Below are 56520 nucleotides of genomic sequence, written 5' to 3'. Positions count from 1 at the left end.
CAGCGAACGGCTGGGGCTGACCGCCCATGCCAGCTTCTCCGGTGCGTTGGCTTGGCCGTATTTCTACGCCTGGCCGCAGCGCCCGGCCGGGCTGGTGGAGGAAGCCTTTGCCGAATTGGCGCGTCGCTGGCAGCCGATCCTCGACCAGTTCGACGCCTGCGGCGTCGACGTCGGCTTCGAACTGCACCCCGGCGAAGACCTGCACGACGGCGTCACCTTCGAGCGCTTCCTGGAAGCGACCGGCAACCACCCGCGCGCCAATATCCTCTATGATCCCAGCCATTTCGTGCTGCAGCAGCTCGATTACCTCGGCTTCCTCGACATCTACCACGAACGCGTGAAGTGCTTCCACGTCAAGGACGCTGAGTTCCGCATGTCCCCGAAGTCGGGCGTCTACGGTGGCTACCAGGGCTGGGTCGACCGGCCGGGCCGCTTCCGCTCGCTGGGCGACGGGCAGGTGGACTTCAAGGCGATCTTCTCGAAGATGGCGCAGTACGATTTCGACGGCTGGGCCGTGCTCGAGTGGGAATGTGCGCTCAAGCATCCGCAAGTCGGAGCGGCCGAAGGCGCGCCTTTCATCGACCAGCACATCATCCGCGTGACCGAACATGCCTTCGACGACTTCGCCGGTGGTGGGGACAATGCCCTCCCCGATTTCCGCCGCATGGGTCTGGCCTGACGCAGGAAAGGCCAACGCTGCAAATATCGAAACCCCGGGAGCACGCGGTCCCGGGGTTTCGTTTGTCCATCTGCGGTGCGACCCGAGAAGGCTCGACGTCGTGGCGACTGCGGGCAGAGGGAGGAGAATGCCCGCATCGCCATCGACGCGTTAGACGAGGCTATAGATGTAAACGATACCACAGGCAAGCTATGCAAAATGCCGGGGCGTCCCGGAACGAGTCTCAACAGCAAAGCGCTTATCGCCCGGGCTATTTGCCGCCCGGTCATTGAACTGCAGCGGGGTTGGGCCTAAACCGGGACCGGTTTTCATTCGATTTTGCAATGCACAATACATCAAGGAAGGCGAGAGCGATGGCCGGCGGCAATCAAGGGGACGAGCGCAACCTGCCGCTCCAGTCGCACCTTTCGCAGGACGAGGCCGAAGTCGAGTTCCACGAATTCGAATTCGCGCTTCATCACATTTCCGAAGCCTTCGGGCGCTGGTCCTCGGCGGTGCACGAATTCGTGAGTGGCGAGTTCCTGGCCCAGCCCGACGTTTCGGTGCTGCAGCTCATCCGCATGAACGAGGAACCCAAGAGTGCGGCCGACATCGGCCGCTACCTCAACCGGGACGACAGCTCCAACATCCTCTACGCACTGCGCAAGCTGGAGAAGGCCGGACTGATCGAGAAGGGTGACGGGCCCCTGCGCCAGACCACCTATCGGGTGACCGAGCGCGGCGTGGACCTGACCGACCGCTATGCCAAAGTGCGCAAGGAGGTGCTGCTCAGCACGCTCGGCGCGACGTTCCAGGGCGAGCAGGAACTGTCCTCCGCGATCAAGGCGATGTGGCGGATTTGCGGTCTCTACGAGCAGGGCGCGCGGTCGATCTCGGTGATGCGCGTGTTGCAGGGCGACCGCCAGGCCGAACTGCGCGAACCGACTCCGGCATCGCCCGCGCCGCGCAAGCGCGCAGCCGCAGGGGCGAAGGCGAAAGGCACCGCGCCCTCGCGCAAGGCGGGGTAAGGCCGAACACGCGACCCGCGCTGGCCGGCCGGCGTAAACTGCCCTGGGGTGCTTCCCCCTGCCTTCGCCGGGAAATGGCGATTGCATAGGGGGTAAATCGCTTCCCCAGATGTAGGCTCGCTACCTTCCCGAACGGCGCCGGACCTACCGGATGCAGAGCGAGGAGAAGATGTTCTCGCGCAGGTTCCAGACACTTCGGTCGTCCCTGTACCAACTGCGCGCGCCCTGGCCGCTCACCGAATATTGCTCGATGTCCTTGCGGCGCGCCTCACGGTCCCGGGCGAGGGGGGCGCAGGACGACAGCCGGCCTTCGCTGCCGAAGATCAGGCAGGCCCCTTGGCTCGACATGAAGCCGCTGCGATCCCGCCCTCCGAACGTGCGGCCGACGATCTCCACCACGGTTCCGAATTCGGTCAGACCGTTGGGGCCGGGCCGCGCGAAGCTGCGGATGCCCAGGATCTCGGTCGTCGTGCGGGTACCCGGCTCGCGCGGGACGAGCAGGCCGAGATGGGCTTGCCATGCCTCGGAGGCGTTGATCGCCGCGGCCACGGCGCTCGCCTGCAGCACCGCCGTCTCCAGCGGCAGCAGGTCGCCGGGATTGCCGGCGAAGACGGTCTCGGCAAAGCTCAGGGCGGGGATCGCCAGGCCTGCGTCGTCCGCGATATGCTCCCAGGCGATCTGCTCCTCGGCGTAGTAGAGGCCGTCGGTCGGGAAGATGCGGTGATAGCGGAAGGCTTCCATCCAGGCGTCCCGGATGCCGTCCTCATCCACCGGCACGAGCCGGATGTCGGCCGAGATCACCGCGCGCAGGAACGTGAAGAAGGTGATGTCGAATGGCGGGCAATAATCGAGCGCGCGGATCAGCATGGTCTGGAAGATGCGCGCGGTCTTGCTCACCCGCTGGGCGATCTCGTCGGCCAGCGCAGCGGAGAGGGCGCCGGGGGGCAGTATTCCGGTGCCGCTGGTGGCGATGTCGATGAGGCGGCCGATGCGGTGGTTGGCGACGACGCGGAAGGCCCGGTATACCGCCTGGACCAGGACGTTGCCCAACTGGTGCGGTTCCTCGCCGACCGTGTCGTACATCAGGTCGCCCGACAGCGGGCGCAGCGAGTCGCCCATGCCCGAGGTCTTGGCGAAAGTCCTCGCCAGTGAACTGAGGATGTCGAACGATTCCAGATTGCCGCGCGAACTGCGGATCTGCTCGGCGACGAGGTCGCTGTAGCGAAAGCGCTGGAAGATCGCGATGAGGTCGGCGAAGGCCTCGTGGAAGGCCAGGACGTCGCGGCTGGTGGGGGTGACGAAATGCGGCTTCACCGCGTCGAGCAGGGCATGGGTCATCTCGTGGACGATCACGTCGTGCGAAAGGGCGGTGAACACCCGGCTTCCGGGCGCATAGCCCACCGCGTCCTGCTTGGCGTTGAAGTAGCCGAAGGCGATGCGCGCCTCGTCGCGGTCGTACCAGGCCTGCGCTTCCTCCGTGGCCCAGGGATGGAGTTCGAAGCGCTCGCACAGTTGCCACTGCTCGGCACCGTCGGCGTCCGTCCCGATGGGGCGCAGGCCCAGCGCGATCTCGCGGCCGAGTCCGCGCCGGAACGTGGTGTAGAGGTCGGAAGCGACGGCATAGACCATCTGGACGATGAAGCGCGGGTCCGACAGCGAGGGGGCATAGCCGGCGTCGGCGAGGACGGAAGGGCTGTCGGGCCGCATGTCGAACTGCGCACGCTGCGGCTCCCAGGCCGGGCCATCGGGAAAGACGACCGCGAAGCGCTCGCCGCGCAGCACCGTGCGCCCCGAAAGCTTGGGCAGCGGCTCGAACGGCAGGGTGACGGTGACGATCCCGCCGCGCTGGTTGCGGATCGAGGTGTCGGCAGCATAGACCCGCAGCGATCGCATGGCCGGGTAATCGCGCAGCGACGGCGCCTTTTCCGCCGCCGCTAGTGCGTCGCCGGCCTCGCGGCCGCCAGGGCCCCCGGACGCGGCGACCGGGGGCTGGCGCACCTCGTGCAGCACTCGCGGCGAGACAGTGACGAGGGCGGCTGGGCTGCTCACGAAGGCGCGCCGAACAGGGGAGCCCCGGCGAACAGGGCGGAGCCTTCGAGCAGCGGCTTCTGAGGATCGTCGCGCATTTCCCTGGCGATCGCGGCGAAGGCGTCCTGCGCGCTGAGGGTCGCACCTTGGCCGCGCAGCACGCGCGTGGCGGCGCGGGTGAACAGGCCCGAGCCATTGTCCTCCATCGCCGATTCGTGCGGCAGGCAGGCGCAGAAGGTGAGGTACGGCAGTTCCGCGCCGAACGCTGCGGCCCGCGCCGCGGGGCCTGCACGCATGGGAGCGGCGGCATAGGCCTTGCGCGCGATCTCGTCGGGCAGGGACACGCTGCGGCGGCGCATCCGCGTCGGCTCGGCGAGGGCCATGCGACTGGAGCGGCCGGAATGGCAGAAGTCGTGGAAGCGGATCAGCTTCACGCCGGGAGGCGCGGTGAGCAGCACCGGCCATTCGTCGTCGACGATGAGGCCGCCTTCGCGCCAGTCGATTGCGACGAGGGCTTCGTCCTTGGTGTCGGCGAACTGGTTGTCGGCCATTTCGTCGCCGTCGACGTCGAGGATCTGTGACCCGTGCGAGGAGATGTGGATCACCACGCTGTCGCCGGCTCGGCTGCGCTGGAGGGTATTGCGGATGGCGTCGCGGATCTCCTGGGCGCGGGCATCGGTGACGATTTGGGGGTCGAAGCCCTGGCCGCGGAACGTCTCGGCCCAGGTCTGCGCATCGTTGATGCAGCCGTACAGTTCCATGCCGTCCGGGAAGGCATTGTTGCCGATGCACAGCGCGATCTTCTGCGCGCCGAGGCGGACGGTGCCGCCGGGAACTTGGGCTGCGGCGACCGGGACCTCGGCTGCCGGGGCAGGCGCGGGTTCGGGCTGGAAGACGGCGCCCTGCCGGAACAGGTCCTGCGGTACGCCGTAGTAGTTCGGCTCCGAGATGGCACGGGCCAGGCGTGGCTCGCCGGCAGGGAAGGCGGGGACGACGGGCAGTGCGGGGGGAAGCCGGAGCATCCGCCGCAGCACGCTTTCCATGGTCGGCGCATCGTTGTCGAACCCGCCGTGGCTGCGCGAGGTGGATGCCGCGTCGGCCGGGGCGGAAGGCTGGGTAGGCGCCAGGACGATGCGATTGCCGAAGGCCCTGCGCACTTCGGTGGTGCGCTGGAAATCCTCCATGCCCAGGATTGCGGTGCCCTTCTCGCCCTCGAACGCCCGCGAGACGAGGTAGAGCAGCGACTTGCGGTAGGCCCCGGCACAGTTGTCGGCGCGCTCCGCCTCGCGCGAGAGGGCGAAGATCGTGGCTTCGTCGATCCCCTTGCCTATCAGCGGCAGGAGCTGCGCGGCGAAGAGGGCATTGGTAACGGCGGGGGCAAGGAAGTGCATTTGTTCCACGCCGAGATTGTGGCCGCAGAGGAGCGGCAGAAGATGGGCATGGAAGATCGAGCCGGCACTGTGGCCGACGGCGAAGATCTCGGAGCGGTCGGTCCACTTCGCGGCGAGCTTGTCGGCGAACAGCCGGGCGCCGCCGCCGGGCTCGCTGGCTTGCCGGGCGCTGTCCTTCATGGCCTGCCACAGCAGGGTGCCGACCCGGCGGCCGAGGGTTTCGACGACGAGGTCGGTGGTGTGGTCCCAGATGTCGCGCGAGATCGCCCGGCCGCGCCGCTGGTCGCCGTCGAGGATCTGCCAGAAGGTTTCAAGGCCGCCGGTCTCCCACACGAAGAACACCGGATAGATGCCGTGGGCCAGCCACCAGCGGTGGTAGGCCCAGGCCATCGCCAGGCCGTACTTCTCCTCGGTCAGCCCGCCGTGGGCATAGAGCATGAGCTTGTAGCCGCCCTCCTCGCACCTGGCGGCGATGGTCTCGACGATGTCGTCGAGGTCGTCCTCGGAAGTGGTGGCGAGGCCGTCGTCCGAAAGCCGGCCCTTGCGCAAGTTGATGACGTGCGGGGCCAGCGCGCGCAGTTGCTCGGGCGAGCCGCTGAAGGCGCCGGGATCGCGGTAGGGTGGCCAGGGCGAGATCGCCGGCGTCGCTGCGCGCGGGGCGATGGGCGCAGGCCGGCTGCCCGGGGTGAAACGGTCGGGGCTGCCTTCCACCTGGGCGAGGAACGAGGGCAGCGGCGTGGCGGGGTCCTTGTTCCACGCTGTCAGGAAGGCGTCGAGTTCGTCGAGCACCTTGCGTTGGCCGGGATTTGCTTCCGTATCGCCGGTGGTCAACAGGAGCAGGTCGACGGGGGCATTGCCCGGGATCGGCCGACGGCTGGCGATCAGGGTCGCGTCGCCGGTGAGCAGGTAGTGGCTCAGGGCGTGGTCGGCCTGCCCTGCATACTGGCGGACGAACTCGGCCGCGGGAATGGTGCCCTCGACAGCCTTTGCTGCGATCCAGACGGGGCCTTCGATTGCCTTCTTGGTCATGGCATTCTCCTATGCAGGGACCGGCTGCCGCCCGCCGAAGCGCGACAGGAGCAGGGGCATGGTGGCGGCCGCGCCGGGCAGCAGGGTGAGGATCGACGCGGACGAATCGTGGTTGAGGTAGGTGATGAGCAGCGAGCCGGCGGCGACCAACAGCAGCAGCGGCAGGCGCAGCAGGCTCCAGGTCCCCCCGGCCTCGGCCTGGAGGCGGAACTGGTCGAACCATTCCGGGTGCTCCAGCGTGCGGACCCAGTGCCCGAAGCTCTCGTTCATCAGCCGGAAGTTCGGGTCGGTCCGCACCAGCCGCCGGGCCAGCAGGCCGTTGATGACCGAGAAGTTGCTGGTGTTGACGAATTTGTCGTGGGCGAGGTGGTACATGACCAAATGCTCCTCCTTGGAGCAGCGCACCCATTGGCCCTGGTAGAAGTCACCCAGGAAGTTGGCCATGTATTCGTGGACCTGCTCGACGTAGACGCAGGAGAGGTCCTCGGGCGGCTTTTCGTCGGCCGTGATGCTGAAAGACTTGATCTGTTCCTGGATGCGGTCGGAGGGGATGCGGATCATCTCGTCCGCCACCACTTTGGCGACCCCGGGATTGGCGCGCGCCCAGCGATCGACGTCGGCCGTCACTTCCGCAGAGCCGACCTGTTCGAGGAGGCGGGCGAGGTTGCCGTCGATCGGCGCCAGGGTCTCGGTCTCGGAGACCACTCCTGCCGGGGCTGCCGGGACTTGCGCCACCGTCGATCCGTCGGCCCGGGCGGGTTGCGTTTCGGCCGGGGGCGCCGTGCACCGGCCCTTGCCTTGCACTGCTGCCGCGGTCGGCTCGTTCCAGGTATACGTGATGAACTCCGAGAACAGCTCGGCCCACCGGTAGGATTCGCTCTCGTTCATGATGCCCGCGATGCCGGCCGCCTCGGCCTCGCGCTTCTCGCGCTCACGCGTCTGGCGCAGGCGGACCAGCGGCAGGGTCTGCGCGAAGAAGTAGATGTTCGCCTCGGGCCGGGCGGCGAGCTGTTCCAGCAGGCCCAGCGTCTTGAGACGCAACTCGCGGTTGGCCACGATGCTTTCGAAGCCGGTCACGATCCACGACTTGACGGTGAGCAGGGCCATCGTCTTGTCGCCCAGCCGATCGCGCTCGATGGCGAGGTCGAACATCTCGAAGCCGCGGTCCTTGGCGAGGTCGGTCTGCAGCGTCTTGAACTGCCGGTGGGGGTAGTCGATGAAGACCGCCTTGATCGGCTCCGTGGCCGATGGGCGCGTCCACATCCGGCGGATCTCGCTGGGCGAATGCGGCGGATGCAGTGCGCGGAAGGCGAAATGCTGGAGTCCGAACAGACTGTGCGCGAGCAACAGCAGCAGGCGGTAGACGGCATAGAGTGCCGCCATCGCCGCGCCGAGGACGAACAGGACGTCGCCGAGGAAGATCGGCCAGCTTCCTGGCAGCCTGGACTCAATCCGCACCCCGGTCCGCTCGCTCGCCGCGCGCACGTCCGCCATCACCGCTTCGGCCTCGGCATCGGGGTCCGCGGGAGGTCTTGCGGCCACCTGCTGGCGCGGGCTCCACAAGTATAGGATCGGGGCCGCGAGCGTGGACAGCGCCCCCCGATCGCTGCGGTAGTGCTCCAGCAGCACCCGTTCGACGAGGAGGTGCGGCGAGAAGCGCGGGGGACGGTGCGGGCACAGGTTCTCGTCCGGATTGGGCGTTACCGCCGTCGCCGTGGGCAGCCTGCCGGGGCAAGGGTAGAGGCTGCGCTGCAGTGCCTCGATGGCCTTGCCGCCCGTCTCCCGGGCGTCGAGCAGGCGCAGCATGTTCTGCGGCGCCCGGTTGGCGCGGATCACGCCCGAGCCGGCGTAGTAGGCGGCGATCGGCGGGATCACGGCCAGCAGGTAGAGCGTGATCCCCTGGAGCCGCAGCACCCGCCGCAACCTGTGTGCGACGGAAGGCTGGGCGCGCAGGGGGGCGTCGGCCGCCTCGCCCGTCGACCGCCCCAGCAGCGCGTGCAGGTAGTGCCGCTGGCGCCAGCCGTCGGTGGCCAGCGCGCCGATGGCGATGACCACCAGCACGTAGAGCGCGATCCGCCACGGCGGCTCGTGGATCGAGGCGAGGGACAGGATCGCGGCGCAGGCTACCGCAACGAAGCCGGCGAGGGCGGCGGCGGCGAGGAACCCCATGCCGGCCTGCCAGGTCCCGTCGGCGCGGGGCTTGGCGAACAGCATCGTCAGCACGAAGCTGCCGAGCAGCCCATGCAGCATCAGCCCGTCGCCCGAGGCGAGGAAGATGCCGCCCAGCATCGCTACCGCGATCAGGACATGGGGCAGCAAGGTCCGGTCCAGCCACTGCCGCCGGGCGGGATCGAGGGCCGGGTCGGGATCGGGCCAAAGCCGCCGGACCAGCGCGTCGCGGTCGATCATCGCGCCCAGCGTCATCGCGACGGCGAGAAGGATGCCGACGACGAGCATCATCGTCCCGGCAAGGTAGGCGGGCTCCAGAGCGAAGTTCTCCACCCGGGTCTGGTCGTACCAGACGGCGACCAGCCAGCGCGGCGAGCAAGAGGCGGCGAAGGTCATGCGCACCTTGCGGCCGCCGTACAGGGCGCCGAAGGCAAGGTCCGGCGCGGGTGTCTCGGCATTCGCGGAGGCCGCGTCGCAGCGCGCGGCCAGGGCCTTGGCGGAGCGCTGCAGTTCGGCCTTCGTGTCCAGTTGCTGGTCGAAGCTCTCGCTGTGCTCGCGCGCCGGGTCGGAGTGGTGCAGCACTTCCAGGCTCGAAGGGTCGAGCACCGAGAACCCGAAGTCGGCGGGCATCGGCACGTCGAGCGCCGCGGCCAGAGGCTTGCCTGCCATCAGGAAGCCGCCGCGCGAAAGCGGGTCGGCGAGCAGAGCGACCATGCGCGAATTGCCGTTGTTGGCGGCGGACACCTGGTCGATGACGTAGACCCAGCCGGGCCTGCACGTCGGCGCGCGGGGCTTCGCCTGTGTGGTGCCGGGCGCCGGCTTGGGGCTGCACGGCAAAGTGTCGCCGCTACGCAGGCGCACGAAGTAGCGGCGCTTGCTGATGTCGGCCTGCGGGGGATGGTATGTGCCGCCCACCGAATCCAGCAGTCTGCCGTCGGACAGACCGCGCAATTGCGCGACCAGCAACGGTAGCGGGCGCGGCTCGCGCAAGGCGGGCTGGAGCGCGGGGTCTACCGCAGGGCGGCCGGGCCGCAGTTCGTCGGCATGGCTCTGCAGTTCGGTCAGGCTGTCGTTCACCTCCCGGTCGAGGTCCTGCGCCATCGCGACCGCGAGCGAGCGCGCCATCAGGTCGTTCTCGCGCCGCAGGTCGGTCCACGCCAGCACGACCATGCACGCGGTCACCAGCGTCGCCACGACGAGCGGGAGGGCAGCCATGATGCCGATCACGTCGATCCAGCTCAGCGACCCGTTGGGATCGATCGAGGCCAGCTTGATGAGCGGGATGAGCAGCAGCAGCAGCACGACCGCGAAGCCGAACACCGCCTTGGTGAAAGGGCTCAGGCTGCCGAGCGCGGCATTGAGGCCGGGCGCCTCGCCCAGCGCGTCGATGCGGCACTGGCGCGGCAGGCAGACCACGTCGGGCTGGCCCTCGCGGGTGATGACGACGGGCCGGCCGAGGTCGAGCGGCCAGGTGTAGAGCAGCCGTTCGCTGCCGGCGAACAGGATCGGGATCGCCCCGTCGCGCCGCGTGGCCTCGGCCAGCTTCGATGCCGTTCCGTCCTTGCCGTCGTCCGCCCCCTGGCCGACCAGGGCGGCGGCGACCGGCTTGTCCGGCCAGTCGCCGTCGCCGCGCAGGACCATGAGCACGGTGCCGTCCGCATCCTCTATCGCCAGGTCGCGGGGGATGTCGTCGTTGGCCTTGTCGCCGAGGATCGAGCCGAAGGAGGCGCGAGCGCACAGCGGCGGCGGCCCCTGCCCCGCGGCCATCAGCCGCAGCTTGCGGTCGCGGGCCTGGGTGCCCTCGGCGACGAGGCGCAACTCGGTATCCTGCCCGGGCCGGCTTTCGCACCAGCTTCCGGCGGCGGGGGCGGGATCTGTGGCGGGGGTGGCGACTTCGATCTGGAACCGCTCGGTCGCGCTCTCGGCGATATCCTGCCGGCCTTCGGCGGAAACCCGCTCGGTGACGACGTCGCCCAGGTCGTGAAGCTGGTGCGCGATCCGCTGCACCGCGCCGAAGTCCGCCTGCTGACGCCGGACGGACAGGTCGGCGCGGGCCTGGACGAAGAGCAATCCGAACACCAGCGCGACGGCAAGGCACGTCGACAGCACGAGTGCGACGGTTCTCGTCGCCGGTGCCCGGGTGATCCCCTCCAGCATCGGTTCAGGCCCCGACCCCGAGCGGCTCGGCGGGCGATCTTGCACGGATCGAAAACGGTTGCACCGACACTTTCACTCTCCCGGAAAAGGACAGTTCATTCCGTGCGACACGAAGGCGGTGTTTCGACGCCCGGCTGCTACCGGTTCGTCACAGCTATGCGTTCATCCGCGGAACCCTGGCGATTCCGTCTGCGAATAGAGGGCGATAGTCACAAGATGCGGGAACATGGGCAAGCCCGGATTCGATTAAAAATAGTGTCACCGGAGCGTTCTCCCGTGCGTCGAGACAAGGTAAACAAGACTCCAAGTAAGTTATGTGCTTTACTTGGATCGAGAGAGGCATGACAGGTCGTGTGAAGTCAACGATTTTCGATCTTGCTTGACCTTTGTCGGGAAATTTCGTTCTATTGAACCGCCTCGACGAGAGCAGCGAATATAACCCTCGGGGTAGCGTCGCCAAAACCATAACAGCTTGTTTTCGGGAGGTTGCGGCCGGCCGTGTACCCGGCCCAGGGAGGATGTCATGACGCTTGGGAGAGGCATGGCCGCGGGGTTCGCGTTCCTCGCGGTCGCGGCGTGCGGCAGCGCGAACGGGGAGAAGGACGAGGCTGTCCAGGCCGGGCTTTCCGACGACCATTTCACCCAGGCCGGCGAAGACTATTTCAAGGACATGGACAACGGCGTGCGGCTCACCCCGGCCGAAGCGCGGGGGCGCAACATGTGGCTGGTGTGGTCCGGAGGCAACGACCGCTTCTGGGACACCATGAGTAAGCCGACCCTGGGCGGCTTCGACCTGCTCAAGATCGTCGCGCCCGATCCGCGCGGGCCCAACCGGCGCGGCAACCGCTGGTATCAGCTCGGGCTGGTCAACGAGCCGTGCTTCTCGGCGCCGCGCAAGGCAGACGGCTACGGCCTGTGGCGCGACGAGCGCGATCCCTCCTGCCCGCCCGATCCCTTCGCCGATGCCGGCAAATATCCCGGCGTGGCTATCGGCGCGCGTGGCAAGACGGTGCCGGTGGGCTCGTTCTACGGGGAGCCGAGCGGCATCCTGGGCCTGCGATTGTTCCCCAATCCCGATTTCGACGACAAGGCGAAGGCGCGCTGGAACGCCGTGCGCTATTACACCGATCCGCGCTACTACACGGACCCGAAGCTGGTCCGGCCCTATCGCGTAGGCATGAGCTGCGGCTTCTGCCATGTCGGCCCGAGCCCGGTACATCCGCCCAAGGACCCCGAGAACCCGACTTTCGCCGATCTCAATTCCACCGTCGGCGCGCAATACATGTGGGTGGATCGGCTGTTCTTCTGGAAGCCGGACGAGCGCAACTACATGTACCAGCTGGTCAAGACCTACCGACCGGGCGCGATGGACACCTCGCTGGTCTCGACCGACAACATCAACAACCCGCGCACCATGAACGCGGTCTACAGCTTGGGCGACCGGCTGGCGGCAGCCCGCCAGATCGGCCACGAGACGCTTGCGGGCGGCGAACGCGACAACATGCAGTTCAACATGTTCGCCGCCTCTGGCCCGCTGGCGCAATATTTCGAGGCCCCCGACCAGGTCTGGACGCCGCGCGTGCTCAAGGACGGGTCGGATTCGGTGGGCGCGCTGGGGGCGCTGAACCGGGTCTACCTCAACATCGGCCTCTACAGCGAGGAATGGCTCACCCACTTCAATCCGGTCGTCGGCGGCAAGCCAATCACGCCGATGCGCATCGCCGTGGCACGCAAGAACTCGGCCTACTGGCGGGCGACGGAGAAGGGCACGCTCGACACCGCGCTGTTCTTCCTCAAGGCGGCGCGGCCCGATCGGTTGGCGGATGCGCCGGGCGGCAGGGCCTTCCTCGGCACCGACGGCGAGGTCGCGAAGGGGCGCGATGTCTTCGCGGTGACTTGCGCGCGCTGCCATTCGAGCAAGCAGCCGCAGGCGCCGGCCGCCGCCAGCCTCGCGAACAGCGCCGGACCGGGCTATCTGACGCGCTTCAAGGCGTGGTGGGGCTGGACCCAGACCGACGACTTCCGCCAGAAGATGAAGGCGCTCGCCGCGCGGCCGGATTTTGCGCAGGGCAACTACTTCAGCAGCGACGCGCGTATCCCGGTCACCTTGCTGCGCACCAACCTGTGCAGTCCGCTGGCGACCAATGCGCTGGCAGGCAACATCTGGAACGACTTCTCCTCCAGCTCGTACAAGGCGCTCCCCTCGGTCGGCAGTTCGAGCTACCAGGACCCGTTCTCGGGCGTACCGCTGGCCCGTCGCATGCCGGCGGGAGGTCGCGGCTATACGCGGGTGCCTTCGCTGGTCTCGCTGTGGTCGACGGCGCCCTACCTGCTCAACAATTCGGTCGGGCCGTTCAATGGCGATCCCTCGGTCGGCGGGCGTATGGCGATGTTCGATGCCTCAATCGAGGCGATGCTCTGGCCCGAGAAGCGGCCGCGCGATGCCGGCCTGCCCAATGCCGGGGGGGTGATCGATCGCACCACCACGCGCAGCTACCTGTTCATCCCGGCCAGCTTCGTACCCAAGCTGCCGGGCAAGCTGGACGAGCGGGCGCAGAAGGCGCTGGCCCAGTTGACCAACCGCAACGGCGACATCGAGGTCGGCCCGATCCCCGCCGGAATGCCGGTCAACCTCCTCGCCTCGCTGCAGCCGCTGGCGGAGAACCGCTCCCCGGTCGAGATCGCGCGGCACTATGGCGACGTCCTGGTGCTGCTGGCGAAGCTCAAGGTCTCGCTTCTTTCGGTCCCCAAGGGAGCGGACGACGCGGCCCTGCGCGAGCATTTCGCGAACTTGCGTGGGCCGCTGATGGCGCTCAACAAGTGCCCGGACTTCGTTGTCAATCGCGGCCACTATTTCGGTAGCGCGCTGTTCAACGACCCGCGCGGCCTGACGACCGACGAAAAGGCGTTCGTCGGCCGCGAGCCGGTCCTGAGCGACGGAGAAAAGCGGGCCCTGATCGCCTACCTCAAGTCGCTTTAGGGACATGATCGAGGCCACCTACGATTACGTGGTGATAGGCTCGGGCGCGGGTGGCGGCACTGTGGCGGCGCGGCTTGCGGAAGCGGGGATGCGGGTGCTCGTGCTCGAGGCCGGTCCCGATCCGGGGGAGGAGGCGAGCTACGAGGTCCCCGCCTTCCACCCGCTCGCGACGGAGGACCCGCAGTTCTGCTGGAACCAGCCGGTGCGGCACTTCGATGCTCCGGACGAAGCGCGCGCCGACGACAAGGCCGATGCCGAAGGCAACATCCTCTACCCGCGCGCCGGGGCGCTGGGGGGCTGTACCGCGCACAACGCGATGATCTTCCTGGTGCCTCCGGACGAGGACTGGGACTGGCTGGCGCGGCACACCGGCGACGCGGGCTGGTCGGCCAAGGCGATGCGCCGGCACCGCCGCAGCGTGGAACAGTGCCGGCACCGGCCGCTTTGGCGCATCCTTGCGTTCCTCGGGATCAATCCCACGGGGCATGGCTGGCGCGGTTGGCTCCCGGTCGAGAAGTCGATGCCGCTGCAGGCACTCGCGGATGCCGGCATGATCCGGACGCTGTTCCTTTCGGCCCTCGTCGAACTGGGCCGGGGCAAGGGACTGCGGGCGCGGCTGCGCGCGTTCTTCCAGAACTGGGGCGATCCCAACGACGTGCGCCGGGGCGGCTGCGAGCAGCTTTGCTACCTGCCGCTTTCGACCGACCGCCATGCACGGTCGGGCACGCGCGAGAGGCTGCGCGCGGTCGCCGCGCGCCATCCCGGCCGCCTCGACATCCAGACCGACGCGCTGGCCACGCGCATCATCTTCGACGAGGCTGGCCGCGCCGCCGGGGTGGACTGGCTGAAGGGGCGCCACTTGCACCGCGCCTCGCCGGTGCCCTCGCTCGACGGGGGAAGGCCGATGCGGGCGCTGGCGACGTGCGAGGTCATCGTCGCTGCCGGGGCTTTCGCGACGCCGCAGATCCTGATGCTGTCAGGCATCGGCGATCCGGCGCGGATGGCTCCGCACGGCATCGCTTCGCGCGCGGTCCTGCCCGAGGTCGGGCGCAACCTGCAGGACCGCTACGAGATTTCGCTGGTCAACCGCATGGCCGGGGCCTGGTCCTCGATGCGCGGGGCGGATTTCTCCGTGGGCGACGGGCTCTACCGCCGCTGGCAGGGCCGTCGCCGGGGTATGTACGTCTCCAACGGCGCCGCGCTGACGGCGCTGCGCCGCTCGTCGCGGGCGACAGGAGACGATCCCGACCTCGTGCTGATGGGACTGATCGGTCGGTTCCGGGGGTATTATCCGGGCTATTCCCGCCAGGTCTGGCCGGGCCACGACGGATTCTCCTGGGTGGTGCTGAAAGGTCGGACGGGGAACCGCGCGGGGTCGGTGTCCCTGGCCTCCGCAGACCCGCGCGACCGGCCGGTCGTCAGCCTGCGCAACTTCGCGCAGAACGGCGATGCCGATCTCGACGCCCTGGTCGAAGGCCTTGGCATGGCGCGCGACATGACGCGGCCGCTGGTGGAATGCGGTGCCATCGCCGAGGAGGAGGTCCCCGGCCGCGATCTCCAGGGGGCGGCGCTGCGGCAATGGGTACGCTCGAACGCCTGGGGTCACCACGCCTGCGGCACTGCGGCGATCGGCCCGGTGCTCGATCCTCAGGGGCGGGTCCATGGCGTCGCCGGGCTGCGGGTGGTCGACGCCTCGATCTTCCCGCGCATCCCGGGGCTATTCCTGGTCGCCGCGATCTATCTCGCCGCGGAGAAGCTGGCTGCCGACATCCTGGCGGATGGCGCCAAGGGGAAGGATTGACCGATGCTCACGCCGCTCCACCGCCTGCTGGAATTCGGCCTCCATGCCGAGCGCCGGATCGATCCCTTCGTGCGCCCCACGCTTGATGCGGTGCTGCGCTGGCCGCTGACGCGCCTGGTCAATTGGACGATCGACCTCACCCGCAGCCGCGACGTGCCCCCGCTTGGCGAGGAGCGCTTCTGGCCCGACGAGGACCAGAGCCTGGATACCATGGTCGCGGAAATGAAGCGCCAGCTCGACATCGACTTCACGCCGGGAAACTACGAGCGTGCCGGCAATACCAAGACCCACGGCCTCGTTCGTGGCGAGTTGACCGTCCTGCCCGGCCTGCCCGAGCATCTGCGCCGCGGCATCTTCGGCGAGGAGCGCAGCTATCCCGCCTGGGTGCGCTTCTCCAATCCCGGGCCGCATGTGGAGCCGGACATCCTCGACGTCGGCTTCGGCAGCATCGGGCTCAAGGTCATGGACGTCCCCGGTCCCAAGCTGATGGATGACGAACACCATACGCAGGACTTCACCGCCGTCACCACCGTCACGTTCGTCACGCCGACGACGCGCGAGAACGCCTTTCTCCAGTACTGGAGCCGGCGGCACCTGCCGGTCTGGTATTTCCTGAACCCGAAGCGCACCCACATCCGCGATTTCCTGATGCAGGCGCTGTGGAACCGCACGCTGGCCAATCCGCTGGCGAACGAATACTTCAGCTGCGTGCCGTACCTGCTGGGGCCGGGGCAGGCGATGCAGTACAGCTTCCACCCGCTGACCGCGGTATCGACGCGTATTCCCCGCCTGCCACGGCGCCCGCCCGACAACTACATCCGCGACAACCTCGCGGAGACGCTGCGCGCCGGGGAAGCCCGCTTCGAGATGCGCGTGATCCTCCAGCGCGATCCGTTCCGGCAGCCGATCGAGCAGAACGGCGTACTTTGGGACCCGCGCCTTTCGCCGCGCATCCCTGTCGCGATCCTCACCATCCCGCAGCAGGAATTCCAGTCGCCCGAGCAGTTCGCCTTTGCCCGGCGGCTCACCATCAATCCTTGGCACTGCCTTGCCGACCACCGCCCGCTCGGCAACCAGAACCGGGCGCGGCGGCGCATGTACTACGAGATGTCGCGCTATCGCCAGGCCATGAACGGCGAAACCCACGTCGAGCCGACGGGGGACGAGCGGTTTCCTTGAGTGCGGGGCCGTGCCGGGTCGAAAATGACGAACCAGCGTCAACTCCGCTTCAACCGCGCAGAATTACCTCTAGTCCCTTCATCCCCGGGAGGAAGAAGTAGGCGCCGCCCCTGACGGTGACGAAACGGGGCACGCCGCTCAGAAGTCGCGGGCACCCTGCGGTGTCGACGTGGCTGAATGCGTCCGTTGCGATGCCGCCGCCCGCCGGCCTGCGATGGCCCAGCAGCGGGTCCGCCTCGCCGCTGAGGCCGGCGAAAGCGGGGCTGGCGATCCAGGCCCCCTGCACGAATTCGAACTGGCGGGCGAGATTCGCGTTGAGGCAGATGAAGTGCAGGCCAGCCGGTTCGACCGGGCTTGCGGAAGCGGGCGCCATCGCTTCGGCGGGCGTGACCACGGGGCCGTAGGGGCGGCCGCGCCGGACGATGCGGTGGAAGCGGGCGGCGGCGACCGCATCGTGCATCGCGGTGCCCTTGAAGCCGAGCGAGGACAACAGGTCGCGCACGAAGCCGCGTCGTCCTTGCGGATCGTCGCTGCTGCGTGGGTTCGCGCGCCGGACATGAGCACCGACCGGGCAGACCATGCCGTCGGGATCGCTGGCGAACGTGAAGGCGTTGTCCGGGGCCTGCGTCCCTTCGACTTGCAAGGCCGGCAGTCCCGCGAGCGGGGCGCCGTCGATCGTGCGCCCGACCATGCTTTCCGCCAGCGCCGTCGCACCTTGCGGCCCCGCGACTTGCGCCAGCCATTGCCAGAAGCCGCGCACGTCCTGCTCGAGCTGGCGGTAGACGAGGTAGCTGCCGTTGCGCCCGACCTCGCCGGCCACCGGATGGTCGGTGACGAAGCCGTACTCGTTGGGATAGCCCAGCAGGACTTCGCCCATCGCCAGCCGGTTGCGATAGATGCGATCGCGCGCGCCGCCCGGCCGCAGCGTCCCCTCCCAGTCGAGCGCAGGTTGCGAAACGCCGTCGACGAAGCCGAACGGTTCGTGGCCGACATGCCCATTGCTGCGATTGACGGCGAGCAGCGCGCAGCCGGAGGCGGGCAGGGCGGAAAGGAGATCGGCCTCCATGGCCTCGATCGCATCGTCCGCCGCCAGGAGGACCAGCAGGACATGCGGCTCGCGCGTCCCGGCGCCCCAGTCCCAAAGCTGCGGTGCGCTCTCGCCTTCGTCGCCCAGCCGGTGCGAGCGGCGTTCGTCCCCGGCCATGCCGTCGAGGAATTCCGGGGCGAAACCGGGGGCGGCGTCGAGGTCGAAGTCCAGTGCGCGCAGTCCCGCGGCAGTGAACGCGACCTGCTCGACGCGCGGCAGCCGTTGCGAGCGGGCGGCGCCCAGCGACGTCACGTTCCATTGCCGCAGCCACGCCCGGGCGGGCGCGGGGTCGACGATCCTCAGCAGCACGTAGCGTGCCGCTCGCAGGGACCCGAACCCGCGGTCGACGAGGGCCTGGATATCGTCGATCTCGGCAGCGGCCCCGGTCATATCTCGGCAATCCAGCGGCGCAGCGCCGCGCCCGCAGGCGGGTCGTCGAACCCGCGGCGGATGCGGGCGTTGCGGGCCATGTCGTAAGTGCTCAGGCCGGGCATGGCCTTGTACCAGACTTGCGTGGGGATCTGGTGGTGGAACAGGTAGCGTTTGAAATCCTGCTCGTGGCGCGCCCCGCCCACAATCAGCCATCGTGTGCGCGGGTAGCCCAGGCCGTTGGAGAACGAGAGGTTGAGCCCGAAGGCGACCTTGTTGATGAAGTCGTCGTTGTAGGCCTCGCGGCTGCCGTCGTAGTTGCTGGCGAAGAAGACGCGGCGCCGATCGTCGAGGAAGGTCCACGAGGCGAAGTGGATCGTGTTGACCCGAGCGAGACGGCCCTTGCGGTAGACATGCCGTCCGCCCCAGCCGATCACCCACAGGATCGCCACCGTCAACCAGCGCCGGAACAGTCCCGGCTTGAGCGATCCGATGGCGCTGTACTGGTTGGCGATGTCGTGGTCCTCGATGGCGGACAGCATGCGGTTGCGCGCGCGCGAAGGCCTTGGCGCGATGACCGGATCGCGGCGTTCGCGCCAACGCAGCAGCACGACGAGGAAGGGCAGCAGCGGCAGGAGGAGCGGCGCCAGCAGCAGCGCGAGGGCAGGCAACGACAGGAAGTGCGCGGCTTCGCGCAGGCGCCAGCCGATCGACGGCCGCGCCAGGGGGCTGAGCGGCACGGCGGCCCCCGCTGCGCGCAGGATAGGCAGCAGGTGTTCGGGCGACATCTGGGAGTGGGCGATGCGTGCGCTCCGCAGGGCGTGGTGTAGGGCGGCTTCCTCCCGCACCTGCCGAGCGCTCCGGCCGCGCCAGTTGACGTACGTGGCGGCGGAGCGGATGCGATGCGCCTGCAGCCATTGCAGCAGGTCGCCATCGCCGTCGAAATCGCAGCAATGGCCGAAGATGCGGCGCAGACCCGCCGGGGCGGTAGTGACGAGGTCGGCGAGGAGGGTGTCCGCATCGCCATCGAAGTCGGCGATGAACGCCAGCCGGGTGGGTTCGTGGACGGGCAGCGTGGGGGCGATCAGGCGGTCGGGCAGCGAGGGGTCCTCGAGCACCACGAAGCGCGCGACATGAAGTTGTGCGATCCGGCCGAACGGCACCAGATCGTTGGCGGGGTCGGCCTGGCCGGGTGCGGCGTTCATTGTCGCCAGCAGGTCCATGAGAGCGGGCATCGCATCGTGGCGCAACACCGCCGCCACGAACACTTGCCCTTGCGGTACCACCTTACGTCCTAACCGCCGAACTCCAGCGCGAAATCGATCAGCCGCTTCTTGCCCCAGTAGACTTTGCCGAGATAGATGCCCGGCTCGATCAGCCGGATCTCGTCCCGCACCCGCGACGCCAGCAGCGAGGTGTCCGAGTAGTCGAGGACGATGCATTCCTTCCCGTCGAGCCAGCTTTCGCCCTTGTAGACCTTGGCGACGATGGCCTTCAGCCCGAGGGGCAGGATATGGTTGCGCAGAAATCCATGCTCCGCATCGAAGACCTTGCCCTGCCACGCGAAGAAATTGATGATCGCCGCGATCTCGTCGGAAAAGCCGTTTCCCGGAGCTATGATCGCGGTGCCCTTGGCCTCGCCATCCGGGATGGGCCCGGCATCATGGGCCGAAAAAAGTGCGTCCAGTTCGGCTTGCGGCATCTTGAGCCACTGTGAAACGACGGTGCCCGCCATGATTTCCCTCCCGACTCCACCACCGGGACATGCTCTGCCAGAGAAGTCCCGATGTATTGTAAGAACCGCTGCCGCCATGTGCGCATGAATTGAAGGGCGATCTTCGGATCTTTAGGGCGGCAAGTGTCTCACCGTTCAGGTCGCTTTACAAGTTGATCGGCGGAGTGGGGAAATCGGTGTCCCTGCCCCGCCTTCGGGTTCAGTAATGGATCGTGCGGGGACAAGCGCGCCGCTATCGCCACGCCGGATAGAGGGCTATTGGTGCGGTTCGGCACGCGGCAACGTCATGGTGCGATATGATCGAGACCGAACTCTGTATCGTCGGCGGAGGCCCTGCGGGAATGGTGGCGGGGCTGCTGTTCGCGCGGGCGGGAGTGAAGACGCTGGTGCTTGAGAAGCATGCCGACTTCCTGCGCGATTTTCGCGGCGATACGGTGCACCCCTCGACGCTCGACCTGTTCGACGAACTCGGGATGCTCGATGCGTTGCTGGCCCGGCCGCACGACAAGGTGACCGAGATCGGGGCGGTGCTCGGCGGCAAGACCTATCGCATCGCCGATTTCACCCACCTGCCGGGGCGCGGCAAGTTCGTCGCGATGATGCCGCAATGGGAGTTCCTCGATTTCGTCGTGCAGCAGGCACGCCGATATCCCGCGTTCGCGCTGCGGATGGAATGCGAGGGGGTCGCCCTGATCGAGCAGGAGGGGCGTGTGAGCGGGGTGCAAACCGTCAATGGCGAGAAGATCGCCGCGCGGCTGGTCATCGCCGCCGACGGCCGCGCCTCGAGGCTGCGCGCGGCGGCGGGCCTGCCGCTCCACGATCTCGGCGCGCCGATCGACGTGCTTTGGTTCCGGGTGCCCAAGCCGCGCACCGGAGACAACCAGACCCAGGGCTACATAGCCGGTGGCGAAATGGTCGTGGCGATCGATCGCGGCGACTATTTCCAGTGTGCGCGCGTGATCGAGAAGGGCAGCGCCGCCGGGATACTGGCGCGCGGCATCAAGGCATTCCGCACCGAGGTCGAAGCCGTGGTGCCGCCGGTCACCGGGCTGATGCGGCAGCTTGGCGGTCTCGACGACGTCAAACTGCTCAGCGTCTCGCTCGATCGCCTGACCCGGTGGTCGCGGCCCGGCCTGCTGGCGATCGGCGACGCTGCCCACGCCATGTCCCCGGTCGGCGGGGTCGGTATCAACCTCGCGGTGCAGGATGCCGTGGCTGCCGCCAACCTGCTCGCCGCTCCGATGGCGCGGGGCGAGGACGTCGATCGCGTGCTGCCCGGGGTACAGGCCCGTCGCGAGTTCCCGGTGCGCGTGATTCAGGCGATCCAGCGCACCATACACCAGACGGTGCTGCGCGCGGCGCTGGCCGGGACGGTCACGCAGGCGCCGTGGCCGGTGCGGATGCTCGGCGCGACACCGCTGCTCCAGCGCATCCCGGCACGGGTGCTGGGGCTGGGCGTGCGGCGCGAGCATATCCGCTCGCCCGGCCCAAGTGACGACGAAGCCCGCACTGCCTTCGGCAACGCCTGAGCCTGGGCTTCGCATCATCCGCATGGTATCGGCGCCGGCACCGGTGCCACAAGCCGCAAGGTGAACTCGGATCATCTTCTCGTGGGATCAGGGCTGCTGGCAGGTGCGATGAATGCGCTGGCGGGCGGCGGGTCCTTCGACACGCTGCCGGCGCTGATCGCGGCGGGCGTCCCCCCGGTCGCGGCCAATGCATCGAGCAGTCTCGCGCTCTATCCGGGCGGAGCCGTCAGCGCGTGGGTCTACCGCAAGGACCTCGGCTCCGTGGCCGGGGTGTCGCTGGGATGGCTTTTCCTGGCCTCCCTTTCCGGCGGGTTGATCGGGGGCGTGCTGCTGCTGTCGACGCCATCGTCGCTGTTCGACCGCGTGCTGCCGTGGCTGCTGCTCGTTGCCGCGCTGGCGCTGGCTTTCGGCAAGAACATCGCACCGCGATTTCATGGCGAGGCGGGAGCCGGCAGCGTGACGATGCTGTCCGGCCAGTTCCTGCTCGGCGTCTACGGGGGCTACTTCGGGGGCGCCGTGGGGATCATGATGATGGCCTTCTGGAGCTTGACGACCCGGGTCGATTTCATGCGTCTCCAGGCCGCTCGGACCATTCTGGTGACGGCGGCGAACACCGCTGCGGTGGTCATCTTCGCGGTCATGCATGCCGTAGGCTGGCGCGAGGTGCTGCTGCTCGCGCCTTCGGCTGCCGTCGGCGGCTTCCTGGGAGCGCATCTAGGCCGGCGGCTGCCGCAGCCTTTGGTGCGGGTGGCCACGGTGTCTCTCACCATGCTGGTTACCGTAGCCTTTTTCGTGCGGGCCTATAGCTAGAGCGGTCGGGATTCAGGTCTGACGCGGTCGTCCCATCCTCCCTGCCGCGAAGCCACGGGGAGGGAGCGTCCAATCGGTGGTAGAGGGGAAAGACCCCTTCGTCAGCCGTTGCGCGACTGCCACCTCCCCATCCCTTCGGGACAGGGAGGAGTAGAGGCGATTGCTTCCCCTTTCTTCGCCTCGACATGTCCCGATGCAGCCTAGCAGGCCTCGAGTTCGAACGTGCCGATCTGGATGGTGAAGCTGCCGTCGTCGGCAATGTCGAAGGCCCGGCGAACAGCGCTGGACGCGCCCGACTGGAGCGATCGGATGGCGACGACGTGGGCCGGAGGTGTGCGCATGCGTGCGACCCAGGAGGCGAACTCCATCGGCAATGCGTGGATGGCCGTGCGCCGCATGGCGAAGCCGGCGCGCGTCAGGGCCGCGGACCATTCCTCGAATCGGTAATCGCGAACGTGGCTGGGGTCGCGCAGCAGTTCGACGGCCTGCAGGTGCGTGTCCAGCGCCGGGTCGCCATGCGAGATCACGTCGATGAAGACCGCAGGTGCTCCGCGTTTGAGCACCCGCCTCGCTTCCCGCAGGCCCGCGTCCAGGTCCTGCCAGTGATGTGCGCTCATGCGGCATGCCAGCATGTCGAACGCACCGTCCGTGAAGGGCAGGTGCTCGGCGGCCGCCTGTCGCGTGGCGATGTTGGCGATGTTCCGCCTGGCCGCTTCGGCCGCGACTGCGGCGAGCATCTCGCCCGACAGATCGCACGCGACAACTTTGGCGACGTGCGGCGCGAGTGCGTAGGAGGCGTGCCCGCCGCCGCAGCCCAGGTCGAGCACCATCGCGGCGGGATGCGCGATCGCGATGGTCGCCAGGCGCTCCAGATCCGGGCCGCTCGAATGGATGGCACTCGCCACGTAGGCTTGCGCCTGGGGGCCGAACTGGTGGTCTACGATGGTATTGTGGGCACGTTGCATGGTTGTCTCCTGTGGCTTGCCGCCGGGTTTCCCCTGCTCCGGGCGCATGCGGGCCACAATGCGGGATAGGCGGCATGAGCCTTCGGTGATAACGAAGGCTCATGCGATTTGACCTCGTCGACCTGCGTCTTTTCATCGCCGTAGTGGAAGCGGGAAGCATTTCCCGGGGCGCCGATGTCGCGCACATGGCGCTGGCCTCGGCGAGCGCGCGGATCGGCGGGATGGAGGCCTTGCTGGGCGCGTCGCTGCTCGATCGCGGGAGGCGCGGGGTGGTGCCGACGCCGGCCGGACGCACGCTCCTGCGGCATGCCCGCATCGTGACCGCGCAGATCGAGCGGATGCGCGGCGACCTGAGTGCCTTCGCCTCGGGGCTCAAGGGTCATGTCCGCATGCTTTCTAACACCGCGTCGCTGGTCGACCTGCTGCCCGCCGCCGTTCGCGTCTTTCTGACCGCGCATCCCGACGTCGACGTCGAGATCGAGGAAAGAACCAGCGCCGACATCGTCGCCGCCGTCGCCGAGGGTCGGGCCGAGTTCGGGCTGATCGCGGATTCCGCCGATCCCGGCGACCTCCAGACCATTGCGGTGGCCGACGACCGGCTCGTCCTCCTGGTGCCGGCAGGCCATGTCCTTGCCGGCGATCGCTCGGTGGCCTTCGTCGACCTGCTGGACGAACCCTTCGTCGGTCTGAGCGCGGGCGCGCTTCACTCGCATCTGGCCGACCAGGCGGCGCGGCTGGGCCGGCGCATCGGCTATCGCGTCCGCCTGCGCAGCTTCGAAACGGTGGCGCGGCTGGTAGAGGCGGGCATCGGCATCGGCATCCTGCCGTTTTCCGCCGCAGAGCGTTTCCGCTCCGGCGCACTGGCGATCGTGCCGCTCGCCGATCCGTGGGCGCATCGCCGCCTCACTATCTGTGCCAGGCGCTTCGAGGATCTCAGCCGTCATGCCCGCGCGCTCGTGGACGAGATCGTGCGCCAGGGTGCCGAGTTGCCGCAGGCGGCGCCTTGAAAGGCGGTCTTCCGCCAAGCGGCGTCAGATCACGCCCAAGCCGTCGCCCAGTGACGGGGGCAAGCCGGACTGGCGTGCGTATTCGCGACTGAACCGCGAGGCGCTGTTATAGCCCACGGAAAAGGCGGTCTTGGCCGCGAGCAGCCTGCCGGCGCCAGGCGTGATCGGCGACGATGCCCAGGGCCGCCATCGCACCGCCCGTCAGGCCGGCGGTCCCCATCGCGACGATCACCGGCTGTGCGATCCCGGCAAGAGCGCGGGCCGTTTCGTTCAGCGGTTCGATGATGCGGCTCATGTCGTGGCTCCTGCGTCGGGCTGGTTATGGCGGCGCAGCGGCGCCGTGGCTGGTGGATGGGCCCATTTTTCATTCCAAAGAACTGGGATAAAGTTGCGGGTTTCGTTCAAGTTATTCAAAAGGCGTGGATCGGTTGTTTGCAGGGCGTGAAAATGCATGGCGTATTGAAATGCGTCATGCATGGTATAATGCGATTATCCTGATCGCGGCCGGGCGACGACGATCATGTGCCTTCCTGGCCGCGGTCGGGAAACGCATTCCAAGGCCCTCCGGAGTTTGACCGCAGCCATGCCCTTGCGCGATCCCCTGATCTCCTCCCTGTCCGGTGCCGCGGCGGCGCTGCTCGTCATCGACGTGCAGGTCGATTTCGTCGCGCCGGAAGGTTTTTGTGCAGGCCGGGGAGCGGATGTCTCGGCAGTGCCGGCGGCGATCGCGCAGATGCGTCGGGCAGTTGCGGCCGCGCGCGCAGCGGGCATGACGATCGTCTTCATACGCCTGGAAACGTCCCCGGAAACCGACTCTCCCGCTATGCTTGCTCATATGGAGCGGCTGGGTATGCCGGGCGGTGCGGCGTTGTGCCGGGTCGGAACGCCAGGCTGCGGATATTGGGGCATAGCGCCCGAAGCCGGTGATCTCGAGGTGGTGAAGTCGCGCTATGACGCGTTTCTCGAAACACCGCTCGACGCACGCCTGCGCCAGCGTGGCATTGGGTTACTGGTGATGACCGGCGTGAGCACCGACTGCTGCGTCGATTCGACGACGCGAGCGGCCTTCATGCGGGACTACGACGTCGTCGTCCTTGCCGACGCGTGCGCCGCCGGCAGTACCGAGGATCACGCCGCGGCGCTCGGCGCGCTGGGGCGCTATGCGGCGACGATCGCGGATACCGGGTCGTTCGTCGCCGCCCTGGAGGCGGGCGGCGGCGCGGCGGTTCAGTCCGGCACGTCGGCGTAGATACCCGCATCCCGGACTTCGACACGGTAGACTGCCAGCGGTTCGTCGCATGGCAGGTCCACCGGCGCACCGCTGAGCAGGTCGAAGCTGCCGGAATGCAGCGGGCATACGATCCTGCCCGCCGTGACTTTCCCGCGAGAAAGCAGCGCGGTTCCATGCGTGCACTGGTCCGCCGTCGCATGGAACGTGCCGTCCACGTCGAAAACCGCGACTGCCGGCTTGCGGCCGCGGGCGATGCGCTTGGAGCGGCCTGCGGGTACGTCGGACACCTTGCACAGAAAGATCATGGGCGCTCCCGGGAAAGAATGTCGATTGCCTGTCGTGTATGATTGCGTATTATGTAATGCAATATGCATAGCATTTTATATGTAAATCGCCGGTTGCGATTCTCGAAAGGTGATCCGGGATGACTCAGTTCTTGCGGGCCGGTTTGCCCGATATCGCACTGGAACCCGAAGTCCTGGCGCTGCTGGACCGGCTCGAGGCCAGCCAGGGCGACGTATCGCAGGCGATGAGCCTGCCGCCCGAATGCTACACCTCGCCCGCCTGGTTCGAGTTCGAGAAGCGTGCCGTCTACGATCGCGAATGGGTGGCGGTGGGCCACGTCGGCGCGATTCCGGACGTGGGTGACTACTTCACGCTCGAAGTCGTCGGCGAACCGTTGCTGGTGGTGCGCGGCAAGGATCACGAAGTGCGCGTGTTGTCCTCCGTCTGCCGCCATCGCGGGCATCTGCTCGGCGAGGCGAGCGGCAACGCCAGGAACTTCACCTGCCCGTTCCACGGCTGGTCCTACGACCTCGAAGGCACGCTGACCGGCGCCCCCGAGATGGAGGGGACGCTGCCCTTCGCAGAGTTGCGGCACACCGCATGCCTGCCGGCATTCCGCTCGGAGATCTGGAACGGCTTCGTCTTCGTGAACTTCGACGGCGAGGCGGAGGCGTTGGCGCCCCGGCTGAAAGGGCTGTCCGCACTGCTGGAAAACCACCGCATGGACGACCTCGCCTCGATCCGGCCGGTCGAGTGGGCGTCGAACAAGTGGAACTGGAAGTTCATGCAGGAAAACGCGCTGGAGCCGTACCATACGCATTACCTGCATACCGGCATCCACGACTTCGCCCCGTCCAGCAACACCCGCTTCACCGAGTGGGACGAGTCGGACGACGGCGCCATCTATCGCGAGGTGCAGTTCACCCATGTCGACGGCGGTTTCAACATCGCCGGCAAGGCGCTGTTCCCGCCGCTGCCCGCCCTCACCGAGGCGGAGCGCAGCCGCGTGGTCTTCGCCGGCGTCATGCCCAACCTGTTCCTCGGCGCGCAGGCGGACGTGGTGTTCTACTACGTGATCCTGCCGCAGGCCGCCGGTGACATCACCTTGCGCGTCGGCGTGCTGACCAGTTGGGACAACCTTTCGCTGCCTACCGCCGACCTCCTCATGAAAGGCACGATCGACGGCGTCGCGGTGTTCAACGAACAGGACACCGTCGCCAACATCCGCACGCACAAGGGCCTGTCCTCGCGCGTGGCGCCGCGCACGCGCTGGTCGCCCAACGAGAAGACGCTGGCGCAGATCAACAACTGGCTGGTCAAGCGCTACAAGCGCTACGCCGCCTCGCTGGACGCTTGTGCGGAAGCCGCCGAATGAGCGTCGACACGCCCGGCGACATGGCCGACATCGCCGCCGAACTCGCGGCCCTGCGCGCGCAAGTCGAGCGGCTGACCGCCAAGGACGCGATCGCCGACCTCGTGACGACCTACGCCCGCTCGTGCGACGTCGGCAACGACCCGGTACTGCTGCGCCCGCTGTTCACCGACGACGCGACCTGGACCTGCAAGGGCTTCGGTACGTTCGTCGGGGGGGACGGCTGCGCGCTCGGCCTCAAGGCGGTGGCAGGCGAGAAGATCTGGTGGTCGCTCCACAACATGATCTCGGTGCAGATCACTTTCGACGAGGGCGGCGAGGAGGCCACCGGCTTCTGGTACTTGTGGGAAGCCGCGACCCTGCCCAACGAGCACAGCGGCGAGGCCGAGGCCTACTGGATCGGCGGCACCTACGACGCGCGGTTCCGCCGGGAAGGCGGCAAGTGGCTGTTCAGCAAAGTCGAACTCAAGCTCAACATGGCAAGCCCCATCGCCCAGGGCTGGGTCAAGAAGCGCTGGCCCGACGGCACGCGCAAGCAGCCCCACTTCGTCGAACTGCAATCGGGCGAAACCTACCACTGGTGCAAGTGCGGCAAGGCCGAAACCCAACCCTGCGACCCCGCCCACATGTGCGGCAAGTCGCCCGCGGTGCCTTTCTCGGTCGAGGAGGGCGGTCTCCAGGCGATCTGCGGATGCGGCTATTCCAGGACCAAGCCGCTGTGTGACGGCTCGCACCTCAATCTCCGGTACGACTGGTCGTTGCTCGGCAAGAGCCCACCCGAGCAGGCCGGCCCGGAGACGGTGGCGTGAGCACCACCGGGCTGGAGGGCAAGCCGCTCAAGCCGGGTTTCGGCACCGAGATCATCGGTCTCGATCTCGCCGGCTCCGACGATGCGACATTTGCACAAGTGGTCGCCGAGTTCCATCGTACCGGGGCAATCGTGCTGCGCGGCCAGGCGCTGGACCCCGCCGGGTTCCGGCGCTTCGGCCAGGCCTTCGGCGCGCTCGAAGGGCATACCCTGCAGGACTTCACGCTGCCCGGAACGCCGGAAATCTATGTCCTGTCCAACCGGGTCGAGGATGGCAGGCCAGTGGGTGCCCACAACGACGGCATCGGCTGGCACACCGACCTCAACTATACCGCCGAGCCCGTGATGTGCACCATGCTCCACGCCATCGCGGTGCCGCCCGAGGGCAGCGACACCTTGCTCGCCGACCAGTGCGCAGCCTTCGCCGCGCTGCCGCCGGAGCGACAGGAGGACCTCTCGAAGCTCAAGCAGATCCACAGCTTCGAATATCTCGCGACGATGCGCAGCGCCGGCCGCAAGGCCATCCCGCCCGAGATCCTGCGCGCCAATCCCGACGTCATCCACCCGCTCGTTCGCACGCACCCGGCAGATGGACGCAAAGCACTGTGGGTCTCGAGCCTGACGCCCGGCTTCGTTGGCTGGTCCACCGCCGAGAGCGCCGTGCTGATCGACGAGTTGATCGAATGGGTTACGCAGGATCGCTTCGTCTATCGCCACAAGTGGCAGGTCGGCGACGTGCTGGTGTGGGACAACCGGTGTACCTTGCACACCGGCACCCTTTTCGACGACACTCGGTATATCCGGGAAATGCATCGCATGTGGGTCAAGGGCGACCGGCCATACTGAGGCGGGCCTGCCGGCCCGGACTGGGGAAAATTTCATGAGCGTGAGTGTCTTCGGTTCCCTCAATCTCGACATCGCCCTGCGCCTTCCGGCCCGCGCCGCCTGGGGGCAGACGCTGCTGGTCGAAGAGAGCGAGCAGGCGGTCGGGGGCAAGGGCCTCAACCAGGCGGTTGCCGCCGCGCGCTTCGGTTCGGCCACGCGCATGGCAGGCGCGGTCGGCGCGGACGCGGCGGGAGCGATGTTGCGCGCGGCGCTGGCCGCCGAGGGGGTCGATACCGGCCACGTCGAGGTGCTCGAAGGGCAGGGCAGCGGCCGCGCCACGATCCTGATCGAACCGGCGGGCGACAACATGATTATGGTGGAGGCGGCCGCAAACCTCGCTGCGCGCGCGGAACGGGTGATCCGTGCAATCGATGCCGAAACCCGCGTGTTGCTGGTCCAGCTGGAAACCGACATCGACCAGATCGCAGCGCTGTTCGCCAGCCACGCCGCGGTCCCCGTCCGCAAGATCCTCAATGCGGCGCCGGCGATCCCGGCCGGATCGAAGCTGTTCGATCTCTCCGACATGCTGATCTTCAACCAGACCGAGTTTGCCGACTACCTCCAACTCGACCGCGAACCCCAGGGACTCGACGACCTCCTTCCCGCGCGGCGCCTGTTGACCCGCCCCAACCAGGCGGTCGTCGTGACGCTGGGTGCGATCGGATCGGCGGCGGTCTGGGCCGACCGCGCGATCTTCGCGCCGGCCATCCCGGCCGAGGCGGTGGTCGATACCAGTGGCGCGGGTGACTGTTTCTGCGGGGTCGTGGCGGCCTGTGTCGACCAGGGGATCGGGCCCGAGCAGGCTCTGCGATTGGCCAATGCGGCAGCGTCGCTGTCGGTCGGGCGACGGGGCGCGGCGCCTTCGATGCCGGTCCGCGCCGAAGTCGACGCCCTGGTGGCGGCGCTGGCGTAGCGCGTGATCTGGTTCTTGCACGAACGAAAATGGCGCTCACGCTCAAGAGCGCAGCGATCGGACCGGTAGATTGTGTCGCCAGTGAACAGGAGGTCAGGATGGACGTCGCGATAGAGGACAAGCCGCAAGCCACGGGCGGCTATCGGTTTCTGAAGGTCGAGAAGCTCAATCCGACCATCGGCGCCTATGTGAGCGGTGTCGACCTGACACAGCCCTATGGTGAAGACGTGGCCGACGAATTGCGGCGTGCGCTCGCCGAGAACCTGGCGATCTTTCTTCGCGACCAACCGATCGATTTCGCGGCGCATCGCCGGCTCGCGGAAGTCTTCGGCGAAGCGCACGTCGCGCCCAGCACCAAGCCCTGGCGGGTGCCCGGCTTCGACGAGATCACACGGATGCACGCGGACGAAAACTCCACGTATGTGGCGGGCGAGGACTGGCATTCGGACATGAGCGCCGATCCCGAGCCGCCGATGGGCTCGATCCTCTACCTGCACACGATCCCGCCTTTGGGCGGGGATACGGTGTTTTCCAGCATGTATGCGGCATGGGATGCACTGTCGGAGCGGATGAAGGCGCAGCTCGAAGGGCTCACTGCCGTTCACGATGCGGTCAAGGCGTTCGGCGGGCTGGTGCCCAAGGGGCAGGAACTGCCGTGCACCTCGCATCCGGTAGTGCGTACGCATCCGGTGACGGGTCGCAAGGCGCTTTACGTCAACCGGGGCTACACCACCCGGATCGAAGGCGTCACCGCGCGGGAAAGCGAGGCGCTGCTCGCGTTCCTGTTCGAGCACGTCCAGAACCCGATGTTCCAGTGCCGCTTCACCTGGAGTCCACACGCGATCGCGATCTGGGACAACCGCTGCAGCCAGCACATGGCGATCTGGGACTACTTCCCGGCGGTTCGATCGGGCTATCGCATCCAGGTCAAGGGCGAACGCCCGGTGTGAACTGGCCTTCGTCCCGGCTCGAACCGGGGCGAACATCTTCCACTCTTCGTCACCCTCGCGAAGGCGGGAAATGACGAAGAGTGGTTCTGGTTCAGCCTTCTACCTTGGCGGTCACCAGCGCGCCCTCGAACGCGGCCCGCGCCGCGGGCTTGCGCAGGACCGCCACCACGCAGAACAGCACTGCGCTCACTGCAGCCAGCCCGAAGAAGACTCCGGAGAAGCTCCCGGTCTGGTCCTTGATCGCTCCGCCCAGCGCCGGGCCGAGCGCCGCCGAGGTCGAGACCGCCATCATGATGGAGTACAGCTCCAGCGAGGCCTTCTGGCCGAAGTATTCCTGCAGCAGCATCACCGTGCTGACGTAGCTGAAGCCGAGCCCGCCACCGAAGGCGATCATCCACAGGATCAGTACCAGCGGCCCGTCGGCGACTGCGAGCAGCGCGGCGGAGAAGCCCAGGCACCCCAGCGAGAACATCGTCAGCGCGCGGGGCGAGGTCTTCTCGCCGACGACGCCTGCCAGTGCCGAACCGACCGCGCAGACCAGCGCCGAAAGGCTGAGGAGCTGCGATGCGCGGTCCTGCGTGATGCCGTGCTCGAGGAGGTGCTGATAGGCGAAGCCGTGGGTCGTGGTGTTGATCGCTAGGCAGGCGGTGTAGGCGAAGACGACGATCCAGAACTGCACCGTGCCCAGCGCCGCGCGGACCGTCCATTCGGCCGGTGCATCGACGGCGGTCGCCTGCTCTTCCGGCCGGTCGAGCCGCAGGCGGCTGGCGACGAGGGTACTGAAACCGCCGATCACCACCGACGCGATCGCGAACATCAGCCAGTAGGCGCGCCAGTCCATGCCCGCCGACTGCGAACCGTAGTAGAGCATGGGCCCGGCGACGGCGCCGAGGTTGCCGATCGTGAAGTAGAGGCCCAGCACCGTCGACCGGCGCCTGAAGGTGCTGGACAGCACGTGCACCGCCGGGACGGTGCCGCAGAAGCAGTAGCCGATGCCCAGCAGCGTCGTGCCCAGATAATAGGTCGGGACGCCCGTGGATGTGTAGAGCAGCCCGAACCCGGCGAAGAGGATCACCGTCCCGGTCAGCAGCGTGCGCCCGACGCCCAGCTTGCGAATGGTCCACGCCGGGGCCAGGCTGATGATGCCGCAGGCTGTGCCCAGCAGGGTGAAGCCGAAGCCCGCCTGCGCCCAGGTCATCCCGAACTCCTGCACCATCGAGGGGATCACCATCCCCAGCGAGTTGAAGGTCCCGGCGGACAGCAGGAAATACATCAGGCACAGCGCCTGCAGCACGATGTAGACGAGCAGCCGGGTGTTCATGGGCTTGGTCATGGCATTGTCCCTAGATCGAGCGGGCATGGGATCGAACCACCTTCGCCATTGCGAGCGGAGCGGGCGTAAAGAGAGGCGGCAGACGTCACAGCACCGGCCACCGGCAGGGAACGGTCTTTCCGGCGCGCGCGAGGAGCGCCGGGGCGGCGGCTTCCACTTCGGCGAAGATGCGTTCCTCGTCGATCGTGGTCGCCCGGTAGTCGTCGACCAGGCGGCGTCCGTCCACCCAGACCGAGTGCACCCCGCGCCCGTCCGCCGACCAGACGAGCTGGTTGACGACGTTGAGCAGCGGCGTCCATTCCGGGCGCTGGCGGTCATGCGCGACGAAGTCGGCCTTCTTGCCCGGTTCGAGGCTACCGATCAGGTGCTCCATCCGCGCGCCGGAAGCGCCGTTCAAGGTGGCGCATTCCAGGACGTCGTAGGCCGAGAACAGGCTGGAATCGCGCCGGGCATCCTTGAACAGCCCGGCGGTCACGTACATCGCGCGCATGATGTCGGCGGCGTTGCCGTTGTTGTTGCCGTCGGTGCCGAACTGGATGCGCACGCCCGCCGCCTGCATCTCCGGGAACAGGCCGGAATGGCTGGCTCCGTAGGCGCCTTTCATGGCCGTCATCGGGCAATGGGTGACGTGGGTGCCGGTGGCGGCGAGGAGGTCCACTTCGGTGCGGTCGAGGAAGATCGCGTGGGTCAGCGACAGATGATCTCCGAGCGCTCCGATCTCGGCGAGGTGCTCGATCGGCCGGTTGCCGGTGGTGGCGAGGTAGAAATCCGGGTCCTGAGGGTCCGGGCTCATGTGCGCGGTGACGCCGGCGCCGTGCTCCCTGGCGAGGGTCGTCGCGGCGCGCCACAAGTCGTCGGTGGCGGTGACGTGGCCGACCAGCGCGGGCCAGGCCGCCAGCAGCGGGTCGCCGGCGCAGGAGTAACGCTCGACCTCGCGCTGGAGCGTGTCGATGGCGCGGGCGGTGAGCGCGGCCTGGTCCTCGGACGGATCGAAGGCGCGGTCCTGCGCCCACTGGCCGATACGGCCGCGGATGCCGGTTTCGGCGAGGCCGTCGTACACTGCCTCGAGATCGAGGATGGTGCCGGCCTCGATGAAGGTGGTGATGCCGTTGCGCAGCATCTCCAGTGCCGAGAAGCGGGCGGAAAGGCGCTCCTCCTCGGGCGTCTGGGCCTGATAGGTGGGGATCAGCCAGCCCATCACGTTGGCTTCCCAGTCGGTATCGTCGGGCACCGCCCCACGGGTGATCGGCTCGCCGGTGATGTGGACATGGCAGTTCACGAAGCCGGGCGTGAGCACGAAGCGCGAGCCGTCGATCACTTCTCGGGCAGAGACCATGGCCTCCACCTCGGCGCTGGGGCCGACGGCGTGGATGCGATCGCCGATCACCGCGAGGGCGCCGTCGCGCCAGATGCGCCGCTCGGTGTCCATGGTGACGATCCAGGCACCCCGGATCAGCAGGTCGACGGGTGTGGGGCCGTTCATGCCGCGTAGCTCGCGCGGGCCATGTCTTCGAGGTGTTCGCCGATGGTGCGGGCAGCGATGATCTGGGTGCCGGTGGCGCAAGTCGGCGCGATGTCCATGCGGTAGAGCGGCTCCAGCTCGAAGAACGTCGCGACCGAATGGCGCGCGCGGGCTGCGTGGTTGTTGCGCACGCGGTGGAGGTTAGCCTGGTAGAGCCCGCCGGTGAAGCGCTCCATCATCTGGCCCACGTTGATGACGAAGCTGCCGGGAATCGGCGCGGCCAGGATCCACTCGCCATCGGTGTTGCGCACTTCGAGGCCGGCCATGTCGTCCTGCAGCAGGATCGTGATCGAGCCCCAATCGGTATGTGCGCCAGCGCCAAGCAGGTTGCCGGCGGCCTCCTGCGGCTGCGGCGGATAGGACAGCAGCCGCACCCCGACCTGCGGATCGCGCAGCCCTTGCGCGAACCAGTCGGGGTCGAGGTCCACCGAGAGCGCCAGGCAGGCCATCAGGTGCCGGCCGATGCGAATCATCTCGCGCTGGTAGGCCTCCATCTGCGCGCGAAAGCCGGGCAGGTTTTCGGGCCACTGGTTCGGCCCCTGCATCGGCAGGCCCGCGACGACCCACGGATGGTCGGCCGGCAGGTCGCGGGCGAGCATGAAGCTCTCCTTGAAGTCGGGCGCTGACCCGGCATCGAGCACTTGCCGCCCGGTCGCCTCGTAGCCGCGCCGGCAGGGCGAGCGTTCGACCGACACCGCCGCCTTGGCTGCTTCGCCTTGCGCGAAGAAGGCGCGGGTCTGGGCGAGCTGTTCGTCCAGCAGCGCCTGCGGGACCCCGTGGCCGGTGACGTAGAAGAACCCGGTCTCGCGCAGCGCGCGGTGAATTTCGCGGGCGACGCGGGCCTGCTGGCCAGGATCGTCGAAACTGCCAGCAAGGTCGACTTGCGCGATGTGCGTCGCCGCGTGAGGAGGCTCGTAGACGATCATGATCCGACGGTCGCGCTCAGGCGGAAGACGTTGCCTTCCGGGTCGCTCAGGACCGCCTGGTGCTGGCCGAAGAACGTGTCCTGCCCTTTGCGCACCAGCGCCGCGCCGCAGGACACCGCATGGTCGGCGGTGCTCGCCACGGCGGCCACCGTGCGGACGTCGAACGTCAGGATCGAGCGCGTGCCGACCGGCTCGATCTCCGGCAGGTTGACGAAGGAGCGCACGGTTTCGGTCGCAAAGCCGATCATGCAGCCGCCGCCACGTACTTCGCGGTAGCGGTGGTCGCGTGATTCCAGCACTTCGGTCAGCCCCAGTCCGTCGACGTAGAACTGCGCCAGCGCCGCGACGTCGCGTGCGAGGAACGTGACGTAGGCGAGACTCACGCCGACCATGCCGTCACCACTGCGTCGGTGGTCACCAGCAGCGAGGTATGTTCGTTGAGCGCGGCCAGAGTATGCCTGTGCAGCGCCTCGTCGAAGCTGGCGCAGGCGTCGGACACCACGAAGGTATGGAAATCGCGGTGGAAAGCGTCGCGCGTGGTCGAATCGACGCAGCAGTCGGTGGTCAGGCCGGTCATCACCAGCGTATCGATCCCGCGCGCGCGCAACTGCATCTCGAAATCGGTGCCGTGGAAGCTGGAATAGGCCAGCTTGGAGACTTCGATGTCGCCCGGCTCGGGGGCGACGCGGTAGTAATCCTCGCCGCCGCTGCCGATGCGGCAGATGCCTTCGCTGCCCGGCGTGCCGCGCCGCGCCATCCAGGTCCTGAGGGCATTGGAGTCGGTCTCGGGCCGCGTCATCACGCGCATGAAGCCCACGGTCACGCCGGCCTTCCGGGCGGCGGCGATCAGCGTGTCGATCTGGTCGATCGCGGCCTCGGCGGGGCTCATGTCGGTGCCGTAGCGGCCGATCAGGCCTTCGGGCGAGGCGAAGTCGACCTGCACGTCGACGACGATGAGCGCGGTGCGGCCGGGGGCAATCATTTCGCCGGGATCGGCGACGTGCGGAAGCGTTTCGTCAGGCATTGGTGGCCTCCGTCATTTGCGCGGGGAACCGCTCCCGCAAGACGGGCAGGACCTTCTCACCGAAGATCGGGAGCGAGGCCAGATAGTCGGGGAAGATCAGCATCAACCCGTCGAGCGAAGTCTTCTCGAAGATCGTGCTGAGCCGCTCGATCACTGTGTCCGGCGTGCCCAGCACATGCGGGGTCATGAAGGTGGAGCGGGCCTTCTGGGTGAAGGCGTTCTCCTTGCCGATCTCGCTATCGAGGAAACCGTAGGCGCGCATCATGCCGTGCAGGGCGCCTTCGTCGAACCCGGCGCGGAAGTGCGCGGCGATCTCCTCGGCGGCGGCATCGGTCTCGCCGAATACCACCGTCATCATCGAGTAAGTACGAATCTTCGCGCCGAGCGCCGCCGCACCCGCCTTGGCGTCGGCGCTGGCCCTGGCCAGTTCGTCGACGTCGCCGCCCGAAAGGAAAAGCGCGTCCATCTCGTTGGCGGTAAACTCGATGCCGACCTTGGAAGTGCCCGCGCAGACCAGGAACGGTGGCGACGAAGGCTTGGGATCGGACATGCAGTCGTCGAGGGTGAAGTACTTGCCGTGACTCGTTACGGAGTCCTGCGTCCACAGCGCCTTGATGGCCCGGATCCACTCGGTCGCCAGCACGTAGCGCTCGTCGTGGTCGACGCCCTCGGGCCAGGCGCCCATCTGCGCGAACTCGCCCTTGTAGGCTCCGGTGACGACGTTGAGCCCGGCGCGGCCGTGGCTGATTTGGTCGAGCGTGGCGATCATCTTGGCGGTGACCGCCGGGTTCTGCAGGATGGTGTGGACCGTGGCCCAGACCTTCACGCGCGACGTGGCCTGGGCGAGCCCGGCCATCATCATCGGCGAATCGAGCGAGGCGCGCCAGTGCTCGGTCTCGCCGCCGTAGCCGCGGTACTTGGCCATCGCCATGATGAAGTCGAGGCCGATGTCCTCGGCCAGCTTCGCCGCCTTCAGGTTGTAGTCGTAGGAGCCGTCGAGCGTTGGGGCGTTCTTGGACAGGATCCAGCCGCCGTTCGCCATCGGCATGAAGATGCCGAGGTCGCGCCCTCCGGTGTCGGAGGGAAGGCCGAATCCCGCCGGCCGGGCTTGGGCAGGTCTCGGTTGGCTCTGGCTCATGTGGCTCCCCTGGTGGCCGTTGCGTTGTAGGGTGAAGGCTAGGATGGGGTTTCGCCGCGATCTTGTCACCTGGCGCCCGCGCTCTTGTCGTCGATCAAGGCATCGGGCGTGAGTTGCAAAGATGATGGCGGCAAAGGGCCTATAGCTAAGGCGTTCCCCCCTTAGGATAGGGGCGCTTCCGAGGGAGATCGAAATGAGCAACTGGTTCATCACCGGCGTCAGCACCGGACTGGGCAGGGCCCTGGCCCTGGCCGCGCTCGAGGCCGGCGATACGGTCGTCGGCACGGTGCGCAGTGCCGAAGCGGCGAGCGCGTTCGAGGCGCTGGGCGACAAGGCGATCGGCATGGTGCTCGACGTGACCGACGCGGCTGCCGTCGCTGCCGTCGTCGATGCGGCCGAGGCGCGGACCGGCGGGCTCGACTTCGTCGTCAACAACGCGGGGCTCGGCTATACCGGCGCGGTGGAGGAGACTCCGATCGCCGACGCCAGGGCGCTGTTCGATGTCAACGTATGGGGCGCGCTGGCGGTGATTCAGGCGGCGCTGCCACACTTGCGCGCGCGCCGCGCCGGGCACATCGTCAACGTCGGCTCGATCAGCGGCATGGCCTGCTGGAACGGTACGGCGATCTACGGTGCATCGAAGTTCGCGCTCGACTGCATCGGGCGCACGCTCGCGCAGGAGGTGAACCCGCTGGGCATCAAGGTCACCAACGTGGCGCCCGGCGGCATGCGCACCGAATTCGCCGCCGCGCGCCTGCTGGGGGCCGAGCCGACGATTTCGGACTACGCGGAGACGGCGCACACGGCGCGCGCGGTCCTGACCGGCCACCACGGCGAGGAGCCGAGCGACCCGGACCTCATAGCGCAGGCGATCGTGGCGGCGGTGACATCGTCCGAACCGCCGCTGGTGCTGCTGCTGGGCAACGATGCGCTGGGCTATGCGACGCGCGAGTTCGAAATGCTGGGCGGGCAGTTCGAAGCGTGGAAGCACCTGACGACGAGCGTGGGAGCGGCATAGTCCGCCCCGAAACGGGGAGGGGTGTTGGAGGGTCAGCCGCGTAGTCCGTGACGTCTCGTTCTACGATGGTGCCTCGCCACCCCCGCTTCGGGGCGGCCCCCCAAGGGAGTGGATCATGACGAGAACAGACTTTTCCTGATGACTGCGTGCACGCCCCAGTTGCCGTTCGCGACCTGGCTGATCCCGAAGTCCACCCCCACCGACAGCAGCGAGATCGCCTCGTCCTCGGTCAGGTCGCGGATGGTCATCAGGAAGCGGCGGGCCTTGCGGAAGGCGTCGCGCATGGCGGCGTCGATGGAGCTTTGCTTGTAGACCTCGCTCTGCGCGTTGGCGCCCAGTTCCTTGAGGTAGTCGGGGTGCGAGAAGCCCAGGATCACCCATTCGTCGGGCGTCTCGATCATGGGATAGTCGATGTCGCGAATGTACTTGCGGCTGGTCTTGGCGGGGTGGAGTATCACCTGGATCACCGCCGTCATCGCGCATTCGATGGCGGTGCCACACAGTTCGCTATCGCCCTGGCTCGCGTGGGGATCGCCCATCGACAGCAGCCCGCCGGGCACGCCCACCGGCAGGAAGCAGCTTGCGCCCTTGCCCAGCCGCCAGTTGTCGATGTTGCCGCCGAAGTTGGCGGGCGGGACCGAATCGATCAGTTCCGAATGCGCCGGCGCCAGTGCGATCACGCCGAAGTGCGGACGCACCGGGATCGTCACGTCGCGCAGGACGTCGAAGTTGCGGGTGATCGTCTCGGGATCGACGGGCACGCCGGGATAGTCGTAGCGCTCGTGGACTACGCCCGAGGGGTCGGTCTGCGGGGTCCAGCGATAGGAGTAGACCGCCTGCGCGGTGGCGCGGCCGGGTTCGTCGTCCATCTCGTAGATGGTGATGACTTCGCGGCCCTTGGGCTCGGTCAGCAGGTCGTTGTAGTGGAAGCCCCAATAGGCGGCGACGTTGCTGCCGAAAGACCGCCCGGCAAAGCGCGGATTCTGGCTGGGGCGGGCTTCCATGTCGAGGATGCGGACCTCGATCACGTCGCCGGGGCGGGCGCCCTCGATGGCGATGGGGCCGGTGCAGATGTGGACGCCGAAGCCCTCGCCGGGGCCGCGTCCCAAGGCCGAGGCGTCGAACGGGCCGGCGCCGCGCCGTTCGACCGCTTTGCCCTCGGCGGTCCAGTGGAACACAGCTTCGGCGCCCGCGTCGCCTTCGATCATGCGCTCGGCGTCGTCGTTGGCGTGGTGGGTGAGCGTCTCGATCGTCACGTAGTCGCCCGAGCGCACTTCCAGCGCCGGCGTGAGCGAGCGGCTGAAATAGCCCCAGTGGATGGTGTCGGGGCGGGCCGGCAGGAAATGATGACGGCGGGTTCGCGCGGCATCGTCCAGCGCGGGCAGGGCATCGCCGCCGGGAGCGACCAGCTCGCTCGCCGGTTCGCGGTTTTCCAGCCGCACGTCGCGCGCCTTTTCCGGGCGGCCGCGCCGGGGCGCCTCGGCCGAGGCGCCGACGCTCTCGGGCGACTTGCGGTATTCGCGCGGGCTCATCCCGTACTGCTCGCGGAAGGCGCGGGAGAACGAGGCGCTGTCGTTGAAGCCCCACTGGAACAGGATTTCCGAGATCGAGCGCTGGGCGTGCAGCGGACTGCCAAGGTCCAGCCGGCAGCGTTCGAGGCGGCGGAGCTTGACGTAGTGGCCGAAGCTCTCGCCGTGCGATTCGAACAGCTTCTGCAGGTAGCGGGGCGAGATGTTGTGCTCGCTGGCGATTTGGTGGGTGTTGAGATTGGGATCGGACAGCCGCATCTCGATCGACTGGAACACTCGCTCGAGGATCGCAGCGCGCCCGCCCGCAGCCCCGCCCAGCGCCTTGGCGGGCGCACGGTCAAGCAGGGTGGCGGCGATCATCTCGGGCAGAGCCAGCTCGACCGGGCGGATCTGGTCGTCCGAGATGTCGAGGATGGTGTCGGCCACGGTGCGCAGCAGGCTCGACATCATGCGGCCGACGGCGGTGTCGGCGATGAGGTCGCTGATCTCGGTTGGGAGTTGCGAGCGCGACTTGAGCGCGGGGAGGCTGTGTGGGACCTTGACGATCAACAGGCGGAAATCGCCGGCCGTGCCGATCCGGCAGCGGGTGTCGCCACCGCCGTAGACCATGTCGCCTTCCCCGATCTCGACGATCGTCTCGCCGCTGCCCCCCGTGCTGGTCGCGACGAGGCGGCCTTCGAGCAGAAGTACCAGCCAGAAGCAGCGTGCTTCCTGCCGGAAATCGAGGTTCATCGACTGGGCGGTGCCGGTGCAGCGGATGAACTGGATCTTCTGGCCGCTGGTGAAGCTGACGAGGTCTCCATAGATGTCTTCGTTGTCGGAATCGAGTTCGAGGCTGACGCGCTGCAGCGCAAAACGCCACGCCTCCAGCCGCTGGTCGTGCGGATAGGCATTGGTCGTCAATCGCACGCCGGTCATGCCGGATTTATCCTCAATTGTTGCGCTGGTACAAAGCGCTCTCCTGTGCCCCATACGCCATCATTGCTAGCGAAACGAAGCAGCCCAGGGCGGTTTGCGCTGCCCTGGGCTGCTTCGGGCCTGTGGCCCTCGCAAGGACGGAACGATATGGGCAAGCTCAGCCTAGTCGATCGCCGCAGTGCCCGCCAGACGCTTGTGTGCATTGCGGTAACGGTGGACCAGCCACTTGTTGAACTGCCCTTGCGCGCCTTCCTGCCACGAATATCGGCCGCGCGGCGCGAAGCGGGAGCGCAGGCCTTCCTGCACCAGTCCATCGACATGCATGTCCTGCGCGATGATCTTGCCCGAGGCGGACAGGTTCATGTCAAGCAGGTTCTCGAAGTTGGGTTCCGCCATGGCGCCCGGCGCGAACAGGAAGCCGGTTTCCAGCTCGTGCGATTCAGGACCGTCGGGGCGCAGGATGAGGTAGATCACCATGTCGCTCATCATCACCAGGCTTAGCGAGGGCGGCACATTGGCGAAAGTCATGCGGCTGCGGCCCTCGTCGGTAAGGCCGGGGAACACCGGCAGGACCGCGCGTTGGGTGGCGTTGAAGCTGGCGTCGGGGTGCAGGGTGCCGTTGAAGCGCAGGAAGCCGGCATCCTCGGGCTCGGAATGCGGGAACTCGGCGCGGCCCGATGGCACGAAATCGTGCAGTGGCCCGGCGTGCAGGCGGCTGGCGTGGTAGCCGTCGTTGTTGTTCTCGAACATCACCTTCCAGTTCCACGGCAGCTTGGCCGCCGGGTCGGGCCTGGGGCCTTCCGCGTTGGCGAGGTCGTAGCCGGAGATCGCCTCGGCCACTTTGGCGAGGCGGGGCCCGAGCGGGGCGGCATTCACGTCGAAGTTGACGAAGATGAAGCCGTTCCAGATTTCGACGGCGAAACGCGGCAGGCCGTTTTCCTTGCGGTCGAAATTGCAGGTCTTGTTCATCGCGGGCGCCGCCACCAGCGCGCCGTCGAGCGAGTAGCTCCAGTGGTGATAGGGGCACAGGAAGCCGCGTGCCTTGCCCGCGCCCTCGGCCACCAGCATCGCGCGGTGCTGGCACACCGCCGACATCGCGTTGATCTCGCCGGTGAGGTTGCGTGCGACGATGATCGGCTCGTTGACGGTGCGGGTGGTGAAGAACTCGCCAGGCTCCGCGATCCAGGATTCGCGGCCGACGCACTGCCACTCGTTGAAGTAGAGCGCTTCCTTCTCGAACTCGTAGAAGTCGGTGCCGGTGTAGCACTCGGGCGGCAGCGTGACCGCCTCGCTGAGATCGACCGCGGAGGCAGTGAGGGACTCGATGAAGGCGTCGGACATCGTGCGGGCGGACATGGTGAACTTCCCTGAAGCTGTTGCATCGTATGCAGGTGCGGCCTGCGGCGATGTCTGCATACCGCACCTGCGAAGGCAAGAGTGCATTTGCGAACCCGTGGTCCGCGCGAGCGCCATCGCGAACGGGCCGTTCGACTTTACTCGCGTGTATAGTCGTCCGGAATCTTCGGCGGGTCGCCGGCCTTGCCCCACAGAAGGATCTCATTGCCCCAGGGGTCCCGGAAGCAGTGGTTGAGGCCGTTGAAGGTGCTCCAGAAGTGGTTGCGCCACAGCACCGTGGCGCCGCGTTCCTCGGCGGCCGAGAGGATGCGTTCGGGCGTGTCGTCGTCGCTGATGAGGACCCAGATGCGCGGCTTGCGGCCCTCCGTGGCGATGGCGCGGGGGGCGATGCCCTCGGCGTCGGGGTGTGGGCGGGCGTTGGCGGGATCGAAGATGCCGACGTGCAAATTGCCGATCTCACTGTCGGTGCCGTCGGGATTGGGGAACATGCCTCCGGGCACCATGCGGTGATAGACGCCTTCCGGCTTGTGGTCATCGCGCCAGCCGAAGACTTCGGCGTAGAACCGGCCGGCGGCGGCGGGATCGTCGGCGGGCAGGTCCACGAAGATGAGCGTATTGGGCATGGGTCTGTTCCTTGCGGTCTCGATGGCGAGGGTGTGCGCCAATCGGGCGCGAGGCTCTTGGCGGCAGGCGTCCGGTTTGTTGACGGGGCCCCTGCGCCGTCCCGGACTTGATCCGGGACCATGGAATATCCTTTAGGTGCGCTCGCCATGGCCCACCGCAGCGTTACGCCCGGTTTCGAGGCGGGCGCGGCTGCTTGCGGTGCCGGGTCGAGCCCGGGCCGACGAGGAGGTTCAACTCGGAGGGCGCGCAGGGCCAAGACCCTTTTGCCCATCCCCGCGAAGTTGAGGGCCTGGAAACCTCACAGCAGCAAAAGGGGCAATGCATGGCTTCGGTCACCACTCTGGGTTCGCCAAAGGCGCAGGTTCGCCCCTCGGCGATCTGGCATCTCAAGGCCACGCCGGAGACCATACACTGGGGATACTTCTCACCCGACATCAAGCCGGCCCTCACGATCAAGAGCGGCGACCTCGTCCATGCCGAGGCGATCACCCACCATGCGGGCGACGCCCCCGACCTGATGTTCGACGAAGGCGTCGAGCGCATCTTCCGCGAGGTCGACCCGGCCAGCCGCGCGCCGGGCGTCCACATCATGACCGGGCCGATCTACATCGAGGGCGCGGAACCGGGCGACATGATCGAGGTGCGCTATCTCCAGATGGTGCCGCGCAACAACTACGGCTCGAACCTCGCCGCCAATTGGGGCCATCTCTACGAGGAATTCGGCAAGCAGGAACGTGTGACGATCTACGAGCTGGACCCTATCGCCAACACCGCGCACGCGCTTTATGCCTATGATTTCAAAGGCGAATACCTCGTCCCCGGCACGATCACCAACTGCCCTGTGTGCGACCGCCAGCCAGCGCTGCCCGGCATCACCATCCCCGCGCGCCCGCACCTGGGCACAGCAGGCGTGGCACCGGCGGTCAACGAGCCGGTCTCGACCATCCCGCCGGGGCTCCATGGCGGCAACATCGACAACTGGCGCATCGGCGCGGGCTCGACGATGTTCTACAAGTGCCAGGTCAAGGGCGGGCTGTTCTCCATCGGCGACCCCCACGTCAGCCAGGGCGACGGCGAGATTTCCGGCACCGCGATCGAGGCTTCGCTCGACTGCCTGTTCCAGATCATCCTGCGCAAGGACTTCGACTTCCCCTCGCCGTTGCTCGAGACCCCGGATAACTGGATCGTCCACGGCTTCGGCGAAGACCTCGACCAGGCGATGAAGAACTGCTCGATGGACATGCTCCACCTGCTCCACGAACAGCAGGGACTGAGCAAGAACGACGCCTATTCGCTGATGAGCGTAGCGGCGGACTTCGGGATCACCCAGGTCGTCGACGGCACCCTGGGCGTCCACGCCCGGATCGAGCGGCGCATCTTCCCGGCCAAGGGCACCGTGATCGATCCGGGCAAGTTCCAGCCCGAGTAAAGGACGACCCCACTCCTGACGGGGAACACTGGGAGCCCGCCCTGCAAAGGTTGGGCTCCTTTTTTCGCGTCGAGGTCAAGTTTCGTACAAGTTGCGGTAGAGTAATCGCGCCATTTCTGCCTATCATGTCCGATGCTACCGGAGGGTGCGGCATGACGGGGACGCAATTCGAGGTCGAGTATCTCGCCGGGGTCGACCGGAACATCAGGCGCATGAAGTGGCTGGCGGACAGGGCCATGGTCGTTTTCGTGGCGCTGCGGCTGGGTCTCGTCGTCGGCAGCGCTTCGCTGCCCGCTCTCACCATAGGCTCCGATCGATCGTGGTCGACGGTCGTGGCGGTGGGAGTAGCGATCCTGGCGGCGCTCGATACGCAATTCCGCTGGGGCGAGGAGTGGCATCATTTCCGATCCGCGCAACTCACGCTCGAGCGTTTCCGCCGCGATTACGAGTATGGCGTGATGGCGGTCGGGCAGGGGCGGACGGCTCCCGGCCTCCAGACCAGCGGCGACGTGTTCGAACGGCTGTACCAGAACGTCACCGGATTCCTGCAGGCCGAAGCGGAGAGCTTCTTCAAGTTCCGCATCGTCGAATGGAAGCAGGCGCAGGGATAGCGGTGCTTTCGCGCGCCGTGCCTGGGTGCTGGCGATCGGGGCGGCGATACAACGGAATTGTTTCGTTGCGAAGGGTTCTCATCTCGGTATTCGGCGGGAGCGACCCGAAGGCCGGATGCAAATCCGCCTTTCTCCTTGGCTCAGCGGCTCTCCGGCTGCTGGGCCATTTTTCATGCCCGCATCTCGAGGGAAAAATGGCGTAATTTCATTGCCATAACTTCACGTAGATGGTTAACGAAAGTTTGTGCGTGGCCAATGCGGTTGCGACGGGTCGGCATGGGGTCAGATGCAGCAGGACTGGAGAGCCGAGAACGCCGACGCCGATCACATTTCGGTGGGCGGGGTGGGCGCTCATCCGCGTTTCCACGAGGCCAAGGCGATGCTGATCGATGGACTCGCCGGGCTTTACCTTGGTGACCGGCGGCTGCGGGGGCTGATCGAATACGAGCGCGGCGTTTCGTTCATGCTCATCGTGTCCCTCGATGCGATGCACGACCCCGAAAGTCGCGAGAGCGGGGTCTCGATGCAGGTCCTCAACGAGGTGCTGCCAAAGATGGGCATCGCGCCGGGACGGCGGATCGCCGATCTCGTCGCCAACCTGCGCCGCGACGACCTGCTGGACAGTCTCCCGGCTCCGCATGACCGTCGCGTCCGGTTGCTGCGTGCGAGCCCCCGCGCGATCCTGGCCGACAGCGAATGGATCGCGGTCTTCCACGCACCGTTGACGGTTTTGCGGCCCGAAGTGGACTATCGGCCGGCGCTGAATCGCGACCGTGCCTACCAGCGCGCCTTCCGCCTCTCGGGCCTCAGGACGCTGGCCATCGCCAACGAGATCATGAGCGCCAACCCGCCAATGGACTATTTCGTGCAGGAGGCGGTGGGCTTCCGGCTGCTGATGATCCTGATGCAGTCCGTGCGTGGCGGCGCCGGGAACCGCACCGCGCCCGGGTTCTACTCCCATGCGGCCGAACAGGGCGGTGTATCGCGCACTTACGTCAAGAACGTGCTCAAAGGCGCGGCGGAGCGCGGTTTCGTGGCGCTGTCGGCCCGGCCCGGGGACTATGTCGAAATCCGTCCGGTCCTGCACGAGGCCTTCGACCGCTGGGTCGCCGAAAGCCTCTCGTCGATCGACCGGGTGCGGGTGCAGGCCGAATTTCCGTGACTGGCGTTAGGGAGCGCGCCGCCTTTGCATTGGATCGTCGTTGCGAGCGTCAGCGTAATGTCATCCGGCTTTAGCCTGGGGTGAGCGCGAGATCTCCGGCCGGTTCCGCGGCCCCCGCCCGCCGCACCCGGGTGCGCCCGTCGGCACCGATCCCGGGAAGCAGGAACAGCAGCGCCGTGCCTACCCCCAGCGTCCCGATGATCGCCAGAGCCGCCTGGTCGTAGGAGCCGGTGCGGCCGTAGCTCAGGTCCATCACCGCTGGCGTCAGGCCCTGGGCCAGGATCACGGCGGCGTAGAGGACCGAATTGATCGAGCCGAAGTGCTTGAGCCCGAAGTAGCGCGAGCAGAAGTAGGACAGCGCCCCGTATTCCGCGCCCATGCCCACGCCCAGAAGCACGCCGGCGGCGACCATTGCCAGGCTGCCGTGCCCGAACTGGAGGAGGCCGAGGCCGGCTATCGCGGCGCCGTACATCGGCACCACCAGCAGCGGCGTGCGCAGGCGGTCGAGCAGGCCACCGGTCACCACCTGCCAGGCAGCGGTGACGAGCGCGAAGATAGCGATCGTGCCGGTCGCCTCGCCCAGGCCGAAACCGCGGTCGGTCATCATCGGCACGACGTGGGTGAACACCGCGGTCATGCCGCCGCCGCCGCTCGCCACCGCGATCAGCAGGACCCAGAAGTGACGGGTGGCCGCCGCCTCGCGCAGGGTCATGCCCTCGATCACCGGCTTGGACGCGGGCGGAGTGCGTGCGGCGCTGGCCGGCGTGTCGTGCAGCCACAGCCACATGACGGGAAACCCCACGAGGATGACGATGAGCCCGATCGCGCCATACGTCGCGCGCCAACCGATCGCCGGCAGCAGCAGGCCGGCGACGATCGGCATCACCGTCGCGCCGACGCCGTTGCCGACGCCCGCGGTCATGCCCAGCATGAGCCCACGCCGCTTGTCGAACCAGTTGGAGACGACCTTCGCGATCATCGGCGCCGCGCAGACTGCGCCGGCCAGGCCGATTGCGCCGAACTGGAGATAGAACAGCCAGATATTGTCCGTGGTCTGCGACAGGCTCGCGACCAGCAGCCCGAGCGCGAAGTTGCCGCCCAGGATCAGCGGGCGCGCTCCCACCCGGTCCATCGTCCGCCCGATCACCGGGTAGCTGATCGCAGAGAGGATCGCGATGAGCCCCAGCACGCCGGATACCGCCGCGCGCGACCAGCCCAGCTCCTGCGTGATCGGCACCAGGAACGTTCCGAAAGTCGCGCTGATGGCTGCGGTGATACACACCAGATTGCCGGTCGTGGCGGCGATGGCGAGATGGGTGGCGGCACGGTCCCGGGAAGCGTCGGGCATAAACGGGTCTCCAGTTTTCCGAATGTGCCCGAGTAAATCCCCGCGCGGGCGCGATCCCAAGCGTTTATCGCCGCGCCGCAACAAATCCTTCGCGCGCCGTCAACTATGTGCCCTTGCGCGGAAGCCCGGCCGACACGAACTTGCAATCGACACCGGAAAGGCTCCCTATGCAGGGGCCGGCCGGTAAATTCAGCAAGGGACGATTCGCTGCGATGAATGTTCAGACGGCCGGGATCACTGCCTCCGATACCCGGATGCCCACTTTCTTCATTCCCCACGGCGGCGGACCCTGCTTCTTCATGGACTGGTCCGTGATGGGTGGCCCGGCCGACACCTGGGACAAGACCGAAGCCTGGCTGCGCGCGCTCGTCTCGACGCTGCCGGAGAAGCCCAAGGGGATCGTCGTGATCTCGGGCCATTGGGAAGAGTCGGCCTTCACTGCCTCGGCCGCGGTCGAGCCGGGGATGATCTACGACTACTATGGTTTCCCACCGCATACCTACGAGTTGAAGTACCCGGCTCCCGGTGCCCCGCAACTGGCGGAACGCATCGTCTCGCTGCTGACCGAGGCCGGCCTGCCGGCGCGCACCGACCCTGCCCGCGGGTTCGACCACGGCGTCTTCGTGCCGTTCCTGCTGATCGACCCCGAAGCCTCGATCCCGGTCGTGCCACTTTCGCTCAAGGCGGACCTCGACCCGGCCGAGCACATCGCCGCCGGCCGCGCGCTGGCGCCGCTGCGCGACGAGGGCATCCTGATCGTCGGCTCGGGCATGAGCTACCACAACATGCGTGGCTTCCGCACGCCCTCGGCCACGCGGCCTTCGGCAGTGTTCGACCAGTGGCTGACGAGTGCCGTCGAGGCTGCTCCGGGCGAACGCGACGTGAACCTGGCGCACTGGGCCGAGGCGCCGGCGGGGCGCCTTTCCCACCCGCGCGAGGAACACCTGTTGCCGCTGATGGTCGCGGCGGGCGCAGGCGGGGACTCGCCGGGCGCGAAGGTGTTCGGCGACAACGTGATGATGGCGGACATCTCGGCCTTCCGCTTCGGGTGAGTGCCCGTCGCCGGCGGCCCGGTGGGGGACGCCGGCGCCTCGATGCTGCCGACCCTCCCCGGCCCGGCCGGAAGACGTATGCTCGCGAACGGCCTTGCCGCCGGTAGGCAAGGCTGTAAGGGTGCCGCAAGGTATTTCGGCGCGAGAAGGAGGATGGCGGTGACCCAGGCGAGCGGGAAGGCGGCCCCATCGAGCGCCAGGCGGCCGAGCGAGGACAGCGTGCGCACGCGCATGGCCGAAGCCGGCATCTCCGCGCCGGAAGAATGCGTGCCCGGCGTACTTTCGAACCTCGTCGTCCTGCAGGACCACGTCGCCACCTTGCGCGCCTTCGCGCTCGATCCGCGCAGTGCCAGCGCCATGCGCTTCGAGGCCTGAGCATGGTTTTTCCTACCGCGATCGCCATGGCCGCACAGGTGCGCAAGGGCGAGGCCACGGCCGTCGACTTGTGCCTCCGGGCGCTCGATCATGCCGAGGCGCTCGGCACCGATCGCAGCGGCTTCACGCGGCTCCTGCGCAAGCGCGCGCTGCTGCGCGCCGCCTCGGTCGACAAGCTGGTCGAGGCGGGTCTCGATCCGGGGCCGCTGGCAGGCGTTCCCTTCGGTGTCGCCGACTTGTTCGACGTTGCCGGCGAAATCACCACCGCCGGGTCGCGCACTCGCCGCCATGCCGCCTTCGCCAGCCGCGACGCCAGGGCCATCGTCCTGCTCGAAGCGGCGGGGGCGGTGCTCATCGGCACTCAGAACATGGACGAGTTCGGCTACGGCTTCGTCACCATGAACACCCACTACGGCACTACTCGCAACCCCCACGACGAGAGCCGTGTCGCCGGCGGCGCGGCGGGTGGTTCGGCGGTGGCTGTGGCGACGGGGACAGTGCCGATCAGCCTCGCGTTTGATACTAACGGATCGCTGCGTGTCCCTGCCGGACTGTGCGGTGTGATCGGCCTCAAGCCCACGTATGGCGACCTGCCGCGAGAGGGCGTCTACCCCTTCGTCGAAAGCCTCGACGTCGTCGGCGCGCTGGGCCGTGATCTTGACGACGTGGCGCTGGTCCGCACGATCCTGCGCGAAGGCGCCCCCGAACGCTCCGACGCGCTGCGCGGCGAAATTTCCTTCGGCCGCCTGATGAGCTGGTTTGACGACAACATCTCCGAGGAGATGCGCGGGCCCCTCGACGCATTCTGGAACCGCCTCGGCCGTGTCAGCTTCGAGCTGCCGCATTCCGAGATCGCCCGCGCCGCCGCCTCGGTCATCATCGCGGCGGAAGGCGCCAGCCTGCACCGTCCCGCGCTGGAAGCCGATCCTATGCAGTTCGAGCCGCCGGTGCGCGACCGCATGCTGGCGGGCCTCCTGCTGCCGAGCGACGACTATCTGGCCGCCCAGCGCTTCCGAAGCTGGATCCAGGCACGCCTGCGCCGCCAGTTCGAGCTGGCCGACGTCCTGTTCACACCGGCCGCGCCCGGCTTCGCGCCAACGATCGCCGATCCGGTGATGACGTTCGAGGGAAAGTCGATCCCGGCGCGCAGCCACCTGGGTATCTACACCCAGCCGATCAGCCTGATGGGCTTGCCCGCGCTGGTCCTGCCGCTGGCGGGCGACTTCGCGATGCCGCTGGGCATCCAGCTCGTCAGCGCGGCAGGGAACGAGCCGCTGCTGTTCCGCGCGGCGCGGCAACTGATCGACAAGGGCCTTTGCGCGGTGCCGGCGCCGCCAGCGGGTTGAGCAGCGCATCGTCGTCCCGGACTTGATCCGGGACCGCTGGCAAGGCCGCGTCACCTTGCAGCACGGCGGGACGCTGCGTTGGCCCATGGCTGGCTATCGCCTCAAGAGTATCCAGCGGTCCCGGAACAGGGTCGGGACGAGGAAGTGCGTCAACAATTGCGCCGCGCTCGGACAAGCCCGAAGGCGGTCCTGCGTTAAAGTGGCAGCGCAAGGACGGCGGGGACGAATGCAGGCAGATACTCTTATCACCGGCGCGACGGTCATCACGATGGATGCCGGGCGCCGTGTTATCCGCGACGGCGCGGTGGCCTTCGCGGGCGACACCATCGTCGCGGTCGGCCCCAGCGCCGAGCTTGCCGGCATCGCCGCGCGAGACGTGATCGACGGTCGCCGCTTCGTGCTGACGCCGGGCTTCGTCAACTGCCACGTCCACGTCACCGAGACCCTGATCCGTGGCTTCATCCCCGAAGCGCTGCCCTTCGACGAGGAACTGGGCGAATGGGTGATCCCGCTCTACAAGGGCCACACCGCCGCTGAGCAGGCGGTCAGCGCGAAGCTCGCCATCGCCGCGATGCTGCGCTCGGGGACGACGACATTCCTCGAAGCCGGCACCATCATCGCCTTCGACGAAGTCATGGCCGCTATCGAGAGCACCGGCATCCGCGCCCGCACCGGCCGCTGGACCGAGGACCGCGCCTGGGACCCCTCGGCCGACGCGCAAGTCCTCACCCGCGAGGCATATGCAGCGCTGGAACGGGACCTCGAAGCCTATCCGCAGGACGGCCGGCGCATCGCCGCCTGGCCCAATCTCATCGGCCACATGACCGCGACGGACGAACTGTGGCGGCAGGTCGCGGCGCTGGCGAAGCGGACGGGCACGGGGATTTCTGCGCACATGAGCCCGGTTGCGGGCGATTCCGAATGGTATCTCGCCAATACCGGCAAGCGACCGGTGGTGCACCTGGGCGACCTGGGCGTGCTCGGCCCGCATCTCAACCTCGTCCACATGGTCCACATCGATGCCGAGGAAGCGGCGCTGGTGGCGGCGAGCGGCACCAGCGTCACGCATTGCCCCGGCGCTTCGATCCGCTGCGGCTACGGCGTGGGGAAGCACGGCCTGTTCCCCGAGATGGCGCAGGCGGGCGTCAACATCGCGCTTGGCACCGATGGCGCCGACAATCACGACATGATGAAAGTGGTCACGCTGATGGCCGCGCTGTTCAAGGACGCGCGGCAGGACCGTTCGTTGTTCCCGGCCCACGAGGTCCTGGAAATGGCGACGCTCAACGGGGCGAAAGTGCTGGGCCTTGGCGGCTTGATCGGCAGTCTGGAGGCCGGCAGAAAGGCCGACATCGTCGCCCACGACACTCGTCGCCCGTTCTGGCAACCGATCAACAACGCGGTGGACCAGCTCGTTTGGTCGGCGGACGGCAGCGGCGTGCATTCGGTGTGGGTCGACGGCCTTCGCGTGGTCGACGATTTTCGCTGCACCACCATCGACGAGGACGCGCTCTACGCGCAAGGGCAGGCGATGGCCGACGCGGTGCTGGCGCGCTCGGGCCTGCCGTTGCTTTCCGCATGGCCGATCGCGTGACGCGTCCCACCCCCGATACCAAGCAAGGAACGATTTCAGTGGAATATTCGGCAATCACGGTGACGCCGGTCACCCCCGGCATGGGCGGGATCGTCTCGGGCGTGGACCTGACCCGGCCCCTGTCGGACATCCAGGTAAAGGAACTGCACCGCGCGCTGGACGACAGGCTGGTGATCTTCTTCCGCGACCAGCCGATCGACCACGAGGCGCACAAGCGATTTGCCAACTACTTCGGCGGAATCCATATCGCGCCCAGCACCAAGCCGTGGCAGGCGCCGGGCCATCCCGAAGTTACGATCATCCACGCCGACGCGAACTCCACCTTCGTCGCCGGCGAGGACTGGCACTCGGACATGAGCTGCGACACCGAGCCGCCGCTGGGTTCTGTGCTCTACCTGCACACCGTACCGCCCGTCGGCGGCGACACCGCGTTCTCTAACATGTACGCCGCCTACGATGCGCTCTCCGACCGGATGAAGGCGTACCTCGAAGGCTTGACCGCCATGCACGACGCGGTCGTCGGCTTCGGTGGCATCACGCCCGATGGCATGACCCTGCCGCGCACGAGCCATCCGGTGATCCGAACCCACCCCTCGACCGGGCGCAAGGCGATCTACGTCAACAAGGGCTTCACCACCTACATCGAAGGCATCCCGCGTCCCGAGAGCGATGCGTTGCTGGCGTTCCTGTTCGACCATGTGAAACATCCGCTGTTCCAGTGCCGCTTCCCGTGGGCGCAGCATTCTATCGCGTTCTGGGACAACCGCTGCGCGCAGCACTCGGCGATCTGGGACTATTTCCCGCAAGTCCGCTCGGGCTTCCGGGTGCAGATCCTGGGCGACGTGCCGCGTTGAGCGCAGGCGTTCCGGACCGCCGCCGCGAACTGGCGGTGGTGACGGCGGTGTCGAGCGCGCTGGTGCTGGCGCAGGCAGTGGTCTTCGCCGCCTTCGGGCTGGCGCTCTTCGCGATGGGGCGGGATCTCGGCTGGTCGGCCGCCGATACCGGCATGGCGTACATGCTCGTCGTGCTTGGCGCCTGTGCCGGCGCGCCGATGCCGGTGGTGCTGATCCGCCGGATCGGCGCGAGCCGCACGATCGTCCTGGGCCAGGTCGTGCTCGGCTGCGCCTTTGTGGTGCTGTGGAGCACGGCGAGCCTGGCGCAGCTCTACGTAGGCGCGGGACTGGCCGGGATCGGCTTTTCGCTCAGTGGCAACACGCCCGGCGTCTACCTCGTTTCGGGCTGGGCGGGCGATCGCGCGCCGAGGCTGATCGGGCTTTACCTGATGGTGGCGATGCTCGGCAATGCACTGGGCCCCCCGGCGGCGCAGGCGCTCATCGCGCAGAGCGGCTGGCGGGCGTACAGCGCTGTAGTCGTCCTGCTCTGCACCGCGAATGCCATATTCTGCGCCTTGTGCCTGCGCGAGCCGCCCGTGGCCGAGCTGCCTGCCGGGGAGAGCGGCGGCCTTGGGCGGGTCTTGCGCTCGCCGATCTTTGTCCTGCTCGCGACCAGCGTGGTCGCCAGCCAACTCTGCCTGGTCACTGTGTCGAGCGTCGCGCCGGCGCATCTGGCGGCCCAGGGGCTCACCAGCGATTTCGCTGCCCGCCTGCTCGGCATCGAGGGTATCGCGAGCGCTTTGGCCACCGGGCTGCTCGGCCACTTCTCCGTGCGCCTTGGCCCGCGCCGGATGTTGCCGGCCCTGCTCGCCGCCTGCGCTGGGGGCATGGTCATCCTGGCCGGGAGCCGGGAGCCGATGGCGCTTCATGCCTTCGCGCTGCTGCTGGGCGCTGGGGTCGGCGGTGCGACGCTGGCGGTGACGCTGCTGCTGGTACGCTACTTCGGGCCGGCCGGCGGTTCGGCCAGCCTCGGTGCGATCTGGACTCTGGCGGGACTGGCAGCGATCGGGCCGTGGGTGGCGGGAATGGTGGCGGACGCGACCGGCGGTTATGGCCCAGCCCTGCTCGGCATCGGCATTGCGATGGTTCCGATCGCCATGGCCAGCCTCGCTCTCCCACGGCCGGCCGGAGAGACTAGCTCGCTGGCCTGACAAGGGGACTCCGGCACGTGCCCGTTCAGGCCTCGGGCGGCTGGCGTTCCGCGATGAGGCCGAGCACGTCGCCGATGATCGTGCGCATGGCTGCACGGGCGGCCTGGGGATCGCGCGCAGCGATGGCGTCGCGTACCTTGGCGTGTTCGGCGACGTCGGCGGTGCGCCCCTTGATGTGGTTGGTGAATCGGATCGAGGTGCGCAACGCGGTGCCGACGACGTCGCGCAACTGGATGTAGAATGGGTTTTTCGAGGCGCGCAGCACGGCCACGTGGAAGGCGATGTCCGCCTCCAGCGGGTCGTCCAGTCCGCGCTCCGCCGCCTGCATGCGCTCGAGGCCGCCGTCGATCCGTCGCAGGTCTTCCTCGTCCGCGACACGGGCGGCGAGCGCGGCGGCCTCGGGTTCCACCGAGACGCGCAGCTCGTTGAACTGGCGCAACAGGTCCACCGATAGCTGGCGCTCGAGCATCCAGCGCAGCACGTCGGTGTCGAACAGGTTCCACGAGGACGTCGGCTGAACCGTGGTGCCCTGGCGGGGCCGGGCGCTCAACAGCCCTTTTGCGGTCAGCATCTTGACCGCCTCGCGCGTGACCGACCGGCTGACCCCGTGCTGCCGGGCAAGGTCGGCTTCGGTCGGGAACACCGCATTCTCGAACTGGCCGGTGACGATGGCGCGGCCGATGGTGTTCAGCAGGCCATAAGTCAGATTACGGCCGAGTTGGGCCGCGGGCTCGTCGACGACGAGATGGGGAGAGCCTGTCACGAACCTGTCCTTGCCGGTCTGGCCCACACACGGGGTTCGATCCTGTCGCACTGCCTATGGTAATGGCCTGAACGAACCAGACAAGGTGCTTTGATATGATAAGTCAAATAACATGATAAATAGGATAATTTGTCGCTGAGGGCCTCATGGCAATGGAATGGCGGACTGGCAGGGCCGTTGGTGCTACGTGGCAACAAACGCCACGATCGCTCTTGCGAAGCAATAAAGATTATTTATAGGATAAATTGCGACGCTGGTGCCGGTCGACGCCCGTTGGCGTAGTCTGGCCCGCAAGGAAGCGTTTTCGGCCAGGCACCTGCGTCATTCCACGTCGGCCCGGTTCAAGGCAGGAGCGATTGCAGTGGTGCTTGTCCCTTGCGTTCTTTACGCGGCGTTTCGATGAGCGGCACGTCCTTCATCGCAGTGGACTGGGGCACGACCAACCGGCGCGCCTACCGGATCGAGAACGGCGAAGTCGTCGCCACCGAACGCGACGACAGGGGCATCCTCTCGGTCCCCGCCGGTGACTTCCCTTCGCTGGTCGCCGAACTGCGCGGGCGGTTCGACGGGCTGCCGGTGGTCATGGCGGGCATGGTCGGATCGAACCGGGGCTGGCACGATGCCGGCTACGTCCCCTGCCCGGCGACGATCGAGACGGTCGTTGCCGGTCTCGTTCATCCCTGTGACGGCGTCGCCATCGTGCCGGGCGTTTGCGTCGATGCGATGGGCATGAACGGCAGGACGAGGGCCGACGTCATGCGTGGCGAGGAAGTGCAGCTTCTCGGCGCCGCGGCGTCCGGGCTGGCGCCGGCCGACGCGCTGTTGTGCCAGCCGGGCACTCACAACAAGTGGGCGGTCATGAAGGGCGGCGCCATCGCCGATTTCACCACCGCCATGACCGGCGAGATGTTCGCCATCCTCAAGGCCCATGCGCTGATCGGCAGCGAAATGGCGGGCGAGGTCGATGCCGGCGATGCCTTCCGCGAGGGCGTCGTGGCCAGTGCCGACGCCGACTTGCTCGCAGCGCTGTTCGGCGTGCGCGCCGCCGCGGTCCTCGGCAGGCGCCAGCCGGGCACGGCGGCGGCCTATGTCAGCGGGCTGCTGATCGGCGCCGATTGCCGGGCGCGCATCGCGCCGGGGCAGAGCGTGTACCTGCTCGCGGACGGACTGCTCGGACGGCTCTACTCCGCTGCCATCACCATCGCCGGGGGACAGGCCGTGCTGGTCGACAGCCACGCCTCGTTCGTCGCCGGCATCACCCGCATCAGGAACGCATCATCATGACCGACTTCGCCTCCGCTCTGGCTGCCCTGCCGCTGATCGCCATCCTGCGCGGCATCCGCCCCGACGAGGTCGAGGCCGCCGGCGATGCGCTCGTCGAGGCGGGGTTCACGCTGATCGAAGTGCCGCTCAACTCGCCTGATCCGCTGGCCAGCATCGAGCGCCTCGCGCGCAGGGTGGGCGAGCGGGCGATCGTCGGTGCCGGCACGGTGCTGACGCCCGCGCAAGTCGCGCAAGTTCAGGAAGCCGGCGGCGCGATGATCGTCTCGCCCAACACCGACGTCGCGGTGATCGCGGAGAGCGCGGCGCGCGGCATGGTCTCGCTGCCCGGGTACTTCACCCCGAGCGAGGCCTTTGCCGCCCTGGCGGCGGGCGCCAGCGGCCTCAAACTGTTCCCGGCCGAGGCAGCGACCCCCGCCGTCGTCAAGGCCCAGCGCGCGGTGTTGCCCAGGGAGACCCCACTGTTCGCCGTGGGAGGCATCGGCCCCGACAACATGGCGCCCTGGCTCACGGCAGGCGCAAACGGCTTCGGGCTCGGGTCTGCGCTCTACAAGGCCGGCGCCACCACCCGGGAAATCGCCGCCAACGCGCACGCCTTCGCGCGAAGCTGGGCGGCATTGCAGGGCGAGGCGTAACCCGTCAGGCCCGATGCCCGGGCCCCGCGCGGGACAAAGCCCGCGCAGCAGGCAATCACCCCTTAGGCGCCAGCAGCGACAAGTCCACGGCGTCGCCCATGGCGCGAAGGCCGGCGTCGTTGGGATGCAGGTGGTCGCCGGGATCGAAGTCGGGGCGCAAGTCGGCGGGGGCGGCGGGATTGCGTACCGCTGCGTCGAAATCGACCACGCCGTCGAACAGCCTGCCGGTTCGGATCGCCGTGTTCACCGCCGTGCGCGTGGCCTCCTTGGCGGGCGACATGTATCCCGCGTGCAACGCCGGCGTGATAGTGCCGCCGATCACCTTGATCCCCAGCGCATGGGCGCGGGCCACGAACTGGCGGTAACCGCGGATCAGGTCTTCGGGCGTGACTGCATCGGCACCGCTGCCGCTCGCACCGATGTCGTTGATGCCTTCGAGGAAGATCACGTGGGTGACGTTGGGCACGCTCGCCACGTCGCGCCAGAAGCGGTCGAGCGCGGATGTGGCTCGGCCCGGGCGCAGCACTCGGTTGCCGCTGATGCCCATGTTGACCACGCCGCAGCGCCGGCTTGCGGGCAACTGCGCCATGCGCTCGGCGAGGCGTCCGGGCCAGCCGCGTGTCTGGGGGGAGAGGCCGAGGAAACCGTCGGTGATCGAATCCCCGAAGGCGACCACCGTGCATGGGGCCACCGGTGCGCGGACCGAGACGAGCGAGAGGAACGTGCGAGCCTTGACGGGCGTGAAGGGTGCGTTCGGCGTGGCGGGAGCAAAGGCCATCTCGAGGCCGAGGTTGGTCCAGGCAAGCCGCGTCGGGGTGGAAAACGTGACGCTGACGATCAGGTCTTGGCCGTTCGCCACCGGCACCACCAGCGGATCGCTGATCGCCGCATGGCCCTTGGGCAGAGCGACCGCGTGGTTACCCGAGAACGTGAGCGGATGCACCGTGTGGGGCAGGGGGTCGGTGCCGACCGCCCCGGCCGGACTTGCGATGCTTGCCGAAGCGATGGCGAGGGGGGAGGCGCCTTCGGCATTGCTGAAGGTGAGCTGCAGGGCATCGCCCGCCTGGGTCAGGCGAACGCGGTAGCGATACGTGCCCGGCGGCGTCTCGGGCTCGCTGGCCGAGGC

At 67.7% G+C, this 56520-nt stretch carries 48 protein-coding genes (2 of these 48 running past the window's edge); 26 read left to right on the top strand and 22 right to left on the bottom strand.

The genetic code is table 11. The annotated features are described in order from the left end of the window. Positions 1-679 carry the 3' portion of a sugar phosphate isomerase/epimerase family protein gene (locus ACFFDA_RS04030; protein ID WP_404476248.1) on the top strand. It extends 377 nt beyond the left edge of the window, so the window shows 679 of its 1056 coding nt (coding positions 378-1056); the start codon falls outside the window, past its left edge; the stop codon is at positions 677-679. 353 nt (positions 680-1032) lie between these two features. Continuing rightward, on the top strand, positions 1033-1686 hold the full coding sequence (locus ACFFDA_RS04025; protein WP_404476246.1) for a winged helix DNA-binding protein: 654 nt from the start codon (positions 1033-1035) through the stop codon (positions 1684-1686). 144 nt (positions 1687-1830) lie between these two features. On the opposite strand, the gene ACFFDA_RS04020 is transcribed toward ACFFDA_RS04025, so the two are convergent. The 3 genes from ACFFDA_RS04020 to ACFFDA_RS04010 are packed head-to-tail and all read right to left on the bottom strand — an operon-like array spanning position 1831 to position 10460. Further along, positions 1831-3735 carry a hypothetical protein gene (locus ACFFDA_RS04020; RefSeq protein WP_404476244.1) on the bottom strand — a complete coding sequence of 635 codons (1905 nt, stop codon included), beginning with the start codon at positions 3733-3735 and terminating at the stop codon, positions 1831-1833. Further along, positions 3732-6134, bottom strand: coding sequence for a caspase family protein (locus ACFFDA_RS04015; protein WP_404476242.1), 2403 nt, complete (start codon positions 6132-6134; stop codon positions 3732-3734). Before ACFFDA_RS04015 ends, ACFFDA_RS04020 begins: the two co-directional genes overlap by 4 nt. Before the next feature lie 9 nt (positions 6135-6143). Continuing rightward, a complete protein-coding gene (locus tag ACFFDA_RS04010; protein WP_404476240.1) occupies positions 6144-10460 on the bottom strand; it encodes a hypothetical protein in 4317 nt (1438 codons plus the stop codon). Positions 10461-10983: 523 nt separating this feature from the next. Between ACFFDA_RS04010 and ACFFDA_RS04005 the strand changes: the two genes are divergently transcribed. The 3 genes from ACFFDA_RS04005 to ACFFDA_RS03995 are packed head-to-tail and all read left to right on the top strand — an operon-like array spanning position 10984 to position 16420. Continuing rightward, on the top strand, positions 10984-13440 hold the full coding sequence (locus ACFFDA_RS04005; protein ID WP_404476239.1) for a hypothetical protein: 2457 nt from the start codon (positions 10984-10986) through the stop codon (positions 13438-13440). Between the two features lie 4 nt (positions 13441-13444). Next, positions 13445-15241 carry a GMC family oxidoreductase gene (locus ACFFDA_RS04000; protein WP_404476238.1) on the top strand — a complete coding sequence of 599 codons (1797 nt, stop codon included), beginning with the start codon at positions 13445-13447 and terminating at the stop codon, positions 15239-15241. A gap of 3 nt (positions 15242-15244) precedes the next feature. Continuing rightward, complete coding sequence (locus tag ACFFDA_RS03995) at positions 15245-16420, top strand: hypothetical protein (protein WP_404476236.1); 1176 nt, start codon at positions 15245-15247, stop codon at positions 16418-16420. 49 nt (positions 16421-16469) lie between these two features. Here the strand turns inward: ACFFDA_RS03995 and ACFFDA_RS03990 are convergent, their stop codons facing one another. From ACFFDA_RS03990 to ACFFDA_RS03980, 3 genes are read right to left on the bottom strand one after another with little or no spacing between them, the layout of a single operon-like run. After that, positions 16470-17897, bottom strand: coding sequence for a Dyp-type peroxidase (locus ACFFDA_RS03990; protein ID WP_404476234.1), 1428 nt, complete (start codon positions 17895-17897; stop codon positions 16470-16472). After that, a complete protein-coding gene (locus ACFFDA_RS03985; RefSeq protein ID WP_404476233.1) occupies positions 17894-19138 on the bottom strand; it encodes a hypothetical protein in 1245 nt (414 codons plus the stop codon). Before ACFFDA_RS03985 ends, ACFFDA_RS03990 begins: the two co-directional genes overlap by 4 nt. Before the next feature lie 32 nt (positions 19139-19170). Then, positions 19171-19611: a hypothetical protein gene (locus tag ACFFDA_RS03980; RefSeq protein WP_404476231.1), complete on the bottom strand. Its 441-nt coding sequence runs from the start codon at positions 19609-19611 to the stop codon at positions 19171-19173. 296 nt (positions 19612-19907) lie between these two features. On the opposite strand from ACFFDA_RS03980, the gene ACFFDA_RS03975 reads away from it, so the two are divergent. Together ACFFDA_RS03975 and ACFFDA_RS03970 are read left to right on the top strand one after the other, a co-directional pair. Further along, positions 19908-21140, top strand: coding sequence for an FAD-dependent oxidoreductase (locus tag ACFFDA_RS03975; protein WP_404476229.1), 1233 nt, complete (start codon positions 19908-19910; stop codon positions 21138-21140). A 60-nt stretch (positions 21141-21200) separates the two neighbouring features. Beyond that, positions 21201-21950: a sulfite exporter TauE/SafE family protein gene (locus ACFFDA_RS03970; RefSeq protein ID WP_404476228.1), complete on the top strand. Its 750-nt coding sequence runs from the start codon at positions 21201-21203 to the stop codon at positions 21948-21950. A 200-nt stretch (positions 21951-22150) separates the two neighbouring features. Here ACFFDA_RS03970 and ACFFDA_RS03965 read toward each other — a convergent pair whose 3' ends face one another. Continuing rightward, complete coding sequence (locus ACFFDA_RS03965) at positions 22151-22915, bottom strand: class I SAM-dependent methyltransferase (RefSeq protein ID WP_404476226.1); 765 nt, start codon at positions 22913-22915, stop codon at positions 22151-22153. 101 nt (positions 22916-23016) lie between these two features. Here ACFFDA_RS03965 and ACFFDA_RS03960 point away from each other — a divergent pair, with 101 nt between their 5' ends. After that, entirely contained in the window at positions 23017-23922 is a 906-nt protein-coding gene (locus ACFFDA_RS03960; RefSeq protein ID WP_404476225.1) for a LysR family transcriptional regulator, read from the top strand. A gap of 106 nt (positions 23923-24028) precedes the next feature. Here the strand turns inward: ACFFDA_RS03960 and ACFFDA_RS03955 are convergent, their stop codons facing one another. Further along, complete coding sequence (locus ACFFDA_RS03955) at positions 24029-24217, bottom strand: hypothetical protein (RefSeq protein ID WP_404476224.1); 189 nt, start codon at positions 24215-24217, stop codon at positions 24029-24031. Then, on the bottom strand, positions 24214-24399 hold the full coding sequence (locus ACFFDA_RS03950; protein WP_404476223.1) for a hypothetical protein: 186 nt from the start codon (positions 24397-24399) through the stop codon (positions 24214-24216). The genes ACFFDA_RS03955 and ACFFDA_RS03950 overlap by 4 nt, the downstream gene beginning before the upstream one ends. A 94-nt stretch (positions 24400-24493) precedes the next feature. On the opposite strand from ACFFDA_RS03950, the gene ACFFDA_RS03945 reads away from it, so the two are divergent. Further along, complete coding sequence (locus tag ACFFDA_RS03945; RefSeq protein ID WP_404476220.1) at positions 24494-25171, top strand: cysteine hydrolase family protein; 678 nt, start codon at positions 24494-24496, stop codon at positions 25169-25171. Here the strand turns inward: ACFFDA_RS03945 and ACFFDA_RS03940 are convergent. Further along, the gene (locus ACFFDA_RS03940; protein ID WP_404476219.1) at positions 25150-25458 is read right to left on the bottom strand and encodes a Rieske (2Fe-2S) protein; all 309 of its coding nucleotides are present in this window, start codon (positions 25456-25458) and stop codon (positions 25150-25152) included. The two genes, ACFFDA_RS03945 and ACFFDA_RS03940, sit on opposite strands and share 22 nt — an antisense overlap. Before the next feature lie 119 nt (positions 25459-25577). Between ACFFDA_RS03940 and ACFFDA_RS03935 the strand changes: the two genes are divergently transcribed. The 5 genes from ACFFDA_RS03935 to ACFFDA_RS03915 all read left to right on the top strand — a co-directional run bounded on the left by ACFFDA_RS03935 (position 25578) and on the right by ACFFDA_RS03915 (position 30366). Then, positions 25578-26813, top strand: coding sequence for an SRPBCC family protein (locus ACFFDA_RS03935; RefSeq protein ID WP_404476217.1), 1236 nt, complete (start codon positions 25578-25580; stop codon positions 26811-26813). Beyond that, entirely contained in the window at positions 26810-27619 is an 810-nt protein-coding gene (locus tag ACFFDA_RS03930) for a nuclear transport factor 2 family protein (protein WP_404476216.1), read from the top strand. Before ACFFDA_RS03935 ends, ACFFDA_RS03930 begins: the two co-directional genes overlap by 4 nt. Then, positions 27616-28464: a TauD/TfdA dioxygenase family protein gene (locus ACFFDA_RS03925; RefSeq protein ID WP_404476215.1), complete on the top strand. Its 849-nt coding sequence runs from the start codon at positions 27616-27618 to the stop codon at positions 28462-28464. Before ACFFDA_RS03930 ends, ACFFDA_RS03925 begins: the two co-directional genes overlap by 4 nt. A 34-nt stretch (positions 28465-28498) precedes the next feature. Then, on the top strand, positions 28499-29416 hold the full coding sequence (locus tag ACFFDA_RS03920; RefSeq protein ID WP_404476213.1) for a ribokinase: 918 nt from the start codon (positions 28499-28501) through the stop codon (positions 29414-29416). Positions 29417-29514: 98 nt separating this feature from the next. Beyond that, on the top strand, positions 29515-30366 hold the full coding sequence (locus ACFFDA_RS03915) for a TauD/TfdA dioxygenase family protein (RefSeq protein WP_404476211.1): 852 nt from the start codon (positions 29515-29517) through the stop codon (positions 30364-30366). A 91-nt stretch (positions 30367-30457) separates the two neighbouring features. On the opposite strand, the gene ACFFDA_RS03910 is transcribed toward ACFFDA_RS03915, so the two are convergent. From ACFFDA_RS03910 to ACFFDA_RS03885, 6 genes are all read right to left on the bottom strand, one after another. Beyond that, positions 30458-31699, bottom strand: a complete 1242-nt coding sequence (locus ACFFDA_RS03910) for a CynX/NimT family MFS transporter (protein WP_404478281.1) — start codon at positions 31697-31699, stop codon at positions 30458-30460. A gap of 85 nt (positions 31700-31784) precedes the next feature. Beyond that, positions 31785-33182 (bottom strand): amidohydrolase family protein, encoded by a 1398-nt coding sequence (locus tag ACFFDA_RS03905; protein WP_404478280.1) that lies wholly within the window; start codon positions 33180-33182, stop codon positions 31785-31787. Next, positions 33179-34147 (bottom strand): isopenicillin N synthase family dioxygenase, encoded by a 969-nt coding sequence (locus tag ACFFDA_RS03900; RefSeq protein ID WP_404478279.1) that lies wholly within the window; start codon positions 34145-34147, stop codon positions 33179-33181. The genes ACFFDA_RS03905 and ACFFDA_RS03900 overlap by 4 nt, the downstream gene beginning before the upstream one ends. Then, entirely contained in the window at positions 34144-34539 is a 396-nt protein-coding gene (locus ACFFDA_RS03895; RefSeq protein ID WP_404478278.1) for a VOC family protein, read from the bottom strand. The genes ACFFDA_RS03900 and ACFFDA_RS03895 overlap by 4 nt, the downstream gene beginning before the upstream one ends. Beyond that, a complete protein-coding gene (locus ACFFDA_RS03890) occupies positions 34527-35171 on the bottom strand; it encodes a cysteine hydrolase family protein (protein WP_404478277.1) in 645 nt (214 codons plus the stop codon). The genes ACFFDA_RS03895 and ACFFDA_RS03890 overlap by 13 nt, the downstream gene beginning before the upstream one ends. Further along, positions 35164-36309 (bottom strand): LLM class flavin-dependent oxidoreductase, encoded by a 1146-nt coding sequence (locus tag ACFFDA_RS03885; RefSeq protein WP_404478276.1) that lies wholly within the window; start codon positions 36307-36309, stop codon positions 35164-35166. The genes ACFFDA_RS03890 and ACFFDA_RS03885 overlap by 8 nt, the downstream gene beginning before the upstream one ends. A gap of 193 nt (positions 36310-36502) precedes the next feature. On the opposite strand from ACFFDA_RS03885, the gene ACFFDA_RS03880 reads away from it, so the two are divergent. Then, positions 36503-37327, top strand: a complete 825-nt coding sequence (locus ACFFDA_RS03880; RefSeq protein WP_404478275.1) for an oxidoreductase — start codon at positions 36503-36505, stop codon at positions 37325-37327. Between the two features lie 113 nt (positions 37328-37440). Here ACFFDA_RS03880 and ACFFDA_RS03875 read toward each other — a convergent pair whose 3' ends face one another. The 3 genes from ACFFDA_RS03875 to ACFFDA_RS03865 all read right to left on the bottom strand — a co-directional run bounded on the left by ACFFDA_RS03875 (position 37441) and on the right by ACFFDA_RS03865 (position 41753). Beyond that, a complete protein-coding gene (locus ACFFDA_RS03875; RefSeq protein ID WP_404478274.1) occupies positions 37441-39774 on the bottom strand; it encodes an acetamidase/formamidase family protein in 2334 nt (777 codons plus the stop codon). A 162-nt stretch (positions 39775-39936) separates the two neighbouring features. Further along, the gene (locus tag ACFFDA_RS03870; protein ID WP_404478273.1) at positions 39937-41130 is read right to left on the bottom strand and encodes an aromatic ring-hydroxylating dioxygenase subunit alpha; all 1194 of its coding nucleotides are present in this window, start codon (positions 41128-41130) and stop codon (positions 39937-39939) included. A gap of 137 nt (positions 41131-41267) precedes the next feature. After that, positions 41268-41753: a VOC family protein gene (locus tag ACFFDA_RS03865; protein WP_404478272.1), complete on the bottom strand. Its 486-nt coding sequence runs from the start codon at positions 41751-41753 to the stop codon at positions 41268-41270. A gap of 323 nt (positions 41754-42076) precedes the next feature. Between ACFFDA_RS03865 and ACFFDA_RS03860 the strand changes: the two genes are divergently transcribed. From ACFFDA_RS03860 to ACFFDA_RS03850, 3 genes are all read left to right on the top strand, one after another. After that, positions 42077-43183 (top strand): acetamidase/formamidase family protein, encoded by a 1107-nt coding sequence (locus ACFFDA_RS03860; RefSeq protein ID WP_404478271.1) that lies wholly within the window; start codon positions 42077-42079, stop codon positions 43181-43183. 152 nt (positions 43184-43335) lie between these two features. After that, positions 43336-43794, top strand: coding sequence for a DUF4231 domain-containing protein (locus ACFFDA_RS03855; RefSeq protein ID WP_404478270.1), 459 nt, complete (start codon positions 43336-43338; stop codon positions 43792-43794). 286 nt (positions 43795-44080) lie between these two features. After that, positions 44081-44956: a hypothetical protein gene (locus ACFFDA_RS03850; protein WP_404478269.1), complete on the top strand. Its 876-nt coding sequence runs from the start codon at positions 44081-44083 to the stop codon at positions 44954-44956. Between the two features lie 70 nt (positions 44957-45026). On the opposite strand, the gene ACFFDA_RS03845 is transcribed toward ACFFDA_RS03850, so the two are convergent. Further along, complete coding sequence (locus tag ACFFDA_RS03845) at positions 45027-46304, bottom strand: MFS transporter (protein ID WP_404478268.1); 1278 nt, start codon at positions 46302-46304, stop codon at positions 45027-45029. A gap of 212 nt (positions 46305-46516) precedes the next feature. On the opposite strand from ACFFDA_RS03845, the gene ACFFDA_RS03840 reads away from it, so the two are divergent. The 6 genes from ACFFDA_RS03840 (at position 46517) to ACFFDA_RS03815 (ending at position 52715) form a co-directional block, all read left to right on the top strand. Next, on the top strand, positions 46517-47356 hold the full coding sequence (locus ACFFDA_RS03840) for a DODA-type extradiol aromatic ring-opening family dioxygenase (protein ID WP_404478267.1): 840 nt from the start codon (positions 46517-46519) through the stop codon (positions 47354-47356). A gap of 153 nt (positions 47357-47509) precedes the next feature. Beyond that, the gene (locus ACFFDA_RS03835; protein ID WP_404478266.1) at positions 47510-47731 is read left to right on the top strand and encodes a hypothetical protein; all 222 of its coding nucleotides are present in this window, start codon (positions 47510-47512) and stop codon (positions 47729-47731) included. Between the two features lie 2 nt (positions 47732-47733). Next, positions 47734-49077, top strand: coding sequence for an AtzE family amidohydrolase (locus ACFFDA_RS03830; protein WP_404478264.1), 1344 nt, complete (start codon positions 47734-47736; stop codon positions 49075-49077). Between the two features lie 226 nt (positions 49078-49303). After that, positions 49304-50671: an amidohydrolase family protein gene (locus ACFFDA_RS03825; RefSeq protein ID WP_404478263.1), complete on the top strand. Its 1368-nt coding sequence runs from the start codon at positions 49304-49306 to the stop codon at positions 50669-50671. 38 nt (positions 50672-50709) lie between these two features. Then, a complete protein-coding gene (locus ACFFDA_RS03820) occupies positions 50710-51525 on the top strand; it encodes a TauD/TfdA dioxygenase family protein (protein ID WP_404478262.1) in 816 nt (271 codons plus the stop codon). Further along, positions 51522-52715, top strand: coding sequence for a CynX/NimT family MFS transporter (locus tag ACFFDA_RS03815; RefSeq protein ID WP_404478261.1), 1194 nt, complete (start codon positions 51522-51524; stop codon positions 52713-52715). Before ACFFDA_RS03820 ends, ACFFDA_RS03815 begins: the two co-directional genes overlap by 4 nt. A gap of 25 nt (positions 52716-52740) precedes the next feature. Here the strand turns inward: ACFFDA_RS03815 and ACFFDA_RS03810 are convergent, their stop codons facing one another. Continuing rightward, positions 52741-53478 (bottom strand): FadR/GntR family transcriptional regulator, encoded by a 738-nt coding sequence (locus ACFFDA_RS03810; RefSeq protein ID WP_404478260.1) that lies wholly within the window; start codon positions 53476-53478, stop codon positions 52741-52743. Between the two features lie 399 nt (positions 53479-53877). Here ACFFDA_RS03810 and ACFFDA_RS03805 point away from each other — a divergent pair, with 399 nt between their 5' ends. Then, positions 53878-54762, top strand: a complete 885-nt coding sequence (locus ACFFDA_RS03805) for a 2-dehydro-3-deoxygalactonokinase (RefSeq protein ID WP_404478259.1) — start codon at positions 53878-53880, stop codon at positions 54760-54762. Beyond that, positions 54759-55394, top strand: a complete 636-nt coding sequence (locus tag ACFFDA_RS03800) for a 2-dehydro-3-deoxy-6-phosphogalactonate aldolase (RefSeq protein ID WP_404478258.1) — start codon at positions 54759-54761, stop codon at positions 55392-55394. The genes ACFFDA_RS03805 and ACFFDA_RS03800 overlap by 4 nt, the downstream gene beginning before the upstream one ends. Before the next feature lie 55 nt (positions 55395-55449). Here ACFFDA_RS03800 and ACFFDA_RS03795 read toward each other — a convergent pair whose 3' ends face one another. Next, positions 55450-56520 carry the 3' portion of an SGNH/GDSL hydrolase family protein gene (locus tag ACFFDA_RS03795; protein ID WP_404478257.1) on the bottom strand. Its footprint extends 132 nt past the window's final position, so 1071 of the gene's 1203 nt are visible here — the last part of the coding sequence; its start codon lies beyond the right edge, outside the window; the stop codon is at positions 55450-55452.

This window comes from Novosphingobium sp. BL-52-GroH (assembly GCF_044813085.1).
GTDB lineage: Bacteria > Pseudomonadota > Alphaproteobacteria > Sphingomonadales > Sphingomonadaceae > Novosphingobium.
Note: the sequence above shows the minus strand (reverse complement) of the source record. Positions and strands in the feature narration are given on the sequence as shown.

Bases quoted from the DNA above. Each gene is read 5' to 3' on its own strand.
- ACFFDA_RS04025 (WP_404476246.1), top strand. From the start codon at position 1,033: ATGGCCGGCGGCAATCAAGGGGACGAGCGCAACCTGCCGCTCCAGTCG.
- ACFFDA_RS04015 (WP_404476242.1), bottom strand. From the start codon at position 6,134: ATGACCAAGAAGGCAATCGAAGGCCCCGTCTGGATCGCAGCAAAGGCT.
- ACFFDA_RS04010 (WP_404476240.1), bottom strand. From the start codon at position 10,460: ATGCTGGAGGGGATCACCCGGGCACCGGCGACGAGAACCGTCGCACTC.
- ACFFDA_RS04005 (WP_404476239.1), top strand. From the start codon at position 10,984: ATGACGCTTGGGAGAGGCATGGCCGCGGGGTTCGCGTTCCTCGCGGTC.
- ACFFDA_RS04000 (WP_404476238.1), top strand. From the start codon at position 13,445: ATGATCGAGGCCACCTACGATTACGTGGTGATAGGCTCGGGCGCGGGT.
- ACFFDA_RS03995 (WP_404476236.1), top strand. From the start codon at position 15,245: ATGCTCACGCCGCTCCACCGCCTGCTGGAATTCGGCCTCCATGCCGAG.
- ACFFDA_RS03990 (WP_404476234.1), bottom strand. From the start codon at position 17,897: ATGACCGGGGCCGCTGCCGAGATCGACGATATCCAGGCCCTCGTCGAC.
- ACFFDA_RS03980 (WP_404476231.1), bottom strand. From the start codon at position 19,611: ATGGCGGGCACCGTCGTTTCACAGTGGCTCAAGATGCCGCAAGCCGAA.
- ACFFDA_RS03975 (WP_404476229.1), top strand. From the start codon at position 19,908: ATGATCGAGACCGAACTCTGTATCGTCGGCGGAGGCCCTGCGGGAATG.
- ACFFDA_RS03965 (WP_404476226.1), bottom strand. From the start codon at position 22,915: ATGCAACGTGCCCACAATACCATCGTAGACCACCAGTTCGGCCCCCAG.
- ACFFDA_RS03960 (WP_404476225.1), top strand. From the start codon at position 23,017: ATGCGATTTGACCTCGTCGACCTGCGTCTTTTCATCGCCGTAGTGGAA.
- ACFFDA_RS03955 (WP_404476224.1), bottom strand. From the start codon at position 24,217: ATGAGCCGCATCATCGAACCGCTGAACGAAACGGCCCGCGCTCTTGCC.
- ACFFDA_RS03950 (WP_404476223.1), bottom strand. From the start codon at position 24,399: ATGCATGACGCATTTCAATACGCCATGCATTTTCACGCCCTGCAAACA.
- ACFFDA_RS03940 (WP_404476219.1), bottom strand. From the start codon at position 25,458: ATGATCTTTCTGTGCAAGGTGTCCGACGTACCCGCAGGCCGCTCCAAG.
- ACFFDA_RS03935 (WP_404476217.1), top strand. From the start codon at position 25,578: ATGACTCAGTTCTTGCGGGCCGGTTTGCCCGATATCGCACTGGAACCC.
- ACFFDA_RS03930 (WP_404476216.1), top strand. From the start codon at position 26,810: ATGAGCGTCGACACGCCCGGCGACATGGCCGACATCGCCGCCGAACTC.
- ACFFDA_RS03920 (WP_404476213.1), top strand. From the start codon at position 28,499: ATGAGCGTGAGTGTCTTCGGTTCCCTCAATCTCGACATCGCCCTGCGC.
- ACFFDA_RS03915 (WP_404476211.1), top strand. From the start codon at position 29,515: ATGGACGTCGCGATAGAGGACAAGCCGCAAGCCACGGGCGGCTATCGG.
- ACFFDA_RS03910 (WP_404478281.1), bottom strand. From the start codon at position 31,699: ATGACCAAGCCCATGAACACCCGGCTGCTCGTCTACATCGTGCTGCAG.
- ACFFDA_RS03905 (WP_404478280.1), bottom strand. From the start codon at position 33,182: ATGAACGGCCCCACACCCGTCGACCTGCTGATCCGGGGTGCCTGGATC.
- ACFFDA_RS03900 (WP_404478279.1), bottom strand. From the start codon at position 34,147: ATGATCGTCTACGAGCCTCCTCACGCGGCGACGCACATCGCGCAAGTC.
- ACFFDA_RS03895 (WP_404478278.1), bottom strand. From the start codon at position 34,539: ATGGTCGGCGTGAGTCTCGCCTACGTCACGTTCCTCGCACGCGACGTC.
- ACFFDA_RS03890 (WP_404478277.1), bottom strand. From the start codon at position 35,171: ATGCCTGACGAAACGCTTCCGCACGTCGCCGATCCCGGCGAAATGATT.
- ACFFDA_RS03885 (WP_404478276.1), bottom strand. From the start codon at position 36,309: ATGAGCCAGAGCCAACCGAGACCTGCCCAAGCCCGGCCGGCGGGATTC.
- ACFFDA_RS03880 (WP_404478275.1), top strand. From the start codon at position 36,503: ATGAGCAACTGGTTCATCACCGGCGTCAGCACCGGACTGGGCAGGGCC.
- ACFFDA_RS03875 (WP_404478274.1), bottom strand. From the start codon at position 39,774: ATGACCGGCGTGCGATTGACGACCAATGCCTATCCGCACGACCAGCGG.
- ACFFDA_RS03870 (WP_404478273.1), bottom strand. From the start codon at position 41,130: ATGTCCGCCCGCACGATGTCCGACGCCTTCATCGAGTCCCTCACTGCC.
- ACFFDA_RS03865 (WP_404478272.1), bottom strand. From the start codon at position 41,753: ATGCCCAATACGCTCATCTTCGTGGACCTGCCCGCCGACGATCCCGCC.
- ACFFDA_RS03860 (WP_404478271.1), top strand. From the start codon at position 42,077: ATGGCTTCGGTCACCACTCTGGGTTCGCCAAAGGCGCAGGTTCGCCCC.
- ACFFDA_RS03855 (WP_404478270.1), top strand. From the start codon at position 43,336: ATGACGGGGACGCAATTCGAGGTCGAGTATCTCGCCGGGGTCGACCGG.
- ACFFDA_RS03850 (WP_404478269.1), top strand. From the start codon at position 44,081: ATGCAGCAGGACTGGAGAGCCGAGAACGCCGACGCCGATCACATTTCG.
- ACFFDA_RS03845 (WP_404478268.1), bottom strand. From the start codon at position 46,304: ATGCCCGACGCTTCCCGGGACCGTGCCGCCACCCATCTCGCCATCGCC.
- ACFFDA_RS03840 (WP_404478267.1), top strand. From the start codon at position 46,517: ATGAATGTTCAGACGGCCGGGATCACTGCCTCCGATACCCGGATGCCC.
- ACFFDA_RS03835 (WP_404478266.1), top strand. From the start codon at position 47,510: ATGGCGGTGACCCAGGCGAGCGGGAAGGCGGCCCCATCGAGCGCCAGG.
- ACFFDA_RS03830 (WP_404478264.1), top strand. From the start codon at position 47,734: ATGGTTTTTCCTACCGCGATCGCCATGGCCGCACAGGTGCGCAAGGGC.
- ACFFDA_RS03825 (WP_404478263.1), top strand. From the start codon at position 49,304: ATGCAGGCAGATACTCTTATCACCGGCGCGACGGTCATCACGATGGAT.
- ACFFDA_RS03805 (WP_404478259.1), top strand. From the start codon at position 53,878: ATGAGCGGCACGTCCTTCATCGCAGTGGACTGGGGCACGACCAACCGG.
- ACFFDA_RS03800 (WP_404478258.1), top strand. From the start codon at position 54,759: ATGACCGACTTCGCCTCCGCTCTGGCTGCCCTGCCGCTGATCGCCATC.